At 45.7% G+C, this 57,671-nt stretch carries 50 protein-coding genes, 2 pseudogenes, 1 riboswitch and 3 other annotated features (1 of these 56 running past the window's edge); of the genes and pseudogenes, 48 read left to right on the top strand and 4 right to left on the bottom strand.

Annotated elements, in window-relative coordinates; translation table 11 throughout:
* From hflK to CVD19_RS05685, 17 genes are all read left to right on the top strand, one after another.
* Positions 1-352 carry the final stretch of an FtsH protease activity modulator HflK gene (hflK, locus tag CVD19_RS05765; protein ID WP_101580914.1) on the top strand. The gene continues 614 nt to the left of window position 1, outside the view, so 352 of the gene's 966 nt are visible here — the last part of the coding sequence; the start codon falls outside the window, past its left edge; the stop codon is at positions 350-352.
* Complete coding sequence (gene hflC / locus CVD19_RS05760; protein ID WP_101580913.1) at positions 345-1,280, top strand: protease modulator HflC; 936 nt, start codon at positions 345-347, stop codon at positions 1,278-1,280. Before hflK ends, hflC begins: the two co-directional genes overlap by 8 nt.
* 195 nt (positions 1,281-1,475) lie before the next feature.
* Positions 1,476-4,112, top strand: coding sequence for a DNA polymerase I (gene polA, locus CVD19_RS05755; RefSeq protein ID WP_101580912.1), 2,637 nt, complete (start codon positions 1,476-1,478; stop codon positions 4,110-4,112).
* Positions 4,113-4,132: 20 nt separating this feature from the next.
* The gene (gene mutM, locus CVD19_RS05750; RefSeq protein WP_101580911.1) at positions 4,133-4,960 is read left to right on the top strand and encodes a DNA-formamidopyrimidine glycosylase; all 828 of its coding nucleotides are present in this window, start codon (positions 4,133-4,135) and stop codon (positions 4,958-4,960) included.
* Between the two features lie 541 nt (positions 4,961-5,501).
* Complete coding sequence (coaE, locus tag CVD19_RS05745; protein ID WP_101581070.1) at positions 5,502-6,098, top strand: dephospho-CoA kinase; 597 nt, start codon at positions 5,502-5,504, stop codon at positions 6,096-6,098.
* 147 nt (positions 6,099-6,245) lie between these two features.
* Entirely contained in the window at positions 6,246-7,280 is a 1,035-nt protein-coding gene (locus CVD19_RS05740) for a glyceraldehyde-3-phosphate dehydrogenase (RefSeq protein ID WP_101580910.1), read from the top strand.
* Between the two features lie 360 nt (positions 7,281-7,640).
* Positions 7,641-8,021, top strand: coding sequence for an adenosylmethionine decarboxylase (gene speD, locus CVD19_RS05735; RefSeq protein ID WP_101580909.1), 381 nt, complete (start codon positions 7,641-7,643; stop codon positions 8,019-8,021).
* A gap of 131 nt (positions 8,022-8,152) precedes the next feature.
* Complete coding sequence (locus CVD19_RS05730; RefSeq protein WP_101580908.1) at positions 8,153-8,554, top strand: hypothetical protein; 402 nt, start codon at positions 8,153-8,155, stop codon at positions 8,552-8,554.
* Positions 8,555-8,634: 80 nt separating this feature from the next.
* On the top strand, positions 8,635-9,093 hold the full coding sequence (nrdR, locus tag CVD19_RS05725; protein WP_101580907.1) for a transcriptional regulator NrdR: 459 nt from the start codon (positions 8,635-8,637) through the stop codon (positions 9,091-9,093).
* Positions 9,094-9,177: 84 nt separating this feature from the next.
* Positions 9,178-10,587, top strand: coding sequence for a replication initiation and membrane attachment family protein (locus tag CVD19_RS05720; RefSeq protein WP_101580906.1), 1,410 nt, complete (start codon positions 9,178-9,180; stop codon positions 10,585-10,587).
* A gap of 16 nt (positions 10,588-10,603) precedes the next feature.
* Positions 10,604-11,533, top strand: a complete 930-nt coding sequence (gene dnaI, locus CVD19_RS05715) for a primosomal protein DnaI (protein WP_101580905.1) — start codon at positions 10,604-10,606, stop codon at positions 11,531-11,533.
* 165 nt (positions 11,534-11,698) lie between these two features.
* The gene (locus CVD19_RS05710) at positions 11,699-12,571 is read left to right on the top strand and encodes a putative sporulation protein YtxC (protein ID WP_101580904.1); all 873 of its coding nucleotides are present in this window, start codon (positions 11,699-11,701) and stop codon (positions 12,569-12,571) included.
* Between the two features lie 60 nt (positions 12,572-12,631).
* Positions 12,632-12,890, top strand: a binding site (T-box leader).
* 72 nt (positions 12,891-12,962) lie between these two features.
* Positions 12,963-14,897, top strand: a complete 1,935-nt coding sequence (gene thrS, locus CVD19_RS05705; protein ID WP_101580903.1) for a threonine--tRNA ligase — start codon at positions 12,963-12,965, stop codon at positions 14,895-14,897.
* A 188-nt stretch (positions 14,898-15,085) separates the two neighbouring features.
* Positions 15,086-15,217: a sequence feature (ribosomal protein L20 leader region), on the top strand.
* 123 nt (positions 15,218-15,340) lie between these two features.
* Positions 15,341-15,844 (top strand): translation initiation factor IF-3, encoded by a 504-nt coding sequence (gene infC / locus CVD19_RS05700; RefSeq protein WP_142383507.1) that lies wholly within the window; start codon positions 15,341-15,343, stop codon positions 15,842-15,844.
* A 17-nt stretch (positions 15,845-15,861) separates the two neighbouring features.
* A complete protein-coding gene (gene rpmI, locus CVD19_RS05695; protein WP_101580901.1) occupies positions 15,862-16,062 on the top strand; it encodes a 50S ribosomal protein L35 in 201 nt (66 codons plus the stop codon).
* A 35-nt stretch (positions 16,063-16,097) separates the two neighbouring features.
* Complete coding sequence (gene rplT, locus CVD19_RS05690; protein ID WP_101580900.1) at positions 16,098-16,457, top strand: 50S ribosomal protein L20; 360 nt, start codon at positions 16,098-16,100, stop codon at positions 16,455-16,457.
* A 61-nt stretch (positions 16,458-16,518) separates the two neighbouring features.
* Positions 16,519-16,797, top strand: coding sequence for a DUF1294 domain-containing protein (locus CVD19_RS05685; protein ID WP_101580899.1), 279 nt, complete (start codon positions 16,519-16,521; stop codon positions 16,795-16,797).
* Between the two features lie 207 nt (positions 16,798-17,004).
* On the opposite strand, the gene CVD19_RS05680 is transcribed toward CVD19_RS05685, so the two are convergent.
* On the bottom strand, positions 17,005-17,397 hold the full coding sequence (locus CVD19_RS05680) for a sigma-w pathway protein ysdB (RefSeq protein ID WP_101580898.1): 393 nt from the start codon (positions 17,395-17,397) through the stop codon (positions 17,005-17,007).
* 731 nt (positions 17,398-18,128) lie between these two features.
* Between CVD19_RS05680 and CVD19_RS05675 the strand changes: the two genes are divergently transcribed.
* The gene (locus tag CVD19_RS05675) at positions 18,129-18,620 is read left to right on the top strand and encodes a dUTP diphosphatase (protein ID WP_101580897.1); all 492 of its coding nucleotides are present in this window, start codon (positions 18,129-18,131) and stop codon (positions 18,618-18,620) included.
* Positions 18,621-18,692: 72 nt separating this feature from the next.
* Entirely contained in the window at positions 18,693-19,778 is a 1,086-nt protein-coding gene (locus CVD19_RS05670; protein ID WP_101580896.1) for a M42 family metallopeptidase, read from the top strand.
* Between the two features lie 35 nt (positions 19,779-19,813).
* Here the strand turns inward: CVD19_RS05670 and sspI are convergent, their stop codons facing one another.
* Positions 19,814-20,023: a small acid-soluble spore protein SspI gene (gene sspI, locus CVD19_RS05665; RefSeq protein ID WP_101580895.1), complete on the bottom strand. Its 210-nt coding sequence runs from the start codon at positions 20,021-20,023 to the stop codon at positions 19,814-19,816.
* Between the two features lie 123 nt (positions 20,024-20,146).
* On the opposite strand from sspI, the gene CVD19_RS05660 reads away from it, so the two are divergent.
* The 3 genes from CVD19_RS05660 to pheT all read left to right on the top strand — a co-directional run bounded on the left by CVD19_RS05660 (position 20,147) and on the right by pheT (position 24,731).
* Positions 20,147-20,902, top strand: a complete 756-nt coding sequence (locus CVD19_RS05660; protein WP_101580894.1) for a TrmH family RNA methyltransferase — start codon at positions 20,147-20,149, stop codon at positions 20,900-20,902.
* A gap of 61 nt (positions 20,903-20,963) precedes the next feature.
* Positions 20,964-21,201 (top strand) — a binding site (T-box leader).
* 65 nt (positions 21,202-21,266) lie between these two features.
* Positions 21,267-22,304, top strand: coding sequence for a phenylalanine--tRNA ligase subunit alpha (pheS, locus tag CVD19_RS05655; RefSeq protein ID WP_101580893.1), 1,038 nt, complete (start codon positions 21,267-21,269; stop codon positions 22,302-22,304).
* 12 nt (positions 22,305-22,316) lie between these two features.
* A complete protein-coding gene (pheT, locus tag CVD19_RS05650; protein WP_101580892.1) occupies positions 22,317-24,731 on the top strand; it encodes a phenylalanine--tRNA ligase subunit beta in 2,415 nt (804 codons plus the stop codon).
* A gap of 249 nt (positions 24,732-24,980) precedes the next feature.
* Here pheT and rnhC read toward each other — a convergent pair whose 3' ends face one another.
* Positions 24,981-25,916, bottom strand: coding sequence for a ribonuclease HIII (rnhC, locus tag CVD19_RS05645; RefSeq protein WP_101580891.1), 936 nt, complete (start codon positions 25,914-25,916; stop codon positions 24,981-24,983).
* Between the two features lie 155 nt (positions 25,917-26,071).
* Between rnhC and zapA the strand changes: the two genes are divergently transcribed.
* The 13 genes from zapA (at position 26,072) to CVD19_RS05580 (ending at position 41,197) form a co-directional block, all read left to right on the top strand.
* Positions 26,072-26,332: a cell division protein ZapA gene (zapA, locus tag CVD19_RS05640; protein WP_101581069.1), complete on the top strand. Its 261-nt coding sequence runs from the start codon at positions 26,072-26,074 to the stop codon at positions 26,330-26,332.
* A gap of 6 nt (positions 26,333-26,338) precedes the next feature.
* On the top strand, positions 26,339-26,878 hold the full coding sequence (locus tag CVD19_RS05635) for a CvpA family protein (protein ID WP_101580890.1): 540 nt from the start codon (positions 26,339-26,341) through the stop codon (positions 26,876-26,878).
* A 168-nt stretch (positions 26,879-27,046) separates the two neighbouring features.
* On the top strand, positions 27,047-28,783 hold the full coding sequence (gene polX / locus CVD19_RS05630) for a DNA polymerase/3'-5' exonuclease PolX (RefSeq protein WP_101580889.1): 1,737 nt from the start codon (positions 27,047-27,049) through the stop codon (positions 28,781-28,783).
* Between the two features lie 14 nt (positions 28,784-28,797).
* Positions 28,798-31,152, top strand: coding sequence for an endonuclease MutS2 (locus tag CVD19_RS05625; RefSeq protein ID WP_101580888.1), 2,355 nt, complete (start codon positions 28,798-28,800; stop codon positions 31,150-31,152).
* Between the two features lie 20 nt (positions 31,153-31,172).
* Entirely contained in the window at positions 31,173-31,580 is a 408-nt protein-coding gene (locus CVD19_RS05620) for a DUF350 domain-containing protein (RefSeq protein WP_101580887.1), read from the top strand.
* Positions 31,581-31,856: 276 nt separating this feature from the next.
* The gene (locus CVD19_RS05615) at positions 31,857-33,557 is read left to right on the top strand and encodes a long-chain-fatty-acid--CoA ligase (RefSeq protein ID WP_101580886.1); all 1,701 of its coding nucleotides are present in this window, start codon (positions 31,857-31,859) and stop codon (positions 33,555-33,557) included.
* A 221-nt stretch (positions 33,558-33,778) separates the two neighbouring features.
* A complete protein-coding gene (locus CVD19_RS05610; protein WP_101580885.1) occupies positions 33,779-34,384 on the top strand; it encodes a TetR/AcrR family transcriptional regulator in 606 nt (201 codons plus the stop codon).
* A gap of 18 nt (positions 34,385-34,402) precedes the next feature.
* Positions 34,403-35,176: an enoyl-CoA hydratase gene (locus CVD19_RS05605; protein ID WP_101580884.1), complete on the top strand. Its 774-nt coding sequence runs from the start codon at positions 34,403-34,405 to the stop codon at positions 35,174-35,176.
* Between the two features lie 244 nt (positions 35,177-35,420).
* On the top strand, positions 35,421-36,194 hold the full coding sequence (locus CVD19_RS05600; RefSeq protein WP_101580883.1) for an electron transfer flavoprotein subunit beta/FixA family protein: 774 nt from the start codon (positions 35,421-35,423) through the stop codon (positions 36,192-36,194).
* A 39-nt stretch (positions 36,195-36,233) separates the two neighbouring features.
* A complete protein-coding gene (locus CVD19_RS05595; RefSeq protein ID WP_101580882.1) occupies positions 36,234-37,211 on the top strand; it encodes an electron transfer flavoprotein subunit alpha/FixB family protein in 978 nt (325 codons plus the stop codon).
* Between the two features lie 176 nt (positions 37,212-37,387).
* Positions 37,388-37,702 (top strand): thioredoxin, encoded by a 315-nt coding sequence (gene trxA / locus CVD19_RS05590; protein WP_101580881.1) that lies wholly within the window; start codon positions 37,388-37,390, stop codon positions 37,700-37,702.
* Positions 37,703-37,831: 129 nt separating this feature from the next.
* Complete coding sequence (uvrC, locus tag CVD19_RS05585; protein WP_101580880.1) at positions 37,832-39,604, top strand: excinuclease ABC subunit UvrC; 1,773 nt, start codon at positions 37,832-37,834, stop codon at positions 39,602-39,604.
* A 70-nt stretch (positions 39,605-39,674) separates the two neighbouring features.
* Positions 39,675-39,851: riboswitch (Lysine riboswitch) on the top strand.
* A 116-nt stretch (positions 39,852-39,967) separates the two neighbouring features.
* Positions 39,968-41,197 (top strand): aspartate kinase, encoded by a 1,230-nt coding sequence (locus CVD19_RS05580; protein ID WP_101580879.1) that lies wholly within the window; start codon positions 39,968-39,970, stop codon positions 41,195-41,197.
* Positions 41,198-41,265: 68 nt separating this feature from the next.
* On the opposite strand, the gene CVD19_RS05575 is transcribed toward CVD19_RS05580, so the two are convergent.
* Positions 41,266-41,718 carry a YslB family protein gene (locus tag CVD19_RS05575; RefSeq protein WP_101580878.1) on the bottom strand — a complete coding sequence of 151 codons (453 nt, stop codon included), beginning with the start codon at positions 41,716-41,718 and terminating at the stop codon, positions 41,266-41,268.
* Positions 41,719-42,155: 437 nt separating this feature from the next.
* Here CVD19_RS05575 and CVD19_RS05570 point away from each other — a divergent pair, with 437 nt between their 5' ends.
* From CVD19_RS05570 to CVD19_RS05515, 13 genes and pseudogenes are all read left to right on the top strand, one after another.
* Positions 42,156-42,764 (top strand): succinate dehydrogenase cytochrome b558 subunit, encoded by a 609-nt coding sequence (locus CVD19_RS05570; RefSeq protein WP_101580877.1) that lies wholly within the window; start codon positions 42,156-42,158, stop codon positions 42,762-42,764.
* Positions 42,765-42,859: 95 nt separating this feature from the next.
* Positions 42,860-44,617, top strand: coding sequence for a succinate dehydrogenase flavoprotein subunit (gene sdhA / locus CVD19_RS05565; RefSeq protein ID WP_101580876.1), 1,758 nt, complete (start codon positions 42,860-42,862; stop codon positions 44,615-44,617).
* Between the two features lie 6 nt (positions 44,618-44,623).
* Positions 44,624-45,385, top strand: coding sequence for a succinate dehydrogenase iron-sulfur subunit (gene sdhB, locus CVD19_RS05560; RefSeq protein WP_101581068.1), 762 nt, complete (start codon positions 44,624-44,626; stop codon positions 45,383-45,385).
* Positions 45,386-45,670: 285 nt separating this feature from the next.
* Positions 45,671-47,881 (top strand): annotated as a pseudogene (locus tag CVD19_RS25705) (alpha-amylase family glycosyl hydrolase); the annotation flags it as partial.
* A 594-nt stretch (positions 47,882-48,475) separates the two neighbouring features.
* Positions 48,476-51,343 (top strand): annotated as a pseudogene (gene pulA, locus CVD19_RS25700) (type I pullulanase); the annotation flags it as partial.
* A gap of 238 nt (positions 51,344-51,581) precedes the next feature.
* Complete coding sequence (locus CVD19_RS05550) at positions 51,582-52,049, top strand: acyl-CoA thioesterase (protein WP_101580875.1); 468 nt, start codon at positions 51,582-51,584, stop codon at positions 52,047-52,049.
* A gap of 252 nt (positions 52,050-52,301) precedes the next feature.
* Positions 52,302-52,526, top strand: coding sequence for a spore germination transcription factor GerE (gene gerE / locus CVD19_RS05545; protein WP_019154738.1), 225 nt, complete (start codon positions 52,302-52,304; stop codon positions 52,524-52,526).
* 243 nt (positions 52,527-52,769) lie between these two features.
* Complete coding sequence (locus CVD19_RS05540) at positions 52,770-53,219, top strand: MarR family winged helix-turn-helix transcriptional regulator (protein ID WP_101580874.1); 450 nt, start codon at positions 52,770-52,772, stop codon at positions 53,217-53,219.
* Between the two features lie 9 nt (positions 53,220-53,228).
* Positions 53,229-54,026, top strand: a complete 798-nt coding sequence (gene racE / locus CVD19_RS05535; RefSeq protein WP_101580873.1) for a glutamate racemase — start codon at positions 53,229-53,231, stop codon at positions 54,024-54,026.
* 195 nt (positions 54,027-54,221) lie between these two features.
* Complete coding sequence (locus CVD19_RS05530) at positions 54,222-55,322, top strand: GerMN domain-containing protein (protein ID WP_101580872.1); 1,101 nt, start codon at positions 54,222-54,224, stop codon at positions 55,320-55,322.
* A 167-nt stretch (positions 55,323-55,489) separates the two neighbouring features.
* Positions 55,490-56,236: a ribonuclease PH gene (rph, locus tag CVD19_RS05525; RefSeq protein ID WP_101581066.1), complete on the top strand. Its 747-nt coding sequence runs from the start codon at positions 55,490-55,492 to the stop codon at positions 56,234-56,236.
* A 20-nt stretch (positions 56,237-56,256) separates the two neighbouring features.
* Positions 56,257-56,868 (top strand): XTP/dITP diphosphatase, encoded by a 612-nt coding sequence (locus tag CVD19_RS05520; protein WP_101580871.1) that lies wholly within the window; start codon positions 56,257-56,259, stop codon positions 56,866-56,868.
* Positions 56,853-57,395 (top strand): metallophosphoesterase, encoded by a 543-nt coding sequence (locus CVD19_RS05515; RefSeq protein ID WP_101580870.1) that lies wholly within the window; start codon positions 56,853-56,855, stop codon positions 57,393-57,395. The genes CVD19_RS05520 and CVD19_RS05515 overlap by 16 nt, the downstream gene beginning before the upstream one ends.
* The last annotated feature ends 276 nt before the right edge of the window (positions 57,396-57,671 follow it).

The raw sequence follows: 57,671 nt of genomic DNA, 5'->3' as shown, positions 1-57,671 counted from the left end.
GGAAACGATGAATACGAAAATAAATGAAGCGAACAAGTACCGCAATAAACAGATGAATGAAGCCGAGGGAGAAAAGCAGGCCCTCATCTCAAGGGCACAGGGGGAAAAAGCGGCCAGGATTGAACACGCCAGGGGCGATGTGGCCGTATTCAATAAACTGTATGAAGAATACAGGAAAAATCCTGAAATTACACGACAGAGGATTGTGATTGAGACACTCGAACAAGTGCTGCCCGGATCAGAAATATATATCATGAATGATGACGGGAATACGATGAAATATTTCCCGATCCGCCCTCTGGAAACGGAAAAACCGAAGTCGGAAAAAGAAGGCAGTGAAAACAATGGCTGATCAAAATATAATCAATTTAAAAGAACGTGGTGGCAGCCCTTTAAATTTGCGGAAGTATATAAACATCGGCCTTTTCCTCATTATTTTGATTGCCGGACTGGTCCTGTTTTTCACGAATGTCTTTATCGTGAAGGAAGGTGAGTATAAAGTCATCCGCCAGTTTGGCGAGGTTGTCAGGATCGTTAAGGAGCCTGGCCTCACATATAAAATTCCATTTGTCCAAAGCGTGACGACTCTCCCAAAATACCAAATGACATATGACGTATCACAGGCAGAAATCAATACAAAGGACAAAAAGCGGATTTTGATTGACAACTATACGATCTGGAAAATTGAAGATCCGAAAAAAATGATCGCAAATGCCAGAAATCTTGGCAACGCTGAGTCCCGGATGGAAGAATTTATCTACTCTGTAGTCAGGGCGGAGCTGGGGCAGCTTAATTATGAAGACATTATCAACGATGAAAAATCTTCAAGGGGGTCGTTAAACGACCGGGTTACGGAAAAAGTGAACGAACTTCTCGCTAATGATGAGTATGGAATTGTTGTAACAGATGTCAGAATGAAGCGGACTGACCTGCCGGCAGAAAATGAAAAGTCCGTTTATACAAGGATGATTTCTGAACGTGAATCCAAAGCACAGGAATATATGTCAATGGGCGATGCAGATAAAAATGTGATTATTGCAAAAACAGACCAGGAAGTACAGGAAATTCTGGCCAAAGCCCAGGCTGATGCCCAAGCCATCCGAGGCGAAGGGGAAGGGGAAGCTGCGAAAATCTATAACGAATCTTTTTCAAAGGATCAGGAATTCTACTCAATGTTCCGGACACTTGAATCGTACAAGAAGACAATCAACGGGAAAACGGTGATCGTGCTGCCATCGGATTCCCCGTACGCCCGCTTGTTGATGGGGTACACCGAATAGCGCGTGCACGAGGTGAGGATAACAGTATTCCTGACACCACCAATTCAATAAAACACCATACAGCCCGTTATTTTTCTTTCTCTTTTGACTCATGATAAAATAGAGAAGAAAAATAGCGGTCTTTTTATATATATATAGCTTTTAAAGTACTATTCAGCACGCGGGTTGCCGTGTGATCGCAGGGGAGGATCAGTTTTGAAGAAAAAATTGGTGTTAATTGACGGAAACAGTATCGCATACAGGGCGTTTTTTGCGCTTCCGCTGTTAAATAATGATAAAGGTGTGCATACGAACGCGGTTTACGGATTTACGATGATGTTGATGAGGATCATGGAGGAAGAAAAGCCAACCCATATGCTTGTTGCATTTGACGCCGGCAAAACGACCTTCAGGCATAAAACATTTAGTGAGTATAAAGGAGGCAGGCAAAAAACTCCGCCCGAGCTTTCCGAGCAGTTTCCTTTTATCCGTGAGCTCCTTAACGCATACGGAATCCCGCAGTATGAGCTGGAAAACTATGAGGCTGATGACATCATCGGCACTCTTTCGCTGCTTGCCGAGCAGGAAGGCTTTGAAACGAGGGTGATTTCCGGAGATAAGGATTTAACGCAATTAAGCTCAGATAAAACGACTGTCAATATTACAAGAAAAGGGATTTCTGAAATTGAGGAGTACACTCCTGATCACATTAAAGAGAAATACGGGCTGACCCCTGGCCGGATTATTGACATGAAAGGTTTGATGGGAGACGCCTCCGATAATATTCCCGGTGTCCCTGGTGTAGGGGAAAAAACGGCTGTCAAGCTGTTAAAAGAATTTAATACTTTGGAAAACCTGCTCGATTCCATTGATCAGGTGAGCGGCAAAAAGCTTCAGGAGAAGCTTCAGGAGTTTAAAGAACAGGCGTTGATGAGCAAAGAGCTTGCCACGATAACAAGGGAAGCTCCTGTTGAGATAAGTCTGCCGGAGATTGAGTATAAAGGATATGAAAGAGAGAATGTCCTGAAAATTTTTAAAGAGCTCAACTTTAATTCCTTGCTGGACAAGCTGGGGGCTGGCGAAGAAGAAGGCATACAGGAAGCGGAGTTTGAGGAAATCAGCTTTGAAATTCCTGATGAAATCACGGACGGCCTGTTTGCGGACGAAAATGCTTTTTACGTTGAAATATTGGATGATAATTACCATTACGCTGACATCATCGGCTTTGGACTAGTTAATGAAAAAGGGAACTTTTTCATTTCCCCGGAAAAGGCCTATCAATCCAAAGCGTTTAAAAAATGGGCGGAAGATGAAACGAAGAAGAAGACTGTGTACGATGCAAAAGCTTCTGAAGTTGCCCTTCGCCACCGGGGAATCCATTTAAGAGGGGCGGATTTCGATCTGCTGCTAGCTTCATATATCATCAATCCATCCGAATCATCAGAGGACGCCGCTGCAGTCGCAAAGCAGCATGGATTTACAAACCTGCAATCAGATGCCTCATTTTATGGGAAAGGCGCAAAACGAAGTGTGCCGGAAGAACATAAGCTTGCGGAGCATCTTGTCCGGAAGGCGGCTGCCCTGGATGCCTTAAGGGAAAAACTTGAGGCTGAATTAAAAAGCAACCATCAATACGAATTGTTTACTGAGCTCGAAATGCCTCTGAGCCTTGTGCTCGCGGACATGGAATTCCAGGGTGTAAAACTGGACCTTGCCAGGCTGAAAAAAATGGAGGAAGAGATTTCCGAGCAGTTGATGCAGATCGAAACGCGAATCTATGACTATTCCGGGGAAAGTTTCAATATCAATTCTCCAAAGCAGCTTGGTGTCATTCTTTTTGAAAAGCTGGGCCTCCCTGCTGCGAAAAAGACGAAAACAGGATATTCAACATCCGCCGACGTTCTGGAAAAATTGGAGGCAAAACACCCGATCATTAAGGAAATCCTGAACTACCGGCAGCTTGGAAAGCTGCAGTCCACATATATTGAAGGGCTGCAAAAAGTCGTAAATCCGAGGACGGAAAAGGTCCATACCCGGTTCAACCAGGCATTGACCCAGACCGGACGGTTGAGTTCAACGGATCCGAACCTGCAAAATATACCAATAAGGCTTGAAGAAGGCCGGAAAATCCGGCAGGCATTTGTGCCTTCAGAGGAAGGATGGGTGATTTTCGCCGCTGACTATTCCCAAATCGAACTCAGGGTGCTGGCCCATATTGCCGGGGATGAAAAGCTGGTCGAAGCGTTTCAGGAAGGCCTTGACATTCATACGAAAACCGCAATGGAAGTGTTCCATGTCGGAGCCGATGAAGTGACTTCCAATATGCGGCGCCATGCCAAGGCCGTGAACTTTGGCATTGTATACGGAATCAGTGATTACGGACTGTCTCAAAGCCTGGGAATCACCAGAAAAGAGGCCGGCCAATTTATTGACCGCTACCTGGAAAGCTATCCTGGGGTAAAGGAATATATGGAGGATATTGTAAAAGATGCGAAACAAAAAGGTTATGTCTCCACCTTGCTGCAGCGAAGAAGATATATTCCCGAAATTACAAGCCGAAACTTCAACCTCCGCAGTTTTGCAGAGAGAACGGCGATGAACACACCTATACAGGGAAGTGCCGCAGATATCATTAAAAAAGCGATGATTGAAATGGCTGACAGATTGAAAGTGGAGGGCTTGCGGGCGCGTTTGCTGCTGCAGGTTCACGATGAACTGATTTTTGAAGCGCCTGAGGATGAAATTCAAAAGCTAGAGAAACTTGTTCCTGAAGTCATGGAGCACGCGGTTGAACTAAAAGTGCCATTAGTGGTGGATTATTCATACGGCCCGACCTGGTTTGATGCTAAATAATTGATTAGAGGTGGATGTACTTGCCTGAACTTCCAGAAGTTGAAACGGTCAGAAGGACACTCGAAGCGTTGGTTATTCAAAAAAAAATCGACCATGTTTCTGTCTTCTGGCCCAAAATGATTAAAAATCCCGCAGAAATCGAACAGTTTAATGATGCCCTTAAGGGCCAGTCGATTCATGAAATCGGCAGACGGGGAAAATTCTTGATTTTTTATACAGAAGACTATGCGCTGGTATCGCACCTGAGGATGGAAGGGAAGTATGGCCTGTTTCCAGGACAGGATCCAGTAGATAAGCATACACATGCCATATTCCATTTTACAGATGGGACGGAATTGCGGTATAAAGATGTCCGGAAGTTTGGAACTTTTCATCTATATAAAAGGGGCACGGAATTTGCACAGGCACCGCTGACTGATTTAGGGCCCGAACCGTTTTCGCAAACATTTTTCGTGGAAGAACTTGCAGCAAAGCTTTCAAAAACGAACCGCAAGGTGAAGACTGTACTGCTTGATCAGCGAGTATTGGTTGGGCTCGGCAACATTTATGTAGATGAAGCACTGTTCCGTGCCGGCATCCATCCGGAACGAATCGCTAATTCACTAACAGATGAGGAGATTGTCGTCCTGCACAGGGAAATTATCAATACCCTCACAGAAGCAGTTGAAAAAGGCGGCAGCACAATCCGGTCCTATATTAATTCACAGGGGCAAATCGGCATGTTCCAGCTCCAGCTTTTAGCTTATGGCCGTAAAGGGGAACCGTGCAATACGTGCGGCTCCCCGATAGAAAAAACGGTTGTTGGAGGAAGGGGCACGCACTACTGCCCTAACTGCCAGAAGCTTTAAAACATATAGCAGGGGCGGAATTTCCAGATTTGTTCCAACAGCACGTTCAAAAGGAGTTTATGCCCGGGGATTCCTGCGTTTTTATGCAATAGAAAGGCTCTAAAGCACTTTAAGGAAGCGGTATTCCATGCTTTGGTAGTAGAAGGGCTCTAAAGGACTTTAGGGGAGAGAGAACCCATACTTTGGTCGAATAGAAGGCCTCTAAAGGACTTTAGGGCAGCGGGAACCCATGCTTTGGTCGAATAGAAGGCCTCTAAAGGACTTTAGGGCAGCGGGAACCCATGCTTTGGTCGAATAGAAGGCCTCTAAAGGACTTTAGGGCAGAGTGAACCCATGCTTTGGTCGAATAGAAGGCCTCTAAAGGACTTTAGGGCAGAGTGAACCCATGCTTTGGTCGAATAGAAGGCCTCTAAAGGACTTTAGGGCAGCGGGAATCCATGCTTTGGTCGAATAGCGCTTCTAAAGGACTTTAGAGCAGGAGAATCCTCAATTTTGTCCAATAGAAATGGCTCTTAAGGATACCCAGAAAGGATATGACATTATGTCTTTAGTGATCGGTCTGACTGGAGGAATTGCCAGCGGGAAAAGCACAGTCTCGAATATGTTAATAGATATGGGCCTGACCGTCATCGACGCAGACATCGAAGCGCGGAACGCTGTTGAAAAAGGAGAAAAAGCCTACAAAGAAATCGTTCACCATTTTGGGCAAGACATCCTTGCAGAAGACGGCACGATCGACCGGGGCGAATTGGGGGCCATTATTTTTCACGACGAGCAAAAGAGATTGCTGTTAAATTCAATTGTCCATCCTGCAGTACGGGAAAGAATGCTGATAAAAAAGCAGAATGCGGAACAGCAAGGGGAAAAAGCCGTAATCATGGATATTCCTCTTTTATTCGAAAGCAGGCTGACCTATATGGTGGATAAAACGATTGTTGTTTTTGTCGATCAAGACACTCAACTCGAAAGGCTGATCAAACGGAACGGATTCACCGAGGAGGAAGCAACCGCCAGAATTGCCGCGCAAATGCCGCTATCTGAGAAAGTAAAACTGGCAGACGCCGTGATTGATAACAACGGAACAATTGAAAATACGAAAACTCAGCTTCAGCAGATTTTAGCTGAATGGGGAATTTAAAAGGGCCTGCGGGCTCTTTTTTCCTTTCAACTATTATTCTTACCAAAAAATGTGTATTTTTATTTGGCGCATCCAAATATTAATATGTTATACTAATTGTGAACAAAGGGTTAATAAGTATAACATTTATGCGGAAGGGGCCGTGCAATGAAAGCGAGAATAGCGATTAACGGTTTTGGGAGAATAGGCAGAATGGTGTTCAGAAAAGCCATTCTTGAAAACAATCTTGAAGTTGTGGCCATTAATGCCAGTTATCCGGCTGAAACATTGGCGCATCTGATAAAATATGATTCTAATCACGGACAATTTACCGGAGAAGTCATTCCGGCTGACAATGCAATTATAGTTAACGGCAAACGTGTCCAGCTGATCAGCAACCGGAACCCAGCCGAACTTCCATGGAGAAATTTGAATATTGATATTGTCATAGAAGCTACAGGAAAATTTAATTCGCGTGAAAAAGCAAGCCTCCATTTAGATGCGGGGGCTAAAAAAGTAATATTGACCGCCCCGGGAAACAATGAGGACGTCACCATTGTCATGGGCGTCAATGAACAAGTGTTAAACATCAATGAGCATGATGTCATTTCAAATGCTTCTTGTACAACCAATTGCCTTGCCCCAGTGGCAATGGTGCTTGACAGCCAGTTTGGAATTGATAACGGTTTAATGACGACCATCCATTCATATACGAATGACCAAAACAATATTGACAATCCACACAAAGACCTGCGCCGGGCCCGGTCTTGCGCTCAATCGATCATTCCGACATCCACCGGTGCCGCAAAAGCATTATCACTTGTCCTTCCTCAATTAAAAGGAAAGCTGCACGGAATGGCCTTGAGGGTGCCGACACCCAATGTGTCCCTGGTTGACCTCGTGGTCGATTTAAAGCGCGAGGTAACGGTTGATGAAATTAATGACGCCTTTGAAGCTGCTTCAAATGGCAAGCTTAATGGAATTCTGGATTTTTCGGCCGAGCCGCTCGTTTCCATCGATTTTAATACCAATGAGCATTCCGCCATCATTGACGGTCTTTCGACAATGGTCATCGGTGCCAAAAAAGTCAAAGTGCTCGCCTGGTATGACAATGAATGGGGATATTCGTGCCGTGTTGTCGATCTGGCAAACCATGTGGCCTATGCATTGTCACGTTCTAAATCTGCTGCCAAAGTCGGTTAACCGTCTATAAATATTGTAAAAAACTTTTCGCTTATCGGCAGGCTCCGATGGGCTTTTTTATTTCTCCGGGCATGAACCAACACACATTGAATGCTGTATGATAATTCGAACAGTGTATTATTTTATGGTGAATTTTTTTGTTCCAGCCATCCAAATCGCACTTTATAAAATTTTTCTGTATATGTTGCAAAAAAAATATAAAGGAAGTATACTATTCCTCGTGAACTTCTTATAAGGTACCTCTTAGCTACTTAAAGGGTTAGGACCTCTCTGGACTAACTTTCCCCCGTGGTAGTTAACATACCGGCTGTTGATAAGAATTTCATTTATCAGTCAATAAGTTAGAGGGGGAAATTGAATATGGAAACTATGGGTCGTCACGTTATTGCTGAATTATGGGGCTGCGATTTTGATAAGTTAAATGACATCGATCAAATCGAGCGAATCTTTGTTGGAGCTGCACTTAAATCCGGTGCTGAAATCCGCGAAGTGGCTTTCCATAAATTCGCGCCTCAGGGTGTAAGTGGAATGGTCATTATTTCAGAGTCCCACTTGTCAATACACAGTTTTCCAGAGCATGGCTACGCCAGCATAGATGTTTATACATGCGGCGACTTAAATCCGAATATTGCGGCTGACTACATTGCTGAAGCGTTAGGAGCGCAAACTCGCGAGAACATCGAAATCCCTCGCGGCATGGGACCTGTCCGTGTTAAGCAGGCACAGGCCAAAGCTCTTTAATAATTCGATGGCTATCAATGAAATGATGAGGGGTGTATATCATACACACCTCTTTTTTAATTATTTTGATTTACCTCTTCAAACGAATTTTTTTGTAATACAATATACGTATAAGAGCTGGAGGAAAACAAATGTCTTTTTTTCGATCATTAGCCATCCGTTATCAAAAGCTTTGTGAAACAGGTGAAAATCACCGTGATCCACAGTTGAAAACAAGATATTATAAAGCGAACTTCAATCAAGTATTCCAAACGGTCGAACAGCTTCTTAAGGAACAAAATGGAAAGATAACCAATGTTTCTAAAGACCATGGGGAAATTGCCGCTGAGACCAACAGCGGATTTCCAGCTTTCATTGTCGCCACAATTATCACAACGAAACCATTTGAGACAGCGGTCGATTTTAACATTTCGACTGACCGGTTTTCCCCTGCAGGCATATATCCTGCCTTGAAAAAGGAAGTGCTCCGCCTATACGGAAAGCTTGACAAAGCCCATACTTTTGTTGGCTCTGGAAAAAATGGAAATGTATAGAGCTACTTGTACATATACGGTCTTTTTTATAAGATAGAATAGAAGTAGTTCAGTACGAAAAAAATCCGGAGCTGATTTTGATGAAATGCCCAACATGCCAGAATAATTCGACCCGGGTGCTTGATTCCCGGCCAGTTGACGAAGGAAGGTCAATCCGCCGGAGACGAGAATGTGAATCATGCGGATACCGGTTTACCACTTTTGAAAAAGTGGAAGAGATTCCACTTATAGTCGTTAAAAAGGATGGAACAAGGGAAGAGTTTAACCGGGAAAAACTGTTAAGAGGACTGATTAAAGCCTGTGAAAAACGTCCGGTTGCTTTAAAGGAACTGGAGGATATTGCCTCAGAGGTTGAAAAGGAGCTTCGTAACCAGGGGATTTCAGAAGTGAAAAGTGAAGCTGTCGGTGAAATGGTGATGGACAGGCTGGCAAAGGTGGATGAAGTGGCATATGTCAGGTTTGCTTCTGTGTACCGCCAATTCAAAGACATCAACGTGTTCATCGACGAATTAAAAGAATTAATAAAAAAAGAGCAGTGATCACGGAGCTGAAGGGAAAATGCCTTAGCTCTTTTTTTACTAGCAGCTCATGCGCTGTATTCAGAGAAGAAAGGTTTGAGGGGAATGGCACAGCATTGGCAGGAAATTTTGCCGGTAGACCAGTATAGTGTCACGGCAAGCGGGTTGTTGAACGATTATGATCGGAAGGTGCTTACTTTTTTATACCAGCCCCTTATTGGGCCTGTCTGTTTAAGCCTGTACATGACCCTCTGGACCGAATTGGAAGAAAACCGGCTCTGGTCGGAAGCTGCTTCCCACCACGGATTGATGACGATTATGGACATGAATTTGAAGGAAATATATAATGCCCGTTTAAAGCTTGAGGGCATGGGCCTTTTAAAGGCATTTATGAAAAACGGCGAAGAGGGACGTGCCTTTATTTATGAATTACAGGCTCCTCTTACCCCTGAGCAATTTTTTCTTGACGGGCTCCTTAATATCTATTTGTACCGCAAAGTGGGCAGGAACCAGTTTTTAAGAATGAAGCGATTTTTCAGCATAAAGAAGAACAGCGGCGCAGAAGAGGAATATGTAAATATCACAAGAGCTTTTCAGGATGTTTACATTTCATCCGCCTCACCAGACGCCCTTAAGTATAATAAGGAAACCGCGGATGATCTTGGGGCTGCCGATGGTTTTGCTTTTATAGGAAGACAGGACGCTGAAGGGGTCAGGCTGGATGATTCTTTCTTTAATTTTGATCTGTTAACGGCGGGCCTCAAGGAATCTTTGCTGCCTGGCAAGGCATTAAACCAGAGAGTGAGAGAAGCGATCAGCAATCTTGCCTTTTTATACGGGATTGATGCAATGCAGATGAAAAATATTGTGTTAGGGGCACTTTCACCAGAAAATGAAATTGATATTGAAGAATTAAGAAAAGCCGCCCGGGACTGGTACCAATTTGAGAATCAGGACCAGCTGCCATCATTGCTTGATCGCGTCCAGCCTGTTAAGCATAAACAAGAGCCGGCACAGCTGGAAACGCAAGAGGAAAAACTGATCCATTACCTCGAGACCACTTCCCCACGCCAGCTGCTGATCGATATTTCCGGAGGGGCTGAAGCGTCAAAATCCGATTTGCAGATCATTGAGGATGTCATGTTCAAGCAAAAACTTTTGCCGGGAGTCGTGAATGTCCTGGTTCAATATGTTATGCTCAAAACGGATATGAAGATGACTAAAGGCTATGTCGAAAAAATCGCCAGCCATTGGGCCCGCAAGCAGATTAAAACGGTAAGGCAGGCAATGGAACTTGCAAAGCTTGAGCACCGCCAGTATCTTGATTGGGCTGAAGGCAAGAAAACCCAGCCAGCACGTGGGAACCGGAAACCTGTAAGAAAAGAACTGCTTCCTGATTGGTTTGAACAAGCCCGCAAAGGCGAGATTGATAGAAAGCCTGAAGCTGCAGACGAAGATTTTGATTTTGAAGCAGAAAAGAAGCAGCTTGAGGAAGAGTTGAAAAATTTGAAATAGGGGAGGTGCCCTTACGTTGCAAAGCATTAATGAGACGCTTAGAAAACTGGCAAACAACCAGAATTTTCAGGAGCGTTATGAAGCAAAAAAGGAAGAAGTCATGTCTGATCCGCATATTCAGGAGTTTTTACGGAAACACGGGGATCGCGTAACACCGGAAATAATAGATCAAAGCTTGACCAAACTGGACGAGTTTTCTGGCCAGAGCAAGGGCTGCGGGAATTGCGAAAGTCTCTCAAACTGTAAAAATATGATCCAGGGATATGAACCAAAGCTAGTGCTGAACGGAAATAATATTGATATTAAATACGACCGCTGCCACAAAAAAGTGCTTCATGATGAAAGGCAGAAGCATGAACGGCTGATTCAAAGCATCTTTGTACCGAAAGAAATCCTGAACGCCTCCCTGACTGACATGGATATCGACCCTGGCAGGCTGAAAGCAATAAAAGCGGCAAAGGATTTTGTTAAAAATTATTCCCCGGGCGCAAAGCAGAAAGGCCTTTATTTATTCGGTCCGTTTGGAACCGGTAAATCGCATTTGCTCGGTGCTCTCGCAAATGAACTTGCCAAAAAACAGGTCAGCTCACTGCTTGTTTATGTGCCTGAATTCTTCCGTGAAATGAAAAGCGCGATCGGTGACCACACTGTAAGCGAGAAACTGGAGATCATAAAAAAGGCCCCGGTCCTCATGCTGGACGATATTGGCGCGGAAACGATGAGCGGCTGGGGACGGGACGAGGTACTGGGGACCGTGCTCCAGTTCAGGATGATGGAAAACCTTCCGACTTTCTTTACATCGAATTTTGATTTAACTGGGCTGGAACACCATCTGACCCATAGCCAACGGGGCGAAGAAGAGCAATTAAAAGCTGCCAGGATCATGGAAAGAATCAAATATCTTGCCGTGCCGGTTAAAGTGGATGGCAGGAACCGCCGGTCTTGATGGGCCGAAGGTGCGTAATAATTGTAAAACCACAGTTGACAGCTGTGGTTTTTTGTATCAAATAGCCATAAGCAGGCAAGGTGAATTGTCCTGTGCCTGTGCTTCTAAATTGAACAAGTTCCCCATATATATTTAATCAGAGATTGGATTATAGGGGGGATTTGGTTGGTTGAAATCATCTTCCAAAAACACCAGGATGCCTTAAAACTTCAGGAAATGCTTAATGGCTGCCTGGCATCATTTCTGGAACACTGCGAAATTCTTCTTGACGGAGAACGCAACAAAGTAAAAATCCCTGTCAAAAAGCTGTCGGCAGCGGCTTTGAATAAAGTGAAGCAAGGATTTTTTGAATTTATCATATTAACAAAACGGGATGAATGGTGCAGAACAATTCTTTCTGAAAACTATTTTTTTACAGATCCTGAGGAGCAGGGGCAAATCCTGGATATCCTTTATTCTGTTTTAGAGGGGAACCGAAAGGAACTTGCCGGGTTTTTTAAGGGATTGTCAGATGAACGTACTTTAATGGCGGCAATTGATGAATTGTTTTCCAAAAAAATCACGTTTTCTTTTGACTCTTTTGTCATGTTCCGGTTGAAATCGTACATTGAACAGCTAGGCAGCTATTTAAAGGTGGCAATCGATGAATTTAAAATGGAGCAGGATTACCAGATGTTCGTGCAGACGCTGCGTGAATTCCTCGTGGGCAGACCTGCCCAATTCAGCCATCTTCACTTGGTAATAAAAGAAGAAGCAGCTTTTTACAACGAGTTCTTTGAAGAAATAAAGAGGAGTGACATTGTAAAAACGATCGATCGCAAGCTAGTTGCCAATCATCCTGTTTATGTGGATTCCGTGACGATTGCCCCATTGCTTTCAACCGCACCCACCACCATCTTCCTTTATTCCAACGACCCGGAGCAGCCTCTTGTGCGGACGATCAAAAACATTTTTGAGGAACGGGTTAAAGTGTTTCCGATAGCGCTGTTTTATGAATGCCAGGCTGCCATTTTATCTGAACCATATGAAAAAATGTAACAGCGCACTTGATTTTCGGTACATTACAAACTATAATAACGTACATAATTATATGATAATGCAAAAGTCTTGATGAGGACATGGGCATTCTAGTTTGGTTTGCAGAGAGGGAAGGCAGGGCTGAAACCTTCCTAACAGAATAGAAGTGCTTACCGCCTCTGAACTTCAGCAATGAAAGCAAGCAGCCGGGAAATGTTCCGGTTCGCGCAAGTATTTGCTGGCGGCAGCAGCCGTTATCTGAACCAGAGCCGTTTTTAAACTGATGTGTTTAAAAATGGAAAATTGGGTGGAACCGCGTGTGAGTAAACTCGTCCCTTTTTTGGGGACGGGTTTTTTTATTTTTTCGCGGGGTCGTCTTATCATTGGCTTATGCAAATAAGGAGGAAAAGTGATGGAAGACGTTGTAAAAATTACGTTTCCTGATGGAGCAGTCAAGGAGTTTCCTAAAGGTACGACAACTGAAGATATCGCGGCATCAATCAGCCCGGGCCTCAAGAAAAAGGCTCTGGCGGGGAAAGTGGACGGTAGCTTGTATGATCTTCGGCGTCCAATCGGAGAAGACGGGGCAATCGAAATCATTACCCAGGACAGGGACGAGGCACTGGAAATCCTTCGCCACAGTACAGCCCACCTCATGGCCCAGGCAATCAAGCGGCTTTTCAAAAATGTTAAGCTTGGGGTTGGCCCGGTGATTGAAGGCGGTTTTTATTACGATATTGATTTGGAAGAATCGCTCACTCCGGAAGATTTGCCTGCCATTGAAAAAGAAATGGCTAAAATCGTAAAGGAAAATCTCGATGTTGTCCGTAAAGAAATCAGCCGTGATGAAGCTGTCCGGCTGTACAAGGAAATCGGGGATGAATATAAGCTTGAGTTAATTGAAGCGATACCGGCCGATGAAACTGTAACAATATATGAACAGGGTGAGTTTTTTGATCTGTGCCGGGGCGTGCATGTCCCTTCCACCGGAAAAATTAAAGAATTTAAGCTGTTGAGCATCGCAGGTGCATACTGGCGCGGCAACAGCGACAACAAAATGCTGCAGCGCATTTACGGTACAGCCTTTTTCAAAAAAGAGGATCTAGATGAGCACCTACGCCTCCTAGAGGAAGCAAAAGAACGCGACCATCGCAAGCTCGGGAAAGAGTTGAGCCTGTTTACAAACAATCAGCTCGTTGGGCAGGGACTGCCGCTCTGGCTTCCAAAGGGTGCTACAATTCGCCGCGTGATTGAACGGTATATTGTGGACAAGGAAGTCAGCCTAGGTTATGACCATGTCTACACACCAATCATGGGCAGCGTGGATCTTTATAAAACTTCCGGACACTGGGACCACTACCATGAGGACATGTTCCCGGTAATGGATATGGACAATGAGCAGCTTGTCCTCCGCCCGATGAACTGCCCTCACCACATGATGGTCTACAAAAACAGCATCCACAGCTACCGGGAGCTGCCGATCCGGATTGCCGAACTGGGAACCATGCACCGCTACGAGATGTCTGGCGCATTGGCAGGCCTGCAGCGGGTGCGGGGAATGACATTGAACGATGCACACGTCTTTGTCCGTCCTGACCAAATCAAGGATGAATTCAAGCGAGTTGTGCAGTTAGTTCTTGAGGTTTATAAGGATTTCAACATAAACGACTACTCGTTCCGGCTGTCCTACCGCGATCCGGCCGATACAGAAAAATATTTTGACGATGACGCCATGTGGGAGAAAGCACAGAGCATGCTGAAAGAAGCGATGGATGACCTCGGCCTTGACTACTTTGAGGCTGAAGGGGAAGCCGCATTCTACGGGCCTAAACTTGATGTGCAAGTAAAGACAGCCCTCGGCAAGGACGAAACATTGTCGACTGTCCAGCTCGACTTCCTTCTTCCGGAACGCTTTGATTTGACATATGTCGGTGAAGATGGCAAACAGCATCGTCCTGTCGTCATCCACCGCGGAGTCGTCTCGACAATGGAACGGTTTGTTGCCTTCCTGATCGAGGAATATAAGGGGGCATTCCCTGCCTGGCTTGCGCCTGTCCAGGCCCAGGTGATCCCGGTTGCTCCCGATGTGCATTATGATTACGCCCGCCAAATTCAGGAGAGGCTGAAAGCAGAAGGCTTCAGGGTCGAGATCGACAGCCGTGACGAGAAGATCGGCTACAAGATCAGGGAAGCCCAAATGCAAAAAATCCCGTACATGCTTGTCGTGGGCGATAAGGAAATTGAAGAGAACGCAGTCAACGTCCGCAAATACGGGGAGCAAAAATCAGAAACAGTGCCGTTTGAAGACTTCCTGAAGGCATTTAAGGCAGTGGCAAAACGGGTGTAACAGGAAAGAGAGGGAAGTACGTTCCCTCTCTTTCTGAGTTTTTTTGATATGTAATGAGAATTTTTGAAAAACCACTTGATTCGTTTCAGCCTATTTGATACAATATTTTTCGTTGCTGCAAAAGAATGCATCGTTTGACATGGAAAAGTCTTTGTGATATATTAGCATAGGTAGTTGAATACGAGTTTGAGGAAAAGAAGAAGCACCCGCTTCTCACCTGATTGACGCAATTTAAGCAGTTGGCAGGTTTTACGGAAAATGGACTTATCTCATTTGTTTTCGTAAGTGTGGGTGTTTTATGCCCGCACTTTTTTATTTGCGACAAAGCTCGGGATGTAACAGTTCAAGCGTGTGCTTTCTGTTATAAATAATTATGTTGATTCTTGACCCAAACTTTTTGTATTCGTATTAAACCCTGGAGGTGGCTAACTATTAGCAAAGATATGCTGTTGAACGAGGGCATCCGTGCCCGTGAAGTTCGTCTCATAGACCAAAATGGCGAGCAGCTGGGAATTAAATCAAAAAATGAAGCGCTTGAAATTGCGGCGCGTGTGAATCTTGATCTTGTTCTTGTTGCACCGAATGCAAAGCCTCCTGTAGCCCGCATCATGGACTACGGAAAATTCAAATTCGAGCAGCAAAAGAAAGACAAAGAAGCGCGGAAAAACCAAAAAATCATTACAACTAAAGAAGTCCGCCTGAGCCCGACAATTGATGAGCATGACTTCAATACAAAGCTTCGCAATGCCATCAAGTTTTTGGAAAAAGGCGATAAGGTTAAAGCATCGATCCGTTTTAAAGGTCGTGCCATTACACACAAGGAAATCGGCCAGCGCGTTTTAGACCGTTTTTCTGCAGCATGCAAGGAAGTTGCTACCATTGAGTCCCATCCGAAGATGGATGGCCGGAGCATGTTCCTGGTTTTAGCACCTAAAAACGACAAGTAACAAGGAGGAAGTCCCCAATGCCAAAAATGAAAACACACCGCGGCGCTGCAAAGCGTTTTAAAAGAACTGGATCTGGCAAGCTGAAGCGTTCACACGCTTATACAAGCCACTTATTTGCCAATAAATCAACTAAGGCAAAGCGCAAGCTTCGCAAAGCAACACTTGTTTCTAAAGGCGATTTCAAACGCATCCGTCATCTATTGGACAACATTAAGTAATATCGAGCGATCGATTTATATAGGAGGAAAATGACATGCCACGTGTAAAAGGCGGTACAGTTACTCGCAGACGTCGTAAAAAAGTTCTTAAATTAGCTAAAGGTTATTTCGGTTCAAAACATACATTATACAAAGTTGCCAACCAGCAGGTTATGAAATCCTTAATGTATGCTTTCCGCGACCGTCGCCAGAAAAAGCGCGACTTCCGCAAACTTTGGATTACTCGTATCAACGCGGCTGCCCGCATCAACGGCCTTTCTTACAGCCGTTTAATGCATGGCTTGAAGCTTGCAGGCATCGATGTAAACCGCAAAATGCTTGCTGAACTGGCAATAAGCGACGCAAACGCATTTGCTGAACTTGCAAATGTTGCAAAGCAACAATACAATAAGTAATCAATTAAGCCATTCTCATGCATTGAGAGTGGCTTTTTAAGTTTTGGAGGAGGGGAACGCTATGACAAGCCTGCAATTTGTAGTAATCTATTTTATTTTTATGAATTTGCTGGGTTTTTACATAATGGGCGCCGATAAAAAGAAAGCACAGATGCAGCTGTACAGGATAAAGGAAAGCACGTTGTTCCTGGTGGCATTCCTGGGGGGAGCAATCGGGGCAACATTTGGCATGCAGTTTTACCGCCATAAGACGAAGCATCTTCAATTCAAGCTGGGGCTGCCGCTTCTATCGGTCTTGAATTTTGCTGGGTATTTGTATTTCATTCAACTTCTTAGATAAAAACCAAAAAGCAAGCCTAGTGAACGCGTGCTGATTTAAATTGGAGCAAGAAAAGAAAACTCGACGAAGGGGCCAATTTAGGAAATAAGTATAAGTGCATAAGGAAAATGCTACGCCAGCATAGGCGTAGCAGACTGAAAACTGTGCTTTTCCACGCCTCTGTCTTCAACCTTAGGGGCTCGCAATCGGCGAGTTCTTTACGCGATGCTAGAATGGCCGATCCTTTTCCATGAATTCTTTGATCGGGCTTTTCCAGTCGACTACGGCGTTTTGGTAATGGTCAAGGATTTTTCTTTCGATAAAAAGGAAATCTTCCCGGACGAGCCCCTTTAAAGAGGCAGTATTTCGCGGCCATACGAAGATGGAAACCACTTCAAAGGCATTATCGGTTGTCCCTAAGTATTTCTCGCCTTCAAAGAGAACTCCTTTGTATGTAACCAGGAAGTTTTTTCTGATATTGTTTTCGTCATCCAAAAAGAAATAGCGTTTCTGCTCATGGGCAAGCTCAAGCTTTCTTTTCGGGTCGATAACATATTTGACCATTCTATATAAAATAAACAAAATTAAGGCGAATAGCAGGAAGCGCACAAGCAACAACATGAAAAGCCCTCCATCTTCATTTTGTTTATTTACGGATAAGGAATAATTAAGTTTCATTGATTTTTCATTTCATTTATAATTTTTTGTATGTGCTGATTGAAAGGTGCTAAATGACTTTAGACAGACATACACAATTGCCTCATTAGGTCGAATGAAAGGCCATAATTGACTTTAAGCATTTACAATTGCTTGAAAAGGTGGAATACAAAGGTCCAAATCGACGTTATGGAGAAACAATTCCTTGAAAAGGTGGAATAGAAAGGCTCTAATCGACTTTTTGGAGAGATCATTGCTTTCAAACGTCGAATAGAAGTCTTCTAATCGACATAAGGGACCTACAATTCTTTGAAAAGATGGAATAGACAAGGCTCTAATCGACTTTAAGCAATTACAATTCCTTGAAAAGGTGGAATAGAAAGGCTCTAATCTTAAACAATTACAATTCCTTGAAAAGGTCGATTTGAAAGATTCTAATGAACTTCAGGGACCTACAATTCCTTAAAAAGGTGGAATAGAAAGGCTCTAATCGACTTTAAGCAATTACAATTTCTTAAAAAGGTCGATTTGAAAGATTCTAATCAACTTCAGGGACCTTCAATTATTTGAAAAGGTGGAATAGAAAGGCTCTAATCGACTTTAAGCAATTACAATTCCTTGAAAAGGTCGATTTGAAAGATTCTAATCGACTTTAGCTATATACAATTCCTGGAAAAGGTGAGGGAGGGGACAAATTGAACTTGGAAAAACTTTTAAGCATGCAAAAAGAGCTGGACAACCATATTGAGACAAAGCACGGGCTGCTAGCGGAGGATTTATTTGAAAAGAAAGTGCTTGCACTTCTCGTTGAACTCGGGGAATTGGCCAACGAAACGAGATGCTTTAAATTTTGGAGTGTGAAGCCTCCATCTGATTCCGCGGTCATTTTAGAGGAGTTTGTGGATGGTGTTCATTTCATTCTGTCGCTCGGCATAGAAGCAGGTTTTGATATCAGGGACTTGCCGATTGAAGAACCACTGGAGTCACTGGATATAAATGCCCAATTCCTGCAGGTGTATGAAGCAGCCGTGCGCTTCCGTGGCAGCCGCAGCCTGGAGGATTACCGAAACTTGTTCAGCGGCTATATCCAGCTCGCTTCTGTCCTTGGTTTTTCAAGTGGACAAATTGAAGAAGCATATATTAAAAAAAATGTAGTAAATTATGAAAGACAGTTGAAGGGTTATTAGCAGAATTTTTGTGCATCTTTGCAACTTCTTGTATAATGAATGGGCACTAAAATATTAAGGGGGTCGAAATAAGTGGCAAATTTAGATGAAACGTTAACGATGCTAAAAGATTTAACTGATGCGAATGGTATTCCAGGCAATGAGCGCCAGCCGCGCGAGGTAATGAGAAAATACATAGAGCCGTATGCTGATGAGATTACAACAGATGGGCTTGGAAGCTTAATCGCCAAAAAAGTCGGACAGGACGGCGGTCCTAAAATCATGGTTGCAGGCCATCTTGATGAAGTCGGTTTTATGGTTACTAGCATCGATGATAAAGGATTCATCCGTTTCCAGACTGTGGGTGGCTGGTGGTCCCAGGTCATGCTTGCCCAGCGGGTCACGATCGTCACAAATAAAGGCGATATTACCGGCGTCATCGGTTCCAAACCACCTCATATTCTTACGCCCGAAGCACGCAAAAAACCGGTGGAAATCAAGGACATGTTCATTGATATCGGCGCTTCAAGCAGGGATGAAGTAAAGGCATGGGGAGTCAGGCCCGGGGACATGGTCGTTCCTTACTTTGAATTTACTGTTATGAACAATGAAAAAATGCTGCTCGCCAAAGCGTGGGATAACCGGATTGGCTGCGCGATTGCAATTGATGTCCTGAAGCGGCTGAAAAACGAAAACCATCCGAACGTAGTATATGGAGTAGGGACAGTGCAGGAGGAAGTGGGGCTGCGCGGCGCCAAAACTTCGGCCCATCTCATTGAGCCGGACATCGCTTTTAGTGTGGACGTAGGTATTGCCGGTGACACACCGGGAGTTTCCGAGAAAGAAGCAATGGGAAAAATGGGAGAGGGCCCACAGATCATCCTTTATGATGCATCGATGGTTTCCCATAAAGGACTTCGCGATTTAGTCGTCGATGTGGCTGATGAACTGAACATCCCTTATCAATTCGATGCGATGCCTGGAGGCGGCACCGATTCTGGTTCGATCCATATTGCCCGCAACGGGGTTCCTGCATTATCGATCACGATTGCGACAAGGTATATTCACAGCCATTCATCAATGCTCCACAGGGACGACTTTGAAAACACCGTAAAGCTCATTGTCGAAGTGATCAAGCGGCTTGACAGACAAACCGTGGACAGAATTACGTTTGAATAAGAAAAGAAATCCTCCGTGCACCGGAGGATTTCTTTTTATTTATTCAGCCCGTTTTCCAACGCGGCAAGCATCTCTTTTTTGCTTTGCTCGGAAGAATGCTGCCAGATTACTTCAAATAAGAAACCAAGGCCAGGCAGCATTTTTTCCTCTCCGGATTGAATCGCGTCAATGATAGTGTCCTCAAGCTCTTCCTGTGAGTTGCCGGCAACATTCTGGTGGATGGCATGGCGTAAATTAATGTCCATTTGTACACACTCCTTTTAATTTCACTTCTTTCAATATGATTGCTAAATTTGGATTTAATATGTATATTAGTTAAGCTATTATTAGAAAACTGAGCGTGGCTTGCAATGGAAGGAGAGACGGCGTTGAAATACATTCAGTCTGTTAATAATCCCCAAGTGAAGCAATGGAAAAAACTCCTGGGCAGAAAAGAAAGGCAGAAAGCGGGTGCTTTTATCGTGGAGGGATTCCATCTCGTTGAGGAGGCACTATCGGCAGGGACGGACATAATCGAGATCATCGCCAGCGAAAAGGCTGAGATGCCGCAAAGCTGGGATTACGGAGACACAATAGTGACAGTAGTGACTGATGACATTGTCCGATTACTGGCTGACACAGAAACGCCTCAGGGTGTGTTCGCAGTATGCCGCCAGCCAAACATTTCAGACCTTCAGGGAAAAACATTTCTCCTCGTCGATTCTGTCCAGGATCCGGGCAACCTTGGGACTATGATCCGGACTGCGGATGCAGCCGGGATTGACGCGGTCATTGTCGGAACAGGCAGTGTAGATATATATAATCCAAAGGTTCTCCGGTCTGCCCAGGGAAGCCATTTTCATTTGCCCGTCGTAAGCGGTGATCTTTTTCGATGGCTTGAGCGGATGCGCCAGCATGGCATTCCAGTGTATGGGACAGCCTTGGAAAATGCCCGCGAGTACACAGAAATCGCCCCGGGGGATTCGTTTGCCCTGTTGGTCGGGAATGAGGGCAATGGCGTGAGGCAGGAGCTGCTGGATGAAACAACTGAAAACTTATTCATCCCCATTTTCGGCAAAAGTGAATCCTTAAATGTGGCGGTTGCCGCCGGGATACTATTATATTACCTAAAAACGGCCAAATAGGCTGGCTCTTTGTTGAAAACCGCCTGACATTATACTATAATAAACAGCAAATTGATTATTGAGAAAAACAATGACGGAGAAGAGTAGCTTGCCTGCTACCATTTAGGGAGAAAATGCCGAAGACTGAAAGCATTTTTATGGCGGGGGCACAGCGAAGTTCACCTCCCGAGTTGGCATCGGGACCATTATAAAAAATGTAAAGATGCACCGGCACACCGCCGTTATCCGAATGAAGCGAACATACAATGTTTCTGTGTGTTAATAAGGGTGGTACCGCGAAACCAAGCCTCGTCCCTTTTGTTGGGATGAGGTTTTTATTTTGCCTAAAAACAGGCTTTGGAATGTACAAAAAGGAGGATTTGAAATGCAGGAACGATTGAAGGAATTACAGGCAGAAGCCCTCGAAAAAGTGGGCAGCGCTGCTGACCTGAGAGAGCTGAATGAAATCCGGGTCGCTTACCTTGGTAAAAAAGGGCCGATCACTGAAGTTTTAAAGGGCATGGGGAAGCTGTCTGCAGAAGAAAGGCCAAAGATGGGGGCCCTGGCTAATGAAGTCAGGGACCGAATCTCCGGTAAAATTGAAGAAAAACAAATACAGCTTGAAGAAGAGGCCGTGAAGCTTCAGCTGGCTTCCGAACAAATAGATGTTACCCTGCCAGGAAGGCCGGTCAGAACAGGGAACCGCCATGCTTTGACCAGAATCGTCGAAGAGATTGAAGATCTGTTCATTGGCATGGGCTACACGATTGCAGAAGGGCCGGAGGTAGAGAAAGACTATTACAATTTTGAAGCGCTGAACCTGCCGAAGGACCATCCAGCACGTGACATGCAGGACTCCTTTTATATCACCGATGAAATTCTGCTTCGTACGCAAACGTCACCAGTACAGGCGCGGACAATGGAAAAACACCACGGCAAAGGACCAGTGAAAATCATTTGCCCGGGGAAAGTGTACCGGCGTGACAATGATGATGCGACTCACTCCCATCAATTTATGCAGATTGAAGGGCTGGTTGTCGATGAACATATCCGCATGACTGACCTGAAAGGAACACTTCAAGTGTTTGCGAAAAAAATGTTCGGCGAGGAAAGGGAAATCCGGCTGCGGCCAAGTTTTTTCCCATTTACAGAACCTTCTGTTGAAATGGACATTTCCTGCTATAAATGTGGCGGGCATGGATGTAATTTATGCAAGCACACTGGCTGGATTGAAATATTGGGCGCAGGCATGGTCCATCCGGCCGTGCTTGAGATGTCCGGCTTCGATTCGAAAAAATATACCGGGTTTGCATTTGGAATGGGTGTAGAGCGGATTGCCATGCTTAAGTACGGAATTGATGATATACGCCATTTCTATACAAACGATATTCGTTTTTTAAAGCAATTTTCCACAAATGAATAGGAGGATAAAACCATGTTGGTATCATATAAATGGCTGCAGGATTATGTTGACTTAAACGGGACGTCAGCCGAAGATCTGGCTGAACAAATAACAAAAAGCGGCATTGAAGTCGAAGGCGTTGAAAAGTTAAACGAGGGGTTAAGCGGTGTGGTTGTCGGACACGTGCTCGAATGTGAAAAACATCCGAATGCTGAAAAGCTGAACAAATGCCTTGTCGACCTTGGTGAAGGTGAGCCAGTGCAAATTATTTGCGGGGCCCGGAACGTCGCAAAGGGCCAGAAAGTAGCGGTTGCGAAGGTCGGGGCCGACCTTCCTGGGAATTTTAAAATTAAACGGGCGAAGCTGCGCGGGGAAGAATCAAATGGGATGATTTGTTCACTCCAGGAGCTTGGCATCGAAGGAAAGCTCGTGTCGAAAGAGTTTGCTGAAGGTATCTTCGTTTTTCCAGAAGACACGCCGGTCGGTGAAGATGCACTGGCATTGTTAAACAGGGACGATCAAATACTGGAACTTGGGCTTACACCAAACCGCGCGGATTGCTTAAGTATGCTCGGGGTGGCTTACGAAGTTGGGGCAATCCTTGGGAATGAAGTCAAGCTCCCGGAGCCGGACGCTGAAACAGCATCTGAACAGGCAGCAGATTATATCAGCGTAACTGTAGATGCAAAGGAAGATAATCCACTTTATGTGGCGAAAGTAATCAAGAATGTCAAAGTCAAGCCATCGCCGTTGTGGATGCAGACCCGCCTCATGGCAGCAGGAATCCGGCCGCACAATAATATAGTCGACATCACCAATTACATTCTTCTTGAATACGGCCAGCCGCTTCATGCCTTTGACTACAACCGCTTGGGGTCAAAGGAAATACTTGTAAGGCGCGCTAAAAATGGTGAAGTGATAGTAACGCTGGATGATGTAAAACGTACGTTGACAGAGGATCATCTTATCATTACAAACGGAATGGAACCGGTGGCTCTTGCTGGAGTCATGGGCGGTGCCAATTCCGAGGTTCAGGCAGATACGACAACGGTTTTGCTTGAATCCGCATATTTTACCGGCGGTGTCATCCGGAAAGCTTCAAAGGATCATGGTTTAAGAAGCGAAGCAAGTGCGCGCTATGAAAAAGGTATCGACCCGGCCCGCGTCCGCGCAGCTGCTGAAAGAGCCGCAGCCCTGATGGCGGAGTATGGCGGCGGGGAAATCCTGGCAGGCTCTGTTGAAGCTGACAGCCTTGACGTCAAGCCTGCAGTCGTTTCTGTCACACTTGAAAAAATCAACCGTATCCTTGGAACAGAGTTAAATTCTACACAGGTAGAAGAAATATTTAACCGGCTTCGATTTGAGACGGTGGAAGACAATGGGACCTTCACTGTGACAGTTCCAACACGCCGCGGCGATATCACGATTGAAGAGGATTTGGTTGAAGAAGTGGGCCGTTTGTTTGGGTATGACAACTTGCGGACCACGCTCCCGGTCGGTTCATCCACACCGGGGCATCTTACTGCTTATCAGCAGAAGCGCCGGACCGTCAGAAGTTATTTGGAAGGGGCGGGTCTGTACCAGGCCGTTACCTATTCTCTTACAAGCGAAGAAAATGCAGCCCAGTTTGCACTCGAAAATCGGGCGCCAGTGCAGCTTGCCATGCCTATGAGTGAGGATCACAGTGTTTTGCGGTTAAGCATAGTGCCGCAGCTCCTTGAAGTCCTGAAATATAATACAGCCCGCCAGAATGACAGCATCGCAGTTTATGAAACAGGGGCTGTGTTCTTATCCAACGGCCAAGAGGATCTTCCGGAAGAGCATGAACATGTGGCCGGGGCAGTAACCGGGCTTTGGGAAAACCATCCGTGGCAGGGAGAAAAGAAGCCGGTCGATTTCTTTGTTTTAAAAGGAATTCTTGAAGGGCTGTTCGCGAAACTCGGGCTTCTCGGCCGTATCGAATTCAGGCAGGCCCAACTGGACGGGATGCATCCAGGAAGGACTGCACAGGTCTATCTGGATGGAAATGCACTGGGGTTTGTAGGGCAAATCCACCCGACTGTGCAAAAATCGCTCGATTTAAAGGAAACCTATGCGTTCGAGCTTGACCTGAAAACACTGCTTGAAGCGGACACTCCTGCGCTCCAGTATGCCATGATTCCGCGGTACCCGTCGATCACAAGGGATATTGCGCTTGTCGTGGATAAGGAAAAGGCTGCAGGAGAGCTTGAGAAGATTATTGTCGAAGCTGGCGGTTCGTTATTGAAAGAAGTCCATGTTTTTGATCTATATGAGGGAGAGCGCATGGAAGAAGGCAAAAAATCCATCGCCTTTACATTGAAATACCTTGACCCTGAAAAGACTTTAACCGACGAAGATGTAGCAAAAGCCCATGATAAAGTGCTGAACGCTGTCAAAGAACAGGCAGGCGCTCTATTGAGGGGATAGTGTAGCAAAAAGGCAGCCCATCCGGCTGCCTTTTACTATTATAGAATCTTGCTTTAGGGGCGGTCGAACCAGGTTGTAGTAATTAAGCGAAAAATCCGGTTCATTACGCGAAAACATAGCTCGATTACGCGAAAAAAGGGCCAATTAAGCGAAATTCAAAATAATTAAGCGAAATTAAAAATAATTGAGCGAAACCATCAAAACCAGCATGGATCCATACTACGATCAGCAGGCGTGCCTACAACCTCTTTATTTCCGGCAGGCAATCTTCAAAGCTTTCTCTGTATTAGCAAAATGCAGCTTCACAAACTGTGGCAAAACCTCTGCACCTTTCTCCTTAATGAGCCGGGCGGCGGCCTGGTCAACTTGCGAACCTGCGCCTTTGGGCAGAGTGAATCCAGCCTTTTCGCTTAAATTTTCGAAATGGCGGACAAATGCATACCGGGCGATCATGGAGGCGGCCGCGACTGCCAGGTGGAGACTTTCAGCTTTTGTACTGAACAGAACACGTTCCCTCGTAATGTTTTTCTGCCCCCGTAAGTAAGAGTAATAAATCTCCTCTTTCGCAAACTGGTCTATCAATATTGCCTCAGGCTCCTGTGGGGCAATTTTATTCAAAACATGCCCGATTGCCTGGTTATGAAGCATAGCCTTCATTTTCCCCTGGGACATTCCTGATGCCTGGAGATGGTTGTATTTTTCATTATGCAGTGTCAACAGGCTGTGGGGGACGAATTCGACAAGCTTTTTTGCGATCGCAATAATTTTATCATCTTTCAGGTTTTTCGAATCCTGTACACCAAGCTCTTTTAGAACGGGCAGATCCTTTTTTTTCACATAAGCCGCCACAACTGTGATTGGGCCGAAATAATCACCCGTGCCCACTTCGTCAGAACCGATGACCGACATCGAGCTGAGATTTGCAGGCAAATGTGGATTCCCAGATGCGTTTTCACCGGAAGAAACTCCAGTTGCCTGTCCCCCCTGGCTCCACCTTGCTGCCTCTGTTTCTCCTTCCTTTCCCTGAAAAAGGACTTTTCCCGATTTGTAGGCTGTTATTGAACAGTTAGGTGTCTTGGCTGCAAATACACTTCCTGGGGGAATTTTTGCAGTGAGATACCTGGCATAGTAAGATTTCATTTTTATAATTTCGCTCAAATTTTTATTCAGGACAGTATTTCCCAATTGTCTACACTCCTTATTGCGTACTAGGGCCGAAATTAATTACAATTTTAGACAAAACCCCTGAGCTTCCGATGAATTTATATTCCTATGGCTTTTCTGTGAATTATGTTCATGTTATAGTATAGATTAGGATTCTTTGAATGGGGGCAATAATGTTGTCAGGTACACAAAAAAATCGCACGACTGTTGACATATATGGTCAGCAATATACAATAGTCGGTTCAGAAAGCAGCAGCCATATCCGGCTGGTTGCCTCTATGGTTGATGACAAAATGCGTGAAATCAGTTCAGCGAATCCTTCACTTGATATAAATAAGCTGGCGGTTTTGACCGCTGTCAATGCGGTAAACGATTATTTGAAAATGAAAGACCACGCTGAACGGCTTGAACAAGAAATAAAAAGGGTAAAGGAATGAAGTTTCATGCTCGATCTTGCTGTTTTGGTTATTTTAATTATAGGCTTTTTCGTAGGGATAAAAAGAGGTTTTATCCTTCAATCCATCCATTTGACAGGATTCGTGCTCGCCTTTATAGCGGCCAATCTTTATTATGACGATCTGGCCCCACGGCTGCCCCTGTGGATCCCATATCCAAGCTTTGGAAGCGATTCCGCGCTGAGGCTGCTTTTTGACAATGCCAATCTGGAAGATGCATATTACCGGGCGATTGCATTTGTCGCTATTTTTTTCGCCGTAAAAATATTGCTGCAGCTCATCGGGTCCATGCTTGATTTTGTGGCCAATCTCCCAATTCTCAAGACATTGAATGTCTGGGCAGGCGGCGTGCTCGGGATCGTCGAGGTATATCTTATCCTGTTCATTCTATTATATATTGCCGCCCTTCTTCCAATAGAAGCAATCCAGACTCCGCTTAGTGACTCAGTCCTTGCTGAAAACATCGTCAAGAATACTCCTATTTTTTCAGAGCAGATTAAACAATTATGGATAGATTATGTGGCCTAACTTCTCTTAGCAGAGAAGTTTTTATTTGTGGCCCGGGCTCTGCTTGAATTCAATTAATTTCCCTCTAAACAACAATTTTTATAAAATAAAATGGGAAAGAATACAGGACCAACTTGCAGATGTATGTAAAACAATAAGGTGAATGTCTAAAAGGGCAGGTGCTATAAAATGTCAGCAAATAAAAAGGATATCGTGCGGTTGCTGGAAACGATCGCAATCTATATGGAATTAAAGGGTGAGAATCCGTTTAAGGTGGCTGCCTTCCGGAAAGCTGCAAATGCCCTTGAAACGGACGACCGCAGTCTTTCGGAAATGGGCGACCTAACCGAAATTTCCGGTATCGGAAAAGGCACGGCCGCGGTAATAGAGGAGTATGTGAACGAGGGCAGGTCAATCGTTTTGGAGGAGCTGCGGGAAGAGGTTCCAAGCGGGTTGGTTCCCCTTTTGCAGCTCCCGGGTTTGGGAGGCAAGAAGATCGCCAAGCTCTATAAGGAACTGGGTATTGAAAATGTACACGACCTCGAACAGGCTTGCCGGTCTGGAAAGGTTCAAAAGCTCGCTGGCTTTGGGGAAAAGACAGAAGAAAAAATCCTGGCGGCGATTGCAAATCACGGTACAAGGCCGGATCGGCTTCCGCTCGCATTCATGCTTGTCGTTGCAGAAATGATAGAGTCCCATCTCGAAAAGCTGACGGGAATTCAAAGATATTCAAGAGCCGGAAGCCTGCGGAGAATGAGGGAAACGGTCAAAGACCTTGATTTTATCATAGCCTCGCCTGAACCCAAAATTATAAAAGAACAGCTTGTCGGGCTACCGGACATAAAGGAAGTGGTCGCCGCCGGGGATACTAAAGTGTCTGTAACTCTTGGCCTCCAATATGATGTTAATGTTGATTTCCGCATTGTTGAACCGGCGCAGTTTGTAACAGCACTGCATCATTTTACCGGTTCCAAGGATCATAATGTAAGGATGCGCCAGCTGGCCAAGGACAGGGGCGAAAAAATCAGCGAGTATGGTGTTGAAAACATCGAGAGCGGTGAAATAAAAACCTTTGAGACAGAAGAAGCGTTTTACAATCATTTTGGGCTGCCATTCATTCCCCCGGAACTGCGGGAAGACGGAACAGAAGTTGATCATTTCCGGGAAGGCATGGACTTGATCTCCCTTGAAGATATTAAAGGCGATATTCATATGCATACCGCCTGGAGCGACGGTGCCCATTCAATAGAAGAGATGGCAGAAGCAGCAAGGGCGCGCGGGTACAAGTATATCGCCATCACAGACCACTCCCGCTACTTAAGGGTCGCAAACGGGCTGACCCCTGAGAGATTGCGTAAGCAGATTCAGGAAATAAAGGAAATAAATAAAAAGTATAACGATTTTACAATTTTGACAGGAACGGAAATGGACATTTTACCTGATGGAACGCTGGATTTTGATGATGACCTGCTCGCAGAACTGGATGTTGTCATCGCGTCGATACACTCTGCTTTTTCCCAGCCAAGGGAAAAAATCATGCAAAGGCTGAAAACAGCATTGGTCAATGCCAATGTTGATATTATCGCCCATCCAACCGGACGGGTCATTGGCCGGCGCCAAGGCTATAACGTGGATATAGACATGCTGATTGAGCTCGCCAAGGAAACAAATACTGCTTTAGAATTGAATGCAAGCCCTCACCGGCTTGATCTCGCAAGCGAGCACTTGCGAAAAGCACAGGCTGCCGGGGTTAAAATTGTCATTAATACAGATGCACACAGACTGGATACCCTGGTCGAAATGGATATAGGCGTATCATCGGCAATGAAGGGCTGGATTGTAAAAGAGTCAGTCCTGAATGCGATGGATGAAGTGGCTTTGCTGGATTTCCTTCATCGACGCCATGAAAGCCAGGATCCTTCTTAGAAGGAGGAAATCAAATGCACCAAAGAGTATTAAAAACATTGGAATTCGATAAAGTCCGGAACCAGCTAGTTGAACACGCTTCTTCATCGCTAGGCAGGGGAAAGGCAGAAAAGCTGGTTCCGTCAATAGATTATGAGGAAGTCGTCAGGCTCCAGAATGAAACCGACGAGGCAGCCAAAGTCCTTCGTTTGAAAGGCCATGTGCCACTTGGCGGAATATTTGACATCCGCCCGCACCTGAAACGGGCGGCAATTGGAGGCATGCTTAGCCCCCAGGAACTGACACAAATAGCAAGCACTGTACACGCAAGCCGCCAAATGAAAAAATTTCTCTCTGATATGGCGGAGGAAACCGACATACCAATCCTGCTGACCTATGCAAATGATATTGTGGTCCTTGCAGATGTGGAGGAGTCGATTAAAAACGCGATTGATGAAAGCGGGGAAGTGCTTGACAGTGCAAGTGATACACTTCGTTCACTAAGGCAGCAGCTAAGGTCGCGGGAGGCAAGGGTGCGTGAAAAGCTTGAAAGCATGATCCGTTCGTCAAACGCCCAGAAAATGCTGTCCGACGCGATCATCACAATACGGAACGACCGGTTCGTCATCCCGGTAAAACAGGAGTACCGTGGGCATTATGGCGGGATTATTCATGATACCAGCTCATCAGGGCAAACATTATTTATTGAACCCCAGTCGATTGTCCAATTGAACAATGAGCTTCAGGGAATAAGGCTCAGGGAACAGCAGGAGATAGAACGGATCCTGATTGAGCTTTCAGTCCTTGTCGGTGATCATGAACAGGAGCTGGCCGCAATTACAGAAATAATCGGTGAGCTGGATTTCATGTTCGCAAAAGCGCGTTATGGAAGCAGGATTAAAGGGTCGAAACCGGCAGTCAACAATGAAGGGAGAATTGTTTTATTTAAAGCCCGCCACCCGTTGATTCCAATCGATGAAGTAGTGGCGAACGATGTGGCCATTGGAAAAGATTACTCAACGGTCGTCATCACCGGACCTAACACAGGCGGAAAGACAGTTACGTTAAAAACTGTGGGCTTATGTACATTAATGGCCCAGGCAGGACTGCAGATACCTGCGCTTGACGGTTCGGAGACAGCCGTTTTTGATGCGGTATATGCAGATATTGGGGATGAGCAGTCAATTGAACAAAGCCTGAGCACGTTTTCTTCCCATATGGTGAATATCGTTGATATATTGCAGAAAGTGGACTACAACAGCCTCGTTCTGTTTGATGAGCTTGGAGCCGGTACCGACCCCCTGGAAGGTGCGGCACTTGCGATATCTATTCTTGATGAGGTATATGAGCGGGGAGCAAGAGTGATCGCGACCACCCATTACCCGGAACTGAAAGCTTACGGCTACAACCGGGAAGGTGTCATTAACGCAAGTGTCGAATTTGACGTAGAGACACTGAGCCCGACCTATAAGCTGCTGATCGGGGTTCCTGGCCGAAGCAATGCCTTTGAAATCTCCAAGCGGCTCGGATTGATGGATTCGGTCATCAGCAATGCCCGCTCCCATATAGATGCTGACAGCAGCCAGGTTGAAAGCATGATTGCTTCCCTCGAATCGAGCAAGCGCCAGGCTGAAAAAGAACTTGAGGAAGCGCATGAGCTGTTGAAACAGGCAGAAATGCTCCACAAGGATCTTCAAAAACAAGTGATGGCGTATTACGATAAAAAAGAACAACTGACGGAGAAAGCAAAAGAGAAAGCGGCCTCCATTGTCGAAAAAGCAAAAGAAGAAGCTGAAGAGATCATCAGTGACTTAAGAAAACTAAGGTTGGAGAAAAGTGCTGATGTAAAAGAACATGAGCTCATTGAGGCAAGAAGGCGCCTGCAGGAGGCGGCTCCTGTAAGAGTAACCGTGAAAACAGCAGCCAGGCAGGGCGCAAGAGTGCATGTATTCCAGCCTGGAGACGAGGTAAAAGTGCTGACTTTCGGCCAAAAAGGCCACCTGGTAGAAAAGGCTTCCAACAATGAGTGGCAGGTCCAGATCGGGATCCTTAAAATGAAAGTAAATGAAAAAGACCTTGAATATATTGAAACACAGAAGCAGCCGGAATTAAGGCATGTGTCCACAGTCAAAGGCAGGGATTCGCACGTCGGCCTGGAGCTTGATTTGCGTGGAGAGCGCTACGAGGACGCTCTTCTGAAGGTTGAAAAATATATTGATGACGCCCTGCTTGCTGGCTACCCGCGTGTTTCCATCATCCATGGCAAAGGAACGGGCGCGTTGAGGCAGGGTGTGCAGGAGCATTTGAAAAATCACAGGTCGGTAAAAAGAATCCGGTTTGGGGAAGCCGGGGAAGGCGGAACCGGTGTAACAATTGCAGAATTTAAATAATTCGCGGGGAGATTACGGCTATGGACCAATTTTGGACTAATGAGTATGTCACGACTGCCGGATATTACAGTGTGTCAATTTTATGCATGATTGTATTCCTGGCGGTTTTCGAGCTCGTCACGAAATACCGGAACTGGGATGAAATCAAAAAAGGAAACATCTCGGTAGCGATGGCAACAGGAGGAAAAATTTTCGGGGTGGCAAATATCTTCCGCCACTCCATCATGCAGAATGATTCCTTGATCACAATGATTGGCTGGGGAATCTTCGGTTTTCTGCTCCTGTTGGCCGGTTACTTCATTTTTGAATTTTTAACACCAAAATTCAATATCGATATGGAAATCGAAAATGACAACCGCGCGGTCGGCTTTATTTCGATGATCATATCAATCGGATTGTCTTATATAATTGGCGCGGGAATTTCTTAAGGGGAGAACGAATTGGAGACATTGGCGAAAGTATTGCTGGTCCTTTGCGGTATGTTTATGATAATCGGCCTTATTTACCTGATTTTCTTTGTATAACTGAATTGTCATGTTTTGTTACGCCGGATTAACCCGGCGTTTTTTTATTCTGAAAAAGTATAACCTGTACACCAAAATTCGAGCTTGTAGAGTATTCTATTTGTCAGAAAAAAATCATTATATTATAATAAACCCGAAACGAAAGAATTTTCTAAAAATTTTTTAAAAGGAGGCCAAAAGATGGAGATTAAGCCGTGGCTAAAGCAGTATCCTCCTGAAATTCCAGGAACTCTGGACTATAAAGAGGGACCGGTGCAGGAGTATTTAAGGGAGGCAGTCCGTGAATTCCCAAATAAATGTGCCATACATTTTATGGGGAAAGAAGTAACCTACAAAGAGTTGTATGAAGCTTCGCTAAAGGTTGCCGTTTATTTGCAGTCGCTTGGCATTAATAAAGGGGACCGGGTGGCCATCATGCTCCCGAATTGCCCGCAATCTGTAATCAGCTACTATGGCATTTTAATGGCTGGAGGCATTGTTGTTCAAACCAATCCTCTGTACATGGAACGAGAGCTTGAGTACCAGATGAAGGATTCCGGTGCAAAAGCAATCATAACGATGGATTTATTATTTCCCCGGGTGTCCAAAATTAAGGGCCAGACGGATTTGCAGCACATTATTGTAACCGCTATCAAAGATTTCCTTCCTTTTCCGAAAAATCTTATATACCCTTTCATCCAGAAAAAACAGTATGGTATCATTGTCAATGTCAAGCACGAAGGCAACAACCATTTACTGACCGAAATATTGAAGCAGCCAGTGCGGGAGCCGGCAGAGCATGAATTCAATTTTGAAGAAGACCTCGCCCTTCTCCAGTACACCGGGGGCACGACAGGGTTTCCAAAGGGTGTCATGCTGACCCATAAAAACCTCGTTGCCAACGCGGCAATGTGCCAGGCGTGGATGTATAGGTGCAAGCGGGGCGAAGAAGTTGTCCTCGGGATCCTGCCATTTTTCCATGTGTATGGCATGACAACAGTCCTCATCCTTTCAGTCATGGAAGGGCAAAAAATGGTCCTGCTTCCTAAATTCGATCCAGAAACAACGTTAAAAACGATTCAAAAACAGCGCCCGACGTTATTTCCCGGGGCACCAACAATATATATCGGCTTGCTGAACCACCCGGACCTTCAGAAGTACGACCTTTCGTCGATCGATTCATGCATCAGCGGCTCGGCCCCGCTTCCTGTCGAAATCCAGCAAAGATTTGAAGAACTGACAGGTGGCAAGCTGGTAGAAGGCTACGGACTGACTGAAACCTCCCCCGTAACACATGCAAATTTCCTGTGGGACAAAAAGCGGGTGGCGGGAAGCATCGGAGTTCCCTGGCCTGACACGGATGCGGCCATTTTTTCAATGGAAACTGGAGAACCGCTGCCGCCGGGTGAAATCGGAGAAATTGGAGTCCGCGGACCACAGGTTATGAAAGGCTATTGGAACCGTCCGGAGGAAACTGCCCAGGTGTTGAAGGACGGTTGGCTGATGACTGGCGATCTCGGCTACATGGATGAGGAAGGCTACTTTTACATTGTCGACCGGAAAAAAGATATGATCATAGCGGGGGGCTTCAATATTTATCCGCGTGAGATCGAAGAAGTGCTTTATGAGCATCCTGCAGTCCAGGAGGTCGTTGTTGCCGGAATTCCGGATCCTTACCGTGGAGAAACAGTAAAGGCATATATTGTACTGAAGGAAGGCAGCGAAGTGACGGAAGCTGAAATGAACGAATATGCCCGAAAACACCTGGCAGCCTATAAAGTGCCGAGGCATTATGAATTCAGGAGTGAGCTCCCTAAAACGGCAGTCGGTAAAATTCTGCGGAGAGCACTTGTCGACGAGGAAAAACAGAAAAATCTCGAGGAAGAGCAAAAACGAGCTTGATTGGCGCAAGCCTCTTTTCTTTTTGCAATTGAAGGCATGTCCCAGGTATGTGATCGTGATCGACTTTTTCTTGACAGAAAAGGACGGGATGACTAATATAAAAATATGAATGACTATTCATTCATTTTAACGTTTAATTTGTTTGGAAAGAGAATGCATAGAAGTCTGCCGCAAAGCTGATTGCTGTTCATTTAATCGTTTTCCTGGGAGGGGGGAGAGAATTGAAAAAAAACAAACCTAAATACCGGCAGATCATTGATGCCGCCGTAGTTGTGATTGCCGAAAACGGGTACCACCAGGCACAGGTCTCAAAGATTGCCAAACAGGCCGGTGTCGCTGACGGAACCATCTATTTGTATTTTAAAAACAAAGAAGATATTCTGATCTCCCTCTTTCGCGAAAAAATGGGTTCATTCGTTCAAAATATCGAGGAAGGCATTGCAGGAAAAGAGACAGCAACAGAGAAGTTATTAATGTTGGTAGAAAAACATTTTAAAATGCTTTCACAGGACCGGCACCTTGGAATTGTAACCCAGCTCGAACTCAGGCAGTCAAACAAGGACCTGAGGCTGAAGATCAATGAGGTGCTGAAAGGCTACTTGAAGGTGATCGACAAGATTGTCATTGAGGGTATTGATGCAGGTGAATTTTCAAGCTCGCTTGATGTTCGCCTGGCGAGGCAGATGATTTTTGGGACGATTGATGAAACAATCACGACATGGGTGATGAACGACCAGAAATATAAACTGCCAGCCCTTGCCAAGCCGGTACATCAGCTCCTTATCAACGGCTGTGGTTACCGAATGCAAGACCGTCCGGTTCTGTAAACAGATGGGGGGATATTAGTGGAGCATTTAAAATGGTCCGCGGAAGACAAGATAGCAGCAATCACTATTGCACGGCCTCCGGCAAATGCCCTTAGCTCAGCCCTGTTGAAGGAGCTTTCGGCCATTCTGGATGAGATTGAATCGAACAGCGATATCAGGATCGTGCTGCTCCATGGTGAAGGTAGATTTTTTTCCGCTGGGGCAGACATCAAGGAGTTCACGACAGTAAAGTCCGGGGGCGAATTCACAAAGCTGGCCGAATACGGGCAGGAACTCTTTGAGCGGATTGAAACCTTTCCAAAGCCAGTCATCGCAGCAATCCACGGAGCAGCGCTTGGAGGCGGACTGGAGCTTGCGATGTCCTGCCACTTCCGTCTGGTAAGTGAAAATGCAAAACTCGGCCTTCCTGAGCTTCAGCTTGGATTGATACCCGGATTTGCCGGAACCCAGAGGCTTCCAAGATATGTTGGCGCAGCAAGGGCAGCCGAGATGATGTTAACCAGCGAGCCGATTACCGGCCTTGATGCGGTACAATACGGCCTGGCCAACCATGCGTACCCTGAAGAACAGCTTCTTGAAAACGCCTACAATATAGCCAGAAAGATTGCCAAAAAGAGTCCCGTTTCCGTCAAAGCTGCGCTCTATCTGCTTAAATTCACGAAAACTGACAGCTATTACAGCGGGGTGAAGCGGGAGGCCGAACTGTTCGGGGAAGTGTTTGCCTCAGAAGATGGCCAGGAAGGAATCTCAGCATTCCTTGAAAAAAGAGATCCGGATTTCAAGGGAAGATAACCGGCACGCAAAATTTTTTTACAATGAATATTTTCAATCTTTAGAACTGGTGAAATGTTTAGATTGACTGGTAAATTGTCCAACTGCAGCGCCTAGCCCCGGGTCGTAAGTCGGCGGCTTTCGCCTTACGCCTGTCAGACTTGCTCAGGATGTACTGACGTCGACGTTTCCACAGGACGTGACGTTTTTAGTCGACGTTCCGCTTATCCAAGGCGCTTCCGCATTTCTATTTAGGAGGGAAACCATGAACATTTACGTTTTGATGAAAAGGACTTTTGATACGGAAGAAAAAATCACGATTGCCAATGGCGCCATCAACGAAGATGGTGCAGAGTTTATTATCAACCCTTATGACGAGTACGCGATCGAGGAAGCAATCCAGGTCCGCGACGCCCAGGGCGGAGAAGTCACCGTCATTTCCGTAGGAAACGAAGAGACCGAAAAACAGCTTCGCACTGCACTGGCAATGGGAGCAGATAAAGCTGTCCTGATCAATACAGAGGATGACCTCGATTATGGTGATCAATTCACCACTGCGAAAATTCTTGCTGAGTACTTGAAGGATAAAGAGGCTGACCTGATCATTGCAGGCAATGTTGCGATTGACGGAGGTTCCGGACAGGTGGGCCCAAGGGTTGCAGACCAGCTTGGAATTCCATATGTAACAACAATCACAAAGCTTGAAATTAACGGTCAAACCGTAACTGTGACCCGGGATGTTGAAGGGGATGCAGAGGTAATTGAAACAAGCCTCCCGCTCCTTGTCACAGCCCAGCAGGGGCTGAACGAGCCGCGTTACCCGTCTTTGCCAGGGATCATGAAGGCCAAGAAGAAGCCGCTGGATGAAATTGAGCTTGATGACCTGGATCTTGAAGAGGATGACGTGGAAGCGAAGACAAAAACGATCGAAATCTACCTGCCTCCAAAGAAAGAAGCGGGAAAGGTGCTTTCAGGCGACCTGCCAGACCAGGTCAAAGAGCTTGTGAACCTGCTTCATACCGAAGCGAAGGTAGTCTGATAAGGGATAGGCGAGAATATTAACGCAGGAGGGAATCATATGGCTAGAAAAGTATTGGTATTAGGGGAAGTTCGTGACGGTTCGCTAAGAAATGTATCTTTTGAAGCAATAGCCGCTGCTAAGACGGTTGCCGAGGGTGGCGAGGTTGTCGGCGTTTTAATAGGTGATTCAGTAAGCTCATTCGGCCAGGAGCTTATTCAATACGGAGCCGACCGCGTAGTTGCCGTGGAAGACGCAAGACTTTCACAATATACACCGGATGGTTTTTCACAGGCGCTTATGGCTGTTGTCGGCGAGGAAAACCCTGAAGGACTTATTTTTGGACATACAGCTTTAGGAAAAGATTTGGCACCGAAAATTGCAAGCAAACTTAATTCTGGTTTGATCTCGGATGCAACCGGAGTCGAGGAAGCAGGCGGCAACCTCGTATTCACCCGTCCGATTTACTCCGGGAAGGCTTTTGAGAAAAAAGTAGTCACTGATGGTTTGATTTTTGCAACTGTCCGGCCAAATAACATTACACCACTTCAAAAGGATGAAAGCCGGTCTGGAGATGTATCGACTTTATCAGCAGAAATCAAAGATTTACGTACCGTGATCAAGGATGTTGTCCGCAAGGCAACTGAAGGTGTCGACCTTTCAGAGGCAAAAGTGGTTGTGGCCGGCGGCCGCGGCGTGAAAAGCGCTGACGGGTTTGAGCCTTTGAAGGAACTGGCAAACGTGCTTGGAGGTGCTGTCGGGGCATCACGCGGAGCCTGTGATGCTGATTATTGCGACTACTCGCTGCAAATTGGCCAGACAGGAAAAGTTGTCACGCCGGACCTTTACATTGCATGCGGGATCTCCGGAGCGATCCAGCACCTCGCTGGTATGTCCAATTCCAAGGTAATTGTGGCCATCAATAAAGACCCGGAAGCAAACATTTTCAAAGTGGCTGATTATGGAATCGTCGGGGACCTGTTTGAAGTCGTCCCGTTGCTGACTGAAGAATTTAAAAAGCTCAAGGTTCACTCATAAGTGTTCGTTTTATAAAAGGGCGGATTCGCCCTTTTTTTGTCTCAACTTTTACTCCAATGGGAATAAATATGTAAGAAGATGTGTAATTGGAGCGCGAAACAAATCGTTAGCTTCAAATTACAAACGGTGATATACTGTCGTTAGCAATTTAGATTTATTATTAGGAGGCTTATATAATGGCTATTTCACACGCTACTGACCAATCTTTCGGTACAGAAACAGGTTCTGGAGTTGTCCTTGTCGATTTCTGGGCACCATGGTGCGGCCCTTGTAAAATGATTGCGCCTGTTCTGGAAGAATTGGATTCTGAAATTGGAGATAAAGTGAAAATCGTTAAAGTTGATGTTGACGAAAATCAGGAAACTGCCGCTAAATTTGGCATCATGAGCATCCCTACACTTCTTGTCCTGAAGGACGGCGAAGTGGTGGATAAAGTGATTGGTTTCCAGCCAAAAGACGCTCTTTCCGGGCTGCTTTCGAAGCACGTTTAATAGGCGTTGCCACCATTCTTAATCCATTTTAATGAACAATTGGAAAAATCCCACACTTCAACTATGAAGGCGGGATTTTTTTTCGATTAAATGGTATAATAAAACGTTTCTATAAAGGGGGTGGCCAGGATGAATGATACGATAAAGAATAAATTGATGCTCCTGCCGGACCAGCCAGGCTGCTATTTAATGAAGGACCGCCAAGGTACCATCATTTACGTAGGAAAAGCGAAAGTATTGAAAAATAGGGTTCGTTCGTATTTCACAGGTTCCCATGACGGCAAGACGCTCCGGCTCGTTTCTGAAATCGAAGACTTTGAATATATTGTCACTTCCTCTGATATCGAGGCTTTGGTGCTCGAAATGAACCTGATCAAAAAATATGATCCAAAATACAATGTAATGCTTAAGGATGACAAAAGCTATCCGTTCATCAAGCTGACAGCCGAGCGTCATCCCCGGTTAATCATCACGCGAAAAGTAAAGAAGGACAGCGGCAAATATTTTGGGCCCTATCCGAATGTTCAGGCTGCCAATGAGACAAAAAAACTGCTCGACAGGATTTATCCGCTCCGAAAATGCGTTACGCTGCCTGACCGGGTCTGCCTGTATTACCATCTCGGACAATGCCTCGCTCCATGCGTGAATGATGTGTCCACGCAGGAGTATAAAAAAATGACAGACGAAATCACCAGGTTTTTAAACGGGGGCTTTAAAGACATTAAGAAAGACCTGACCGAAAAAATGACAGCTGCCGCAGAAGAGTTGGATTTTGAACGGGCCAAGGAGTTCCGGGACAGGATCGCGCATATTGAGGCTACAATGGAAAAGCAAAAGATGACAACGACCGATTTTACGGACAGGGACGTGTTTGGCTATTCCGTTGACAAGGGCTGGATGTGCGTCCAGGTTTTCTTCATCCGCCAGGGAAAACTGATTGAACGCGATGTGTCCATGTTTCCGATCCACAATGAACCGGAAGAAGAAATCCTCACCTTCCTCGGGCAGTTCTATTCGAGGCCCGGGCACTTCAAGCCAAAGGAAATTCTTGTCCCTGACCCGGTAGATACCGGCCTGGCTGCTGAGCTTCTGGGTGTAAAGGTGCTTAAGCCTCAGCGCGGCCAGAAGAAGGATCTCGTTAAGCTTGCCATTAATAATGCCAGCATAGCCCTGATGGAAAAGTTCTCCCTGATTGAAAAGGATGAAGAGCGGACAATCAGGGCCGTAGAGAATCTGGGGGAGAAGATGGGAATTTATATACCCCGGAGGATTGAGGCTTTTGACAATTCGAATATCCAGGGCACTGACCCTGTTTCGGCAATGGTTGTGTTTATTGATGGGAAGCCGGAGAAAAAAGAATACCGCAAGTACAAGATAAAGTCTGTAAAGGGGCCCGATGATTATGAATCGATGAGGGAAGTTGTCAGGAGGCGGTATTCGAGAGTATTGAAAGAAAACCTGCCCATTCCCGACCTCATCATCATTGACGGAGGAAAAGGACATGTTGAAGCAGTCAGGGATGTGCTGGAAAACGAACTTGGTCTGGATATCCCGATATCCGGCCTGGTAAAGGATGAAAAACACCGGACGTCCCAGCTTCTTTACGGGGATCCATTGGAGATCATTGCGTTGCCCCGGAACAGCCAGGAATTTTATTTATTGCAGAGGATCCAGGACGAGGTGCACCGCTTTGCGATCACTTTCCACCGCCAAATCAGGGGGAAAAGCGCATTTCAGTCAATCCTGGATGACATTGCCGGCATCGGAGAGAAAAGGAAAAAAATGCTCCTGAAACGGTTTGGTTCCGTAAAAAAAATGAAGGAAGCAAGCCTTGAAGAGCTGATTGCTTCCGGGCTTCCGTCAAACGTGGCGGAAGAGCTGCAGAAAAAACTCGCAGAATAACGTTGTCAGTTTTTAAATAGGTGTGCTATAATAAACAAAAATTTCATAAACTATCACTTTATAGCATTAAAGTGAAGGTAGAGGTGCGGACTTTATCAGTAGGAGCCTGGAGAAGGATGGGATTCTGTGAAAGGCTCTGAAAGGAAAGTTCGCCGAAGCTGGAAGAGGCTCATTTCTTTTCCGGCTGGTCCTGTGTTGAATAAACTCAGGATTGTCAGGATGTATGTCCTGGAGCGCTATCTCACTGTGCAAGCGTATGTTGTTTGTTACGCAATACACAGCAATGGGACGGCCTCTCATTGCTTTTTTTTATGCTAAAAAAGCACAGGACAGCATCGGAAGGAACTACAGGAGGATAGAATAATGGGATTGATTGTACAAAAATTTGGCGGAACTTCAGTCGGGAGCCCAGAAAAAATATTAAATGTGGCAGCAAGGGCAATCGAGGAAAAACAAAAGGGCAATGATGTTGTCGTCGTGGTGTCAGCAATGGGGAAAACAACAGACCAGCTGGTCAGCATGGCCAGTGAAATCAGCTCTTCTCCCTCCAGGCGGGAAATGGATATGCTGCTTTCAACCGGGGAACAGGTAACAATAGCCCTTTTGACCATGGCCCTGTCGGAAAAAGGGCATGAGGCGGTATCATATACTGGCTGGCAGGCAGGGATTGTTACCGAGCCTGTTCATGGAAACGCAAGGATTTTAAGAATTGATACTGAAAAGATCAAACAGGATGTCCAGGATGGAAAAATCGTAGTCGTCGCAGGCTTCCAGGGCATTACCGAATCGGGAGAAATAGCGACCCTAGGCAGGGGGGGTTCCGATACAACTGCTGTTGCTCTTGCCGCGGCGCTTGGAGCACATAAATGTGATATTTATACTGATGTGACAGGTGTATTTACAACGGACCCCCGCTATGTTAAGGAAGCGAGGAAGCTGCTGAGTGTTTCATATGATGAAATGCTGGAGCTTGCCAATCTTGGGGCCGGGGTATTGCATCCGAGAGCTGTCGAATTCGCAAAAAATTACAGGGTACCTCTTGAAGTGCGTTCAAGCATGGAACGGGAAGCAGGTACCGCAATTGAGGAGGAAATTAGTGTGGAACAGAACTTAATCGTTCGCGGTGTGGCTTTTGAAGATGAAATTACAAGGGTGACAGTGCATGGCCTCGCAAATTCACTGACCGGGCTGTCGACAATTTTCAAGACACTCGCCCAAAATCACATAAATGTCGATATCATTATCCAGAGCAGGACAGAGGCGGGAAATGCAAATATTTCGTTTTCCATCAAAAGCACTGATTTGAAAGACACGCTAAAAGTTCTAAAAACCTATAAGGAATTATTAAAGTATGAATCGATTGAATTTGAATCTGACCTGGCTAAAGTATCAATTGTGGGATCTGGCATGATTTCAAACCCGGGCGTGGCGGCGAAAATGTTTGAAGTGCTCGCGGACAATGACATCCAGGTGAAAATGGTCAGCACATCTGAAATTAAAATTTCCACTGTTGTAGAGGCAGTTAAAATGGTAAAGGCAGTAGAGGCGCTGCACAAAGCTTTTGAGCTTGCAGGTGCTCCGGTAAATTCCTGATTTTAACCCGAGACTATAAAGGAGAAGCTTTCAAGGGAAAACTCCTTTGAAAGCTTTTTTCATGGATACTATTTGATTGGATCCGACTTATCCCATTTGACTGTAAATTGGATTCGGCCGGCACGCCGGTTCGGGTGTTCAAAGGCTTCTGCCAGTACGTTTTTTTGTGTTTCGATTTGCTGGGCAATGAACCCTGCTTCAAGCTGAAAGGTTGTGTCTGCCTTGTTTTTGAGGCGTTCAGAGATCAAGTCACTTCTCAGTTCAAGTACCAGTTCTTTTCTTGTTTCTTCTTTGATGGTGAGAAGGCCCCAGTCGGCCTGCTTAAAGAATTCGATGATTTCTTCCCTGCTTCCAAGAGGGAACTTGCGGGCCAGCCTTTTCCCAGCCCAATACATAATTTCTCGGGCATCTTTTCCAAGCAGGTCCGGCAACAGCACTTCCCGGATAAGTTCATAGCCGAATACGGAAACCGAAAGCGGCTCAATTTCAGCATATTTTTCAGAAGATGATAATTCGCTCAATGGTCTTCCCCTCTTTCTATTAGTCTATTATATACAATTTGCTTGAAAAATCAGTACCGTTTCGCCAATCGCTATTGTTAAATTTTAGCTTGTGTATTCCATAATTTATGATTACCCTATTTTCTTTAAGGTAATTGTTACTTTTTGCAGGAAAATGGCGGGCTGCAAAATATAAATATAAAGTTATCCCAGTATACTCTTTTTGAAAAGGTAAAAAGGTACTGTATATGGTTTTTGGTAATGTCGATATTTTTCAAAAATTTTATCTATATAAACATTTTCATGTATCCGTTTTCTTGACGCTCCTATCCGTTGGGAGTAAAATGAACATGTCACATAATTGTAAGAAATGATTCGTTTTTCTACTTGATGACAGGTTTCTTCAATCTGGGACATTGAGGCCTGACATCTTTTTTAATTCAAGGGGGGTAATACATATGGCAGGAAAACAGGAGTTTTATTGGCGAAGGCTGCATTCATTGCTCGGGGTCATCCCTGTAGGAATTTTCCTTATGCAGCACCTGGTTGTGAACCATTATGCTACAGGCGGAGAAGAATCTTTCAATAATGCGGCAGATTTCATGGCGAATCTTCCTTTCCGCATTGTTTTGGAAACGTTCATTATTTATCTGCCATTATTATTTCACGCAATCTATGGACTTTATATTGCTTTTACCGCGAAAAACAATATAGGCCAGTACGGCACGTTCCGAAATTGGATGTTCATGCTTCAGCGAGTATCGGGTGTCATCACGCTTATCTTTGTTGCATGGCATGTCTGGGAAACCCGGGTGGCAGCGGCATTCGGTGCCCATGTCAATTTTGACATGATGGAGAACATTCTCTCTTCACCATTCATGTTCGCGTTCTACACAATCGGGGTAATATCGACGATTTTCCACTTTGCGAACGGCCTATGGTCTTTTTTCGTAAGTTGGGGAATTACTGTTACGCCAAGGTCGCAACGAATTTCAACTTATTTCACCATCGGTGTCTTCATCGTCCTGTCTGTTGTCGGGATCCGGACGCTGTTTGCTTTTATTTAGTTACAAACATATTAAATTGCAATTATGATAAATTATTAATTTACCATTCTACGTTATTAATTTTCGCAATAGTTGGATTAAGGGAGTGAGCAATAGTGAGTAGAGGTAAGGTGATCGTAGTCGGGGGCGGGCTGGCCGGATTGATGGCAACGATAAAGGTTGCGGAAGAAGGGACACCGGTTGAGCTTTTTTCGTTGGTTCCGGTAAAACGTTCCCACTCTGTATGTGCCCAGGGCGGCATTAATGGAGCAGTAAATACAAAAGGAGAAGGCGACTCCCCGTGGGAGCACTTTGACGATACAGTTTATGGCGGGGACTTCCTTGCCAACCAGCCGCCGGTCAAGGCGATGACGGAGGCTGCACCCGGAATTATCCACTTGCTTGACCGCATGGGGGTCATGTTTAACCGTACGCCTGAAGGTTTGCTTGACTTCCGCCGTTTTGGCGGCACCCAGCACCACCGTACCGCCTTTGCCGGTGCGACAACAGGGCAGCAGCTGCTATACGCCCTTGATGAGCAGGTGCGCCGCCATGAAGTCGCAGGGCTTGTGACCAAGTATGAGGGCTGGGAATTCCTTGGGGTTGTATTGGATGACGACGGGATTTGCCGGGGGGTTGTGGCACAGAACCTGACAACGATGGAAATTAAGTCGTTTGCTGGTGACGCTGTCATCATGGCAACCGGGGGACCGGGGATCATTTTCGGGAAGTCGACAAACTCCGTCATTAATACAGGATCTGCAGCATCCATTGTCTACCAGCAGGGTGCATACTATGCAAACGGTGAATTCATCCAGATCCACCCGACTGCAATCCCCGGGGACGACAAGCTGCGCCTGATGAGCGAATCAGCACGTGGGGAAGGCGGCCGTGTCTGGACTTATAAGGATGGAAAGCCGTGGTACTTCCTCGAAGAAAAATATCCGGCATACGGGAACCTAGTGCCGCGCGATATCGCGACACGGGAAATATTCGACGTCTGTGTTGAGCAGAAGCTGGGCATCAACGGCGAAAACATGGTCTATCTTGACCTCTCGCACAAGGATCCGAAGGAACTGGATATTAAGCTGGGCGGAATTATCGAAATCTATGAGAAGTTCATGGGCGACGATCCAAGAAAGGTACCAATGAAAATATTCCCGGCAGTCCACTATTCCATGGGCGGCCTGTGGGTTGACTATGACCAAATGACCAATATCCCGGGCTTATTTGCTGCAGGTGAATGTGATTATTCCCAGCATGGCGCCAACCGCCTCGGGGCGAATTCGCTGCTGTCGGCCATCTACGGCGGAATGGTGGCCGGCCCTAATGCGATCCGCTATATTTCCGGGCTTGAAAAGAGTTCAGATGCTGTGCCTTCATCCGTATTTGAGCGATCTGTCAGCCAGGAACAAGATAAGTGGAACAGGATCATGACATTGAGCGGCAACGAAAATGCTTATGTTCTGCATAAGGAGCTGGGAGAATGGATGACCGACAATGTCACTGTTGTCCGACACAATGACAAGCTGTTAAAGACTGATGAAAAGATTGTTGAGCTGTTGGAACGCTATGAAAATATCAATATTGACGATACGGCAAAATGGAGCAATCAGGGAGCTGTGTTCACCCGCCAGCTGAAAAACATGCTGCAGCTTGCACGTGTCATTACAATCGGCGCATACAACCGGAACGAAAGCCGCGGCGCCCACTATAAGCCGGAATTCCCGGAACGGAACGATGAAGAATTCTTAAAGACAACGATGGCCAGGTTTACTGGTGAAAATTCTGCTCCGGCATTCCATTACGAGGACGTCGACACATCCTTGATAAAACCGCGTAAGCGTGACTATTCGAAGAAGAAGGGGGAGTAATTGCTCATGTCCGAAAACAGAACAGTCCGTTTTATCATCAGCCGCCAGGATACTCCTGACTCTGCCCCTTACGAGGAAGAGTTTGAACTGGCTTACCGTCCAAATATGAATGTAATATCAGCATTGATGGAAATTCGCCGAAATCCTGTTAACGCTAAAGGTGAACACACGACTCCGGTTGCCTGGGATATGAACTGCCTTGAGGAAGTTTGCGGGGCTTGCTCGATGGTCATTAACGGGCGTCCGCGCCAATCATGCACGGCCCTGGTCGACCAGCTTGAACAGCCAATCAGGCTTGAGCCGATGAGGACTTTCCCGGTAGTCCGCGACTTGCAGGTCGACCGCAGCCGCATGTTCGACTCATTGAAACGGGTCAAGGCATGGATTCCAATTGACGGGACCTATGATCTGGGGCCGGGGCCGCGCATGCCTGAAAAGAAGAGGCAATGGGCGTACGAGCTGTCAAAATGCATGACTTGCGGTGTATGTCTTGAAGCATGCCCGAATGTGAACAGCAAATCCGATTTTATCGGCCCGCAGCCACTGTCACAGGTTCGCTTGTTCAATGCCCATCCGACAGGTGAAATGAACAAAGCAGAGCGCCTGGAGGCAATCATGGGAGACGGAGGGCTCGCAAACTGCGGAAACTCGCAAAACTGCGTCCAGTCCTGCCCGAAAGGCATCCCACTGACAACTTCGATCGCCGCCCTAAACCGCGATACGACAATCCAGGCTTTCAGGAACTTCTTTGGAAGCGATCAGGTATAACAATATGCAACCCCCTTATCTCCGTTTTATTTGAGAGAAGGGGGTTTTTGGTTTTCTGCTCAACGACAATATCAGGTGTTGAACCGCAAAAAGTGTCCTTGATAGGGGCGCTTAGGGACAAAACCAGCAGCGGCAACTGAATAACAGTCTTTCTAAATCCCACAGGAAAAAAGATATGCGGGACCGGGGCATTGGCAGCCACCGAATAGTACTTTTCTACCATTCCATCAAATCTTCTCGAATTTAATTGTGCTAGATTCCTTAAAATGTTAATCTATTATTAAAATGAAAGCGATTGCACAAAAAACAGCACACTTTGCATTCGTTTTTATCTTTGTCGATTTGTGCAAACGATTTCACAAACAATTTTTCCCTGAGGGAGGACAAGGTATGAGGCGGTTTTTTTCTTTATGCATGTCGGTATTACTGTTGTGCAGCTCGTTTATCACACCAGTAACAAATGGTGCGAAAGCTGAAACAAATTCGTACCAGAAGGTTGTTTTAAGAGGAAATGCCGAAGGGCTGGACTGGAGCTCTGATAACCATCCGCTCACATATGATTCAGCGGCGGGAGTATGGAAGAGCCAGCCAGTCAGCCTGCCTGGCGGCAAAGAAGTAGAATATAAGTTTGTAATGGACGGAAATTGGATGGAAGGGGAGAATCTGCGGTTTACCCCGCCCCAGACCGGTGATTACATCTTTGTGTTTCACCCTGACCAGCACAGGACAGTGGACGTTCAGATCGATCTATCCAAATTTACAGGTTCACTCACATTGGAGGCGACTGTACCTGCTGATACACCCGACTGGATTGTCCCTACACTGGGGTCTACATTAAACGGATTTAACTATACTGTTACTTCCCTGTCAAAAGCAGCAGATGGGAAATGGAAGATTGAACTTGCCGGCAACGAAGGGGAAACTATCGAATATCTCTACGGACTGGGAGACGAAAAATACACCGAACAGCGCACGGACAAAAGGCAAGCCACCTTTGTAAAAGGCGGCAAGGTTTACACGGATGAAGTATCAGCATGGAAGGCAGTGCCGATTGCGAAAAACGTAGAGCATAACTTCGCGTTTTCGCCCGCGGTCCCTACCAGCAAGGACGATGTGACAGCTACTGTGACTGTAAAGCATTACGGCTCGGTAACCGATGGTACACTTTATTATACTACTGACGGTTCAAAGCCGGCCGGTGCTCTTGGTACAGCCACAAATGGACAGGCTGTCAGGCTGGTGAAGGATTCCGAAACGAACGATAACGGGCTGATTACAACTGTGTACAAAGGAACGATTCCTAAACAGCCTGATGACACGCGTGTAAAATACATCATTGATGTATGGTCAGCAAATGGCGAAACATCGCAATTTGCTGACACAAACAGCTTAAACCCGGAAGGCGCAACAGAGTTTGCCTACTACGTCGACCAATTCGAGTCTCCGGATTGGGCGAAAAATGCGGTCATTTACCATATATTTGTTGACCGTTTCAATAATGGGGATGCAAGCAACGACGAGCCGGGTGCGGCCGACCTTCCATATGATGAGCGCCTGAAAGGCTGGATGGGGGGAGACCTGAAAGGCGTTCTTGACAAGCTTGATTACATCAAAGACCTTGGAGTCAACACGATATGGCTGTCCCCTGTTTTTGAAGGCCCATATTCACATGGATACCATCCCGCAGATTTCCAGGCAATTGAAGACCATTTCGGCAATCCAGAATTAATGAAGCAAATCATCGATACGGCACATGAAAAAGGCTTGAAGGTTGTGTATGATTTCGTGCCAAACCATACATCAATCAAGCATCCATTCTTTCAGGATGCACTGAAGAATGGTGAAAAAAGTCCATATTACAACTGGTACACTTTTACACAATGGCCTGACAAATACAATACTTTTTACGGTATTGCAGAGCTGCCTGAATTCAACAACAATAATTACGACGCCAGAAATTACATTTTAAATGAAGTTGTGCCATTCTGGCTCACTGAACTCGACTTTGACGGCTTCCGACTCGATTATGCAAAAGGGCCAAGCTACAGCTACTGGGTGGATTTCCGCCATAAAGTAAAACAGTTGAATCCGGACGCGTTCATTTATGGAGAAGTGTGGGACAGCCGCGAAAAAATCAACAGTTACGCCGGCGAGCTTGACGGTGCGCTTGACTTTGGCATGAGGGATGCGCTTGTCAATGCGTTTGCGAAAGACCAGCCGATGAGAGCGCTGGCCGATACAGTACAAGCGAACCTGGCGACTTATCCAAAAGAATATGTCACGGCGTCTTTCCTGGACAGCCATGACCAGCCACGGTTCCTGTTTGAAGCAGGCGGGGACAAGACAAAATTAAAGCTTGCTGCAGCCACCCAGTTTACATTGCCGGGTGCCCCGATCATTTATTATGGAGATGAAGTGGGATTATCGCAGAGCAAAGACCACAACTCCGTAACAGACTGGAAAGACCGCTACTACAGGGAAATGATGCCCTGGGACGAAACAAAACAGGATCTTGAGGTCAAAGAATTTTACAAAAAACTCGCAAATCTCCGGACAAGCGAATCAGCGCTAAGCATAGGATCTTATAACACATTGGCAGCGGATCAACAAATATTTGCCTATGAGCGCGCAGATGAAAGCGGTAGATTTCTCATTGTCGTCAATAAAGGTACAGACGCGAAAGAAATTGACGTCAACAAGCTGTACAACCAGCTCGAAATCACTGATGTAACGTTATCTGACGCACTTGGCAATGAAGAAATCAAAAACGATGGCAATGGTGACTTGAAATTTACATCAGAAGGAAAATCGTTTGAAATATACGAAATCACCGGTACATTGGAATACAGCGAAAAACCGATCGACCGGAACAAAGTTTACGAGAAAGTCGTGTTAAGAGGTTCTGAGCCGCTGTCATGGGACGGAGACTCCAATCCTTTAAGCTACGATCCTGAAGAAAAAGTGTGGAAGAGCCAGCCGATTGAACTGCAGGCTGGAAAGACTATAGAGTTCAAATATGTAATGGACAATAATTGGCTTGATGGAAGCAACCTGACATTCACCCCTCAGGCAACAGATAAATTTGTATTCATCTTTGACGCGCTTGATGAGAGGAAAGTGAACGTCCAGCCTGCCGAGCAAAAAGTGACTACAAAGGTAAAAATCCACTACCAGCCGAAAGCAGGCGACACAAAAGACTGGAACCTGTGGGTATGGCCGGATGGCATGAGCGGCCAGGTTCACCAATTCACCGGGGAAGACGAATTTGGAAAAGTCGCGGAAGTTGAACTGGATGGCGACCATAACCGGGTTGGCTTTATCGTCAGGACTGACAGCTGGGAAAAAGACGGCGGTGACCGTTTCATTGAAGATATTTGGTACGGGAATGACGAAGTATGGGTCAAAGCCGGGGATGACAAGGTTTATACAAGCAATCCGGACGGCAGCACCCCGCCGAAAACATACGACACGCTTGAAGTGAAATTTAACTATTACCGGCACGACCTGAACTATGATAAATGGGATATTTGGGTATGGACCGACAAATCGGATGGCCAGGTTGTAAAGCTGGATAAAACCACATCATACGGCAGGCAGGGTACACTGAAGCTTGACAACCTTGGCGGTGCGACGAAGGTTGGCTTTATCGTCCGCAAAGAAGACTGGTCTGAAAAAGACATTGCCGAGAATCGGTTTATCACCGATTTCTCTGAAGATGGAAAAGCGGAAGTCTGGCTTGCCCAGGGGCAGAAACGCATTTTTGACAATCCCGCAAAAGTGGACCGGAAACCCCGGATTACGAAAGCAGCAATAGATGAACTGAATAAAATCACTTTTGAAACGAATTTCCCATTCTCTTTATCGGAAGGGGAACATGCCGGAATCAAACTGTCAGGTGCTGAAATTGAGAAAGTTGAAGCTATAAATGCTGAAGCCGGTGACACAGTCAACAAAGTCATCATCACTACGAAACAGGAACTGGACCTCACCAAAGCGTATAAAGTGAGTAAGGAAGGTTTCGGTGAAGCCACCGTGCAGATGGGCAAGGTAATTGGCAGCAAATCTTTTGAAGAACGCTTTTATTACCCGGGTAATGACCTTGGAAACACCTATTCGAAAAAAGAAACCAAGTTCCGCCTCTGGGCCCCGACCGCAAGTGAAGCCAGGCTTGTAACATATGACAAGTGGGATAGCGCTGCAGGCACGGAAATCGACATGAAACGGGCTGAAAATGGAACTTGGACAGCGGCACTCGCTGGTGACCATAAGGGAACACTTTACACCTACAAAGTGAAGATTGGAGATACATGGAATGAAGCGGTTGATCCGTACGTCCGTGCCGTCGCGGTTAATGGGGACAAGGGGGCGGTAGTTGACCTTGACTCTACTGATCCGAAGAAATGGAGCGAGAAAAAACCGAAGTTCAAAAATCCTGAGGATGCGATCATTTATGAAGCCCATATCCGCGACCTGACGATTCACCCCGAAAGCGGTGTTTCCGATGGGCATAAAGGAAAATTCCTAGGCGTGGCAGAAACAAAAACAAAAGGGCCGGATAAAGTGAAAACAGCCCTGAGCCATGTGAAAGACCTTGGTGTCACACATCTGCAATTCATTCCAATGTACGATTACAACACAGCAAGTGTGGATGAGACGAAGCTCGACATTCCTCAATATAACTGGGGCTATGATCCGAAGAACTACAATGTGCCGGAAGGATCATATTCTACCAATCCGTATGAGCCGACAGTGAGGATCAATGAAATGAAGCAGATGGTCCAGACTTTGCATGACAACGATATCCGGATTGTCATGGACGTTGTGTACAACCACATGTTCAGCGCGTTTGAGTCGAATTTCCACAAGCTTGTCCCAGGCTACTACTACCGATATAACGACGACGGCACACTGGCAAACGGAACTGGAGTAGGGAACGACACGGCTTCAGAGCATAAGATGATGCGCAAGTTCATTGTCGATTCAGTAACATACTGGGCAAAAGAGTATAATATTGACGGATTCCGCTTTGATTTAATGGGCATCCATGATGTGGATACAATGAACGAGGTCCGCAAGGCGCTTGATAAAATCGATCCTTCCATTATCATTATCGGGGAAGGCTGGGACCTTGCCACACCGCTCGATCCTGAATTGAAAGCGAACCAAAAAAATGCCTTCAAAATGCCAGGAATCGCGCACTTCAACGATGACATCAGGGACGGATTGAAGGGCAGCGTTTTTGATGACCGTGATAACGGCTTTGTAAACGGCAAGTCAGGCATGGAACAACGCATCAAAAAAGGCATAGTTGGCGGCATTCCATACAGCGACAGCATCAAAACATTCGCGGTTGACCCTGAGCAAACAGTGACGTATGTAGAAGCGCACGATAACCATACATTATGGGATAAGCTGCAACTGACCAACCCGAACGACAGTGAAGAAGTGCGCAAGAAAATGCACAAGCTGGCCACTTCGATTGTATTGACCTCGCAGGGCGTTTCCTTCATCCACGCCGGGCAGGAATTCATGCGCACGAAGGGCGGGGACCATAACAGCTACAAGTCCCCGGATTCAGTCAATCAGCTTGACTGGAAACGGCGCAGCGAGTTTGACAAAGAAGTAGAATACTTTAAAGGCCTTGTAAAACTGCGAACAAGCGTCCCTGCTTTCAGGTTGACAACTGCAGATCAAATTAAAAAGCAACTTAAATTCCTGGATGCACCGGCCAATTCTGTCGCATTTGTCCTGAATGAGAATACAAACCGGCGTTCATCAGCAAAAATAGCGGTCGCCTACAACGCCAACAAGAAGCCAGTCCAGATCACGCTTCCTGAAAATGGCTATTGGGCAATACTTGCGAATGGGGAAAAAGCAGGAACATCCGTGCTTGGCATAGTAAAAGGAAACAAGGTAACCGTACCGGCGTTGAGCACATATGTACTGGCTCTTGGAAAGCACGGCAACAAAGATAATGACCGCGACGACGACCGGAGAGATGATAGAGGATGGACACGAAATAGAGATGAGGATTAAGCAGGACAAAATCATATAAGAGCTTTAAGTGGGGGTAGTGTAGCTGCCTCCTCTTCTTTTTTGGCAAAAATTAGCGAAATGATTTGTAAATTGTCTGAAAATAATTATAATAGAGAACAAGAATGAATGATCATTCATTTTCAGAGACGGAGGAAACAGCATGGGAAAAATGGATTATATAGAGGAACTTGTATCGTGGGAAGAAGAATTTGATTTTTATTTTCCGGTAAAGGTTCGTTTCTCAGAAACGGATATGTTCGGACACTTAAACAATACGGTGCCTTTTGCATATTTTGAACAGGCGAGGATCGAATTTTTTAAGAGCGCAGGCTTTATGCAGGAGTGGCTCAAGCCTGACAGTGAAACAATCCCTGTGGTGGCTGACCTGCAATGTGATTTCCTGAAACAGGTATATTTTGATGAAGACCTGAAAATATTCGTAAAAGCCAATTCAATCGGCAAGTCGTCAGTGGACATTCACTATATGGGCAAACGCGCAAGCGGATCCATCTGCTTTGTTGGCAGGGGTACAATCGTCCAGATTTCAAAGAAAACCGGTAAGGGGGTTCCATGGACCGACGCCATGAAAGAGCTCCTTGCCAAAAGCAAAAACACGGCGGTTTCATGACCCTTATCCGGCAAGACTTTAAAACCGTTAGCCGGAAAAACACCAGGTTTATCTTGCATCAAGCAATAGCTCCTGAGTCGGCAAGTGCATAAAGTTTCCGCTCATTTCAACGATTAACTCATTTTTTGAAAAATGTTTCTCCTTGCCGCAAATATAGTCACTTCATATCTTTGCATCACATATGATATCTTGACTAAATTTATACCCACCCCGCAGGTTCACAGCTGGCAAAGGCAAGGAGGGTTACAATACTTGAAGGAGAATGAATATACTCACAAGCCGTTACTCACCAAACGAGAAAGAGAAGTATTCGAACTGTTGGTACAAGATAAAACGACAAAAGAGATCGCGAGTGAATTGTTTATAAGCGAGAAGACGGTTCGGAATCATATTTCAAACGCCATGCAGAAGCTTGGCGTAAAGGGGCGTTCACAAGCTGTTGTAGAGCTCCTTCGAATGGGAGAGCTAGAACTTTGATCTAGACCGGCCATCCTGAAAAGGTGGCCGGTTAACACATTTTATGGGAGTGTTTTTTTGCTGGGCTGGAGTGTGGAAGCAATTCCTTCTTGAATTTTTCATGGAAAAAGTAGAAAATAGGTGCATGGTAAGGTCGCCATTGCCTTGGTATGTGAAATATTGAAAGTGGTCTTCCAGTTCCCAGAAAGATAGTATTTGACCTAATTTAAAATATAGAGTCCTTTGAACAGGAGTTGTAAGTTAATGGAGCTCGAAGTTAAAAAAGATGCAGCTGTTTTTGCTGATATTGAAAAAGATTTACGTTACATATCCGGGATCATCAAGCAAAAAGGCCGTGAAATTTTAAGTAATTATACGATTACGCCTCCCCAGTTTGTTGCCCTGCAGTGGCTATTTGAAGATGGAGACATGACAATCGGGGAACTCTCAAATAAAATGTTTCTTGCATTCAGCACGACGACGGACCTGGTTGATAGAATGGAAAAAAATCAGCTTGTTGTGAGGGTGAAGGATCCGAATGACCGGAGGGTAGTCCGGATTCACCTGCTTGAAGAAGGCGAACGGGTGATTGACGAAGTAATCAAAAAAAGGCAGCTTTATTTACAGGAAGTGCTGAAAAACTTTTCTGCCGAGGAGGTTGAACTTCTAAAAGCCAGTTTAATGAAATTACATCAAGAAATGCGTGGAGAATGAGGCGAGATTTTGAAACAGCCAATAGGAATAATAGACTCGGGAGTGGGCGGATTAACCGTAGCAAAAGAAATTATCCGCCAGCTGCCACATGAACAAATTATCTATCTGGGCGACACGGCAAGATGCCCATATGGCCCGCGGCCAGCAGAAGAAGTTAAGAGATTCACTTGGGAATTGACACAGTTTTTATTGAAAAAAAATATAAAAATGCTCGTAATTGCCTGCAATACTGCGACTGCCGTCGTTTTGGACGAGATCCGCAGCCAGCTTAAGATACCTGTTCTGGGCGTCATCCATCCTGGTGCTAGAACTGCTCTTAAGGTGACAAGCAACCGTAAAATTGGGGTAATTGGAACCGAAGGCACTGTAAAAAGCCGTGCCTACGAACACGCCCTGAAATCGATCAACCGGTCTGTACGCGTCACCAGCCTGGCCTGCCCTAAATTTGTTCCCCTTGTCGAGAGCGGTGAATATGATGGGCCAGTCGCGAAAAAAGTTGTGGCAGAGACACTTAAGCCACTTGCGAATCGGGGACTTGACACTTTGATTCTCGGATGCACCCATTATCCGCTTCTGGAACCGCTTATTAAAAACATAATGGGTGAAAAGGTGAGCGTTATCAGCTCCGGTGAAGAGACAGCCCGTGAAGTCAGCACCATCCTTCATCATAATGGCATGCTGAACGAAGGTGAAGATACTCCAGAGCATCATTTTTATACCACAGGTTCAAAGACAATATTTTCACGGATTGCCTCCCAATGGCTGGAACGTACCATTGAAGATGTTAAAACAATAAAATTGAAATGATAGAGCTCCCTGATATAGGGAGCCTATTTTTTTGTGCTGAAATTAGAACGCAATGCTTACATTTTCTACAAATTATTTTTGTCTCCTTTTGTCACTTAAAACTGTTCAAGGAATGTCCAAATTCTTTTCACCAGGCGGTCTAAATCATAAACAGGCCCGTATACATGTAGTACAAACTGTCTTGGAGGGATTTACATGTATAAAAATAATAGAACTGCCATGGCTGCCGCTGCAACCGCCCTGGCTGCCTCCGTTTTTTTGTCAGGGTGCGGCCTTTTCGGCGGAGAAGTGAAAAAGGAAATTGATCCTCCCCAGCAAGCGACTACCTTGAAGGAAGGGGAAGATATAGCGCTTGGAGAAAAATCCCAAACTGAAGCGAAACCAGATGCAAAAGAAGAAGCAGCGGAGAAAACCGTCATGACAGATCTTTACTTGATTGATAAAAACGGGTATGTCGTGGCACAGAAGATGGAATTGCCGAAAACAGAAAGTGTGGCAAAGCAGGCGCTCGAATACCTGGTTGTTGACGGGCCTGTCTCAGGAATCCTTCCAAACGGCTTCCGGGCTGTACTCCCGGCAGATACTCAAGTGTCAGTCAACATCAAGGATGGAACAGCAACCGTAGATTTTTCAAAGGAATTTAAGAATTACAACAAAGAAGACGAGCGGAGAATACTCGAGGCGGTGACCTATACACTTACACAGTTTGATTCCGTGAAAAAGGTAAAACTGCAGATGAACGGCCACGAACTGAAGGAAATGCCAGTAAATGGCACGCCAGTTGGGGAAACCTTGAGCCGGGGAGTCGGGATTAATGTCGATACCTCTGATGCTGTGGACATCAGCAATACAAGATCGCTCACATTGTACTATCTTGGCGGCGAGGAAGGAGCATACTATTATGTTCCAGTTACAAAAAGGGTCAGCAACAAGGAGAAGGACAATATTACTGCAGCTGTATATGAGCTCGTAAAAGGGCCAGCCCATGATTCAAACCTGCTATCAAATTTTCTGCCAGAAGTGAAGCTCGTTGACAAGCCAGTCGTTGAAAATGGCCAGGTAACACTAAACTTCAATGAATCAATTTACGAAAGTTTTGAGGACAAAGACGGCAAGGGTGATAAAGTCGTATCGGAGTATCTGTTAAATTCGCTAGTGCTCTCCCTGACAGAGCAAAAAGGGATAAAAAGTGTGGCAGTGAAGGTGAAAGGCGGCTCAGACATCGTGACGGATACCGGCAAGAAGCTGTCCGCACCGGTCACCCGTCCTGAAAATGTAAACACAGGTAGTTTCTAAACCGTATAATTTGGTATACTAGTTATGACAGTTAAAGAGGCATGCCCATGAGCTGCCTCTTATTTACTTTGAAAAAAGCACTTAGTTTGGTAAACGAACGAATGCGGCCGCCTGCGATATATTTAGACGGGCAACAGCAGAACGATAAAAAGGAGGACGATTCAGGAATGCGTTTTGACGGACGTGAACCATTGCAATTAAGGCCTGTACATATTGAAACAGAATACTTAAAACATCCGGAGGGATCAGTGCTCATTTCGGTGGGTGATACAAAGGTTATCTGTGCAGCCAGTATTGAAGAACGTGTCCCGCCGTTCATGCGAGGCTCGGGGAAAGGCTGGATCACCGCTGAATATTCAATGCTGCCCAGGGCTACTGAACAGAGGAACATAAGGGAATCATCCAAGGGAAAAATTACGGGAAGGACAATGGAAATACAGCGATTGATTGGAAGAGCCCTTAGAGCTGCAGTAAATCTGGACGCAATCGGTGAACGGACTGTGTGGATAGACTGTGATGTGATCCAGGCGGACGGCGGAACCCGCACAGCCTCCATTACCGGTGCTTTCGTCGCAATGGCACTTGCATTAACTAAGCTCCATAAGGATAAAAAACTTGCTGCCTATCCGGTTACAAATTTTCTGGCTGCTACCAGTGTAGGGATTTTGGAAAACAGCGATGTGGTTGTTGATTTGAATTACGTGGAGGATTCCGCGGCACTTGTGGATATGAATGTTGTAATGACAGGAAGCGGCGAATTCGTGGAATTGCAGGGAACAGGCGAAGAAGCGACTTTTTCCTACCAGCAGCTGCAGGATCTTTTAAAAGCTGCCCAGGAAGGCTTAACCGAATTATTCGAAATCCAAAAAATCGCCCTTGGGGAAGAAATCACGGAGAAAATAGAAAACGCATAATTGGGATGGGAGAGTAGGCGATGAAAGAAGTAATTATTGCCACGAAAAATAAAGGAAAGGCGAAAGAGTTTGAAAGGATTTTCCAGCCTAAAGGATTTTCCGTCAAAACACTGCTCGATTTCCCGGAAATAGACGAGGTGGAGGAAACAGGCACCACTTTTAAGGAAAATGCCATTTTAAAAGCGGAGACAGTATCAAAAGTGCTTGGCAAAATGGTCATAGCCGATGATTCGGGCCTCGAGGTGGATGCGCTGGAAGGCAGGCCGGGAGTTTATTCAGCAAGGTATGCAGGCATTGAAAAAAATGACGAAGCGAATATCGACAAAGTGCTTGATGAGCTGCGGAATGTCCCACAAGAGGAAAGGTCGGCAAGGTTTTGCTGCGCCCTGGCCGTTGCAGCCCCGGGTGCTGAGACGATTACGGTTTTTGGCACCTGCGAAGGTAAAATCCTTGCCGAACGCAGGGGCACACACGGGTTCGGGTATGATCCAGTCTTCCTTGTTTCGGAAACAGGGAAAACAATGGCTGAGCTTTTGCCGGAGGAGAAAAACAAGATCAGCCACCGTGCAAAAGCAATTGAAAAGCTTGAAAAAGCTCTAGGCCAGGGAGAATCGATATGGCCAAGATCCTGATTGTCAGTGACAGCCATGGTTCTGCCGGTATCCTGGGAAAATTGAAAGCCCGTCATCGGCAGGAAGTCGATCTAATGATCCACTGCGGCGATTCAGAGCTGGAGGCGGATGATTTAGCTATAAGCCACTACACAGCTGTAAGGGGCAATTGTGATTTCCATCCGGGTTTTCTGGAGGAGGCTGTGGAAGAAGTAAATGGCCACAGGATATTAATCACCCACGGACACCGGTATAATGTGAAGGCATCTCTATTAAGCCTGTCATACCGTGCTGAAGAGGTTAAAGCTGACATCGTCTGTTTTGGCCACTCCCATCAGCTGGGAGCAGAATTAATCAAGGGTGTTCTTTTCATAAACCCTGGCAGCATATTGCTGCCAAGGGGACGGAGAGAAAGAACTTATGTCATTCTCGAGCTAACAGAAAACCATGCATATATCCGCGTTTTTGACTATGATCGCGGAGAATTGGAAGAATTGAACATGAGCTTTCCGCTTCTCAAGTCAGGAGATTCTGACTATAATATATAGGGGAGCTCTTTGCTTCCCTTTATAAAAATTTGATTAGAACTATTGACTTTTAATCATTACGCTAATATAATAAAACTTGTCTTTAAAACGATGTCATGTCCCAGTCGCTAAGCACGATCGAGTAAGCTTCCAAGGAATAGCTTCAGCGTACTGATCGAGCCGCTTCTAGAATGATCTTTCTGAGATCAGGACGGAACGAATTCAATGTGTGTTCAAAACTAAATAATATAATATTAATATGTCCCAGTAGCTCAGCACGATCGAGTAAGCTTCGAA

The sequence above is a fragment of the Bacillus sp. T33-2 genome, assembly GCF_002860205.1.
In the GTDB taxonomy this organism is placed as follows: domain Bacteria; phylum Bacillota; class Bacilli; order Bacillales; family Cytobacillaceae; genus T33-2.
This window is presented reverse-complemented; position numbering and strand designations above follow the sequence as displayed.

Coding starts and splice junctions, on each gene's coding strand:
- hflC (WP_101580913.1), top strand. CDS start 345: ATGGCTGATCAAAATATAATCAATTTAAAAGAACGTGGTGGCAGCCCT.
- coaE (WP_101581070.1), top strand. CDS start 5,502: ATGTCTTTAGTGATCGGTCTGACTGGAGGAATTGCCAGCGGGAAAAGC.
- CVD19_RS05740 (WP_101580910.1), top strand. CDS start 6,246: ATGAAAGCGAGAATAGCGATTAACGGTTTTGGGAGAATAGGCAGAATG.
- speD (WP_101580909.1), top strand. CDS start 7,641: ATGGAAACTATGGGTCGTCACGTTATTGCTGAATTATGGGGCTGCGAT.
- CVD19_RS05730 (WP_101580908.1), top strand. CDS start 8,153: ATGTCTTTTTTTCGATCATTAGCCATCCGTTATCAAAAGCTTTGTGAA.
- nrdR (WP_101580907.1), top strand. CDS start 8,635: ATGAAATGCCCAACATGCCAGAATAATTCGACCCGGGTGCTTGATTCC.
- CVD19_RS05720 (WP_101580906.1), top strand. CDS start 9,178: ATGGCACAGCATTGGCAGGAAATTTTGCCGGTAGACCAGTATAGTGTC.
- thrS (WP_101580903.1), top strand. CDS start 12,963: ATGGAAGACGTTGTAAAAATTACGTTTCCTGATGGAGCAGTCAAGGAG.
- infC (WP_142383507.1), top strand. CDS start 15,341: ATGCTGTTGAACGAGGGCATCCGTGCCCGTGAAGTTCGTCTCATAGAC.
- rpmI (WP_101580901.1), top strand. CDS start 15,862: ATGCCAAAAATGAAAACACACCGCGGCGCTGCAAAGCGTTTTAAAAGA.
- rplT (WP_101580900.1), top strand. CDS start 16,098: ATGCCACGTGTAAAAGGCGGTACAGTTACTCGCAGACGTCGTAAAAAA.
- CVD19_RS05685 (WP_101580899.1), top strand. CDS start 16,519: ATGACAAGCCTGCAATTTGTAGTAATCTATTTTATTTTTATGAATTTG.
- CVD19_RS05680 (WP_101580898.1), bottom strand. CDS start 17,397: ATGTTGTTGCTTGTGCGCTTCCTGCTATTCGCCTTAATTTTGTTTATT.
- sspI (WP_101580895.1), bottom strand. CDS start 20,023: ATGGACATTAATTTACGCCATGCCATCCACCAGAATGTTGCCGGCAAC.
- pheS (WP_101580893.1), top strand. CDS start 21,267: ATGCAGGAACGATTGAAGGAATTACAGGCAGAAGCCCTCGAAAAAGTG.
- pheT (WP_101580892.1), top strand. CDS start 22,317: ATGTTGGTATCATATAAATGGCTGCAGGATTATGTTGACTTAAACGGG.
- CVD19_RS05635 (WP_101580890.1), top strand. CDS start 26,339: ATGCTCGATCTTGCTGTTTTGGTTATTTTAATTATAGGCTTTTTCGTA.
- polX (WP_101580889.1), top strand. CDS start 27,047: ATGTCAGCAAATAAAAAGGATATCGTGCGGTTGCTGGAAACGATCGCA.
- CVD19_RS05625 (WP_101580888.1), top strand. CDS start 28,798: ATGCACCAAAGAGTATTAAAAACATTGGAATTCGATAAAGTCCGGAAC.
- CVD19_RS05620 (WP_101580887.1), top strand. CDS start 31,173: ATGGACCAATTTTGGACTAATGAGTATGTCACGACTGCCGGATATTAC.
- CVD19_RS05615 (WP_101580886.1), top strand. CDS start 31,857: ATGGAGATTAAGCCGTGGCTAAAGCAGTATCCTCCTGAAATTCCAGGA.
- CVD19_RS05600 (WP_101580883.1), top strand. CDS start 35,421: ATGAACATTTACGTTTTGATGAAAAGGACTTTTGATACGGAAGAAAAA.
- CVD19_RS05595 (WP_101580882.1), top strand. CDS start 36,234: ATGGCTAGAAAAGTATTGGTATTAGGGGAAGTTCGTGACGGTTCGCTA.
- trxA (WP_101580881.1), top strand. CDS start 37,388: ATGGCTATTTCACACGCTACTGACCAATCTTTCGGTACAGAAACAGGT.
- uvrC (WP_101580880.1), top strand. CDS start 37,832: ATGAATGATACGATAAAGAATAAATTGATGCTCCTGCCGGACCAGCCA.
- CVD19_RS05580 (WP_101580879.1), top strand. CDS start 39,968: ATGGGATTGATTGTACAAAAATTTGGCGGAACTTCAGTCGGGAGCCCA.
- CVD19_RS05570 (WP_101580877.1), top strand. CDS start 42,156: ATGGCAGGAAAACAGGAGTTTTATTGGCGAAGGCTGCATTCATTGCTC.
- sdhB (WP_101581068.1), top strand. CDS start 44,624: ATGTCCGAAAACAGAACAGTCCGTTTTATCATCAGCCGCCAGGATACT.
- CVD19_RS05550 (WP_101580875.1), top strand. CDS start 51,582: ATGGGAAAAATGGATTATATAGAGGAACTTGTATCGTGGGAAGAAGAA.
- CVD19_RS05540 (WP_101580874.1), top strand. CDS start 52,770: ATGGAGCTCGAAGTTAAAAAAGATGCAGCTGTTTTTGCTGATATTGAA.
- CVD19_RS05530 (WP_101580872.1), top strand. CDS start 54,222: ATGTATAAAAATAATAGAACTGCCATGGCTGCCGCTGCAACCGCCCTG.
- rph (WP_101581066.1), top strand. CDS start 55,490: ATGCGTTTTGACGGACGTGAACCATTGCAATTAAGGCCTGTACATATT.
- CVD19_RS05520 (WP_101580871.1), top strand. CDS start 56,257: ATGAAAGAAGTAATTATTGCCACGAAAAATAAAGGAAAGGCGAAAGAG.
- CVD19_RS05515 (WP_101580870.1), top strand. CDS start 56,853: ATGGCCAAGATCCTGATTGTCAGTGACAGCCATGGTTCTGCCGGTATC.